Raw genomic sequence first — 49,037 nt, forward strand, 5'->3', positions numbered from 1 at the left:
GCCCGCAGGGTGGGGAAATCGGGGGCGGGCAGCAGGGAATCCATGATCATCCTCTCTCTCAGCCGCCTGCTTCTGACATGAAAGCGCCGCGCCATCAATCGCCGGCACTGAGAGGCGCGTAAAACGGGGCGCCTGTTTACCGAATCTTGAGACCCGGTGCGCTAGTCATGAACCAAAGCAGATGCTGCGGGGATGCATGGCCGGACAGTTGTTGATACCCTTGGCGACCGCGCTGGCGGGGCTGACCTTGCTTGCCGCGCTGACCTTGCAGCCGCAACCGGGGGCGGGCTATGGCCTGCTGTTTCCGCCCTGGGTCTCCCGCGCTGAGGCGTTCAGCCGCGCGGCAGCACTTGAGATGCCCATCACCGATATCCGGCTGGGCGGGCGCCTTATCGTTCTGGCGCCGGGGCCCGGCGTTGAGCGCGCGGGCAGCCGCCCGCCCGGTGCGCTGGTCATTCACCCCTATGTGGCGGTGCTGTGCGCCGCGCGCCTTCCGCCAGAGGAACCCCTGCCATGAACACAAGCCCAGCCCACCGCCTCAGCCTTGGCGATATCACCAGCCGGGCGCAGCGTTTCATGCTTGTCTTCCTCTGGGCCCATGCCCCGCTTGCCGCGCTGATCGCGCTTCTGGGCGGACAGGGCGGGGCGATTGTGCCGCTTGCGGTCCTTGTGCTGGCGGCGATCGCCACTGGCGATCAGTGGCGCAATCCCTCCGGGCAGAGCGTTGCGCTGACAATCGACATCGGCCTCGCCCTGAGCGTCGCGCTACTGGTCTACCAGCTTGGCGGGCATGCCTGGCAGATTGACGCGCACATGTATTTCTTCGCAGTCTTCGCCACCATCGGGGTGTTCTGCAACTGGCGTCCGCTGGTGGCGTTTGCCGGTGTGGTGGCGGTGCATCATCTGCTGCTCAACATCGTACTTCCCGCTGCCGTTTTCCCGGGTGAGGGCGATCTGGGGCGGGTGATGCTGCATGCCTCGGTGCTGATCGTGGAGGCCGTTGCGCTGATCTGGCTGACCAGCCGGCTGGCGCTGGGCTTCGCCGCCGCCGACCGCGCGGTAAGTGACGCGCAGGCTGCCCAGGCAGAGGCTGAGCGCCTGGCAGCTGAGCAGCGCGCGGCCGATGAGCGGCTCACGGCCCGCCACAAAAGCGATGTGGCCCAGCAGGCACGGATGGCGCGTGACATTACCGCGGGGCTGGAGCGCCTTGCGTCAGGCGACCTCTCGCATCCCATTGACAGCCCGGCGGACAACCCCTTCCCCGAGGATTATGAAGGCCTGCGCGCCAGTTACAACAGCGTCGTTGAACAGCTCAATGGCGTGATCGGCCGGATCGGAACGGTGGCCGAGGGTGTGCGCACGGGCTCGGATGAGATTGATCAGGCGTCACAGGATCTCTCCAGCCGCGCCGAAAGGCAGGCCGCCACGCTGGAGCAATCGGCGGCCGCGTTGCAGCAACTGACCGAAAGCGTGCGCTCCGCCGCCGCCCGCGCCAGCGAGGCCGAGGCTGAAGGACGTGAGAACCGCACGCGGGCAGAGGACGGGGCGCGCGTGGTGAAGGAGGCGATCGAGGCGATGAATGCCATTGAGCGCAGTTCGGAGCAGATCAACCGCATCATCGACGTGATCGACACCATCGCCTTCCAGACCAATCTTCTCGCTCTCAACGCCGGGGTCGAGGCGGCGCGCGCGGGCGAAGCCGGGCGGGGCTTCGCCGTCGTTGCCTCGGAGGTGCGCGGGCTGGCGCAGCGGGCGTCAGATTCCGCGCGTGAGATCCGGGTGCTGATCGCCGAAAGCAGCGAACATGTTGCAACCGGCTCCACGCTGGTGACCCGCAGCGGCAACAGCCTGGACGAAATTCTGGGGTCGGCGCGGCGGATGCAGGAACTTGTCGACAAGATTTCAACAGCGGCACGTGAACAGGCGGCGGGGCTTGCCGACATCAACACCGGCGTCTCCCAGCTTGATCAGGTCACCCAGCACAACGCCGCTGTGGCCGAGGAAACCACCGCGGCGGCGGCGGCGCTCAAGCAACGGGCGGGCGCATTGGTGGCCGAACTGCAGCAATTCACAACGGGGCGTCAGACGTCCCGGCGCTGGGCGGCCGAATGAGTGCTGCCATCTGCATGCCCCGAGACCGGCGTGAACCTGCAATGCCGGTACGGCCTTCCGGTTCTGTCCATCCTTCCGCGCGACCCTGCAGAATCTGGCGCGTCGGCGTTCGGTCCTCTCCCGGTCGGCCTCCTGCATTCGGCTTTCCGGCTCTGCGGCCGCCGGCTCTTTCCCGCGCAGCCCTCAAGCGTTCGCGGCCACGGCTTTCTGCCCTTCACGATCCGCTGCGTCCGGTTGCTTCCTCCCCGGCGTTTCGCTTCCCCACCCTGCCCGCTTGCCCCTTCCCGGCCTTGTCGACGAGGCTGCCGGGCCCGGCCGGGGAAAATCACCGGCCACGCTGGCACAGCGCCACTCGACAAAGGAAACCTCGCACAGGCATGCCGCACCGCCCGTCAGGGTTTCGCGCTCCCGCGCGAAGGGCTCTTGCTGCGGCCGCCCTTTCACACACCCCTCCCTCTCAATTGCAATCGTGCATGCGCCATGCTGTTCTCACCGCGCACCCCTCCTGTGCAATCGGGCCATCATACTCCGCCGTCGCACCCCTCCCGCGCAATCGCGCCATCAAACTCACGCTGTCGCTCCTTTCCCGGCAATCGCGCTGTCGTACTCCCGCCGTCGCACCCCTCCGTTGCACGTCTGCCGTCACCCGCCTTTACTCGCACCGGCCCGCCCGGCCCGGATGCCCCAGATACACGCGCCTCCTACAGAACCGGCCAGCGTGCGACCACCGCGCCCCCGGCGATGACGACCAGATCCCCGAACTGCTGCAGGACCGCCTCACTCTGGGTTGGCCGGAAGAACACCATATCATCGGGCCGCAGCATGCTTTGCGCTGGCAGGGCCATCAACTGCTGATTGGACGACAGCCCCCAAAGCCCGTTTTCCCGCATCGCCGCCGGGTGCACCGGGTGTGCCATCCACTTGCCCCCGTACAGAAAACATCCCTGCCGCGGGAAGAGGCCCAGGAACTGCAGCAGCCGGGTCACGGGCAGCGGCCCCGGCAAACGCGTTTCCAGCACTTTCAGAACCGGGGTCGCGATGAAGGCGGCAGGTTGCAGGGCGGCCAGCGCAGGCACATCAAAATCCAGCGGCTTGACGAAGGCCGAACCCAGCGCAACCTCGCTCGCCACCCCCGGATCGCGGTAGCCCAGCGCCGTCTTGCTGCCGCCGGTATTGATGATCCGCCGCGCGCGTGCGGGCAAGACCGCGGCGAAGGCCTGCATCCGCGCCCTGACCTTCGCCGCCTCCGCCGTGCTGCCCCCGAAAAGCGCGGGCATCGCGGGGATATGCGCCTCATAGCCCATGATCCCCTCGACTTCGAGGCAGGGATGCTCCATCGCCCGCTGACACGCGCTGTCCAGGGCAGGCGGCGTCGGAAAGCCCCCCCGGTGCATGCCGATATCCACCTCGAACGCAACGCGCAGCACAACCCCCTGCTGGCGCGCGAAACGCGCGTATTGCTCAAGCCGCAGCTCTGTATCGATCAGGAAGACGCAGCGCCGCACCAGCCGGAGGCCTTCGACCCGCCGCCCCTGACGCCAGAGGTCTGCCAGCGCGGCAACCGGCAAAGGCTTGCCGTAGAGGATGTCAGCCTCCGGGAAGGCGCGGAGCACGGCCAGCGTGACCGGCAGATGAAAACTCATGATCCGGCTTGTGCCGAGCTTTTCCATGAGATGGGCCAGCAACGAGATGGAGGGCAAGGATTTGTCCACCAGCCGCAGCGGCAGGTCCGGGCCCAGCGCCGCCCGCACCGCCGCGATATTGCCATCCAGCCGGTCACGGTCGATCACCAGCGACGGCGTGGCAACACCCGCGGTGGCAAGCGCGGCGGCGAGTTGGTCGAAATAGGCTGCTTCCTGCATCATCAGAGCCCGAAAAGCCCGGCCATATAGCGTGAGACGAAACGGTTGTCCGGGTCCAGCGCCCGTCGAACCTCCATCGCGTCGCCAAAGCGCGGATAAAGCGCGCAAAGCTCCTGTGCGCGTAGGCTGTGCGCCTTGCCCCAGTGCGGCCGCCCGCCGAAGCGTTTGAAAACGGCCTCGGCCGCGCCAAAAAAGGCGGACGGGTCTTCACTGGCATCGTGATGCACGGCAACAGAGCAGGTCTGGCGCCGATAGAAGGGGCTCAGCCAGAAGTCATCGGCCTGAACGGTTCTGATCTCCATGGGGAAATAAACCTCCGGGAAGTGTTTTTCAGTCAGATCAATGATCTGCCGGATTGCCTTTGGCCCCTCCTCCAACGGCAGGTGGTATTCCATTTCGTTGAAGCGTGTCTGCCGGTCAGAGGCATAGACATCCCGCCACGCGCCGGCAATCTCTTCGTCGGCGACCCGGGCCATGGCGCTGCCGATCAGCGCGCGCCGGGCGCGGGGAAACCATTTCAGCCATGTCCTGAGCGCCTTCAGCGTGGTCAGCGCGTCTTCGTCCTTTTCGGTGGCGCGAGGGATCGATGGTGCATCGGTGATATCCAGCGTCTGAAGAAGGGCATGGCTGGCGAAAGGCACGATGAACAACTCAGCCGAGCGGTGCGCCGAGAGGGCGCTTTCAAAATCCGCCAGTATATCGCCAAGCGGCACGGCGATGCGGCGGCGGCGCAGGGAATAGGCGGGGATGTTCTGAAGGGTGATCGCCGTCAGCGCGCCGAACGCGCCCAGCGTGACGCCGGTGGCATGGATCATCTCCTGATCGGTGTCAGCGTGGTATTCTTGCAGGCCGCCGCGCCCGTCCACCAGCCGCATCGCGGTCAGCTGGGTATGATACGCGCCCAGTTGCATGCCCGAGCCATGGGTCGCCGTGCCCAGCGCGCCCGCCATGGTCTGCCTGTCGATATCGCCCATATTGGGCAGCGCCTGTCCGATTCCGCTGAGAAGGCGGGTCAGACTGCTAAGTGGTGTGGCGGCGCCGAAGGTCGCCTGCATCTGCGTGGCATCCTGCGCACGCAGGCCCGAAAAGGCGGCAAGGTCAAGGATTGTGCCCTGGCTGGCGACGAGCGGCGTGAAGGAATGGCCCGCGCCCATGATCCGCAGCGGCGCGGGCGCGTCGCGGATCGCCGCGCTCAGTTCCTCCTCATTTTTCGGGGCAAGCATGGCGCGGGGGCTGGCCGTCACGCTGCCGGACCAGTTCCGCCACGCCGCTTGCGCCCGGACGGGCGCCTCCGTTCCGTCGGCCATACAACCCCCTGTTGCGGTTCATCTGTTTGCAGTGATTGTGCTCACCATCGTTGTTGCGGTGCCGTTACCCGCAGCGGCCGCTGCACCAGTGTCACCCGGGACGGGCGCGCTGGCAAGGCTTTCACCAAGGGGTGTATGGCAGACGGGACAAGGCGTAGAGTGACGCGGTACAGGACCCCGTGAAACCGGGTGCCCGCCCCCGCCCAACCCCTTGGAGAGAACAGTGACAGAGATGCATCCGGATCAGACAGACGCCCTGTTCGCGCGTCATCGCGCGGCGTTCGAGGCAGAGCGCTTTGCCACGGCAGAGGTCAGGCGCGCACGGCTGGCCAGGATCGAGGCGCTGCTCAGGGCCAATCAGGCGGCCTTCTGCGAGGCGATCAGCGCCGATTTCGGCAACCGCCCGCATCAGGAAACCGAATTGCTGGAAATCGCGCCCCTGCTCGACGCGCTGCGCCACACCCGCGCCCGGCTTGCCCGCTGGATGAAGCCCGAGCGCCGCTCAAGCGCGCTGGAGTTTCTGCAGATCAGGAACCGTGTTGAGTATCAGCCCCTTGGCGTGGTGGGGATCATGGCGCCCTGGAACTACCCGCTTTACCTGTGTTTCGCCCCGTTGATTGACGTGCTGGCGGCGGGCAACCGGGCGATGCTCAAACCCTCGGAACAGACGCCACGCACCTCGGCACTGATTGCGCGCACGGTGGGGGAATTCTTTGCGGAAGATGAGGTCAGCGTGGTCAATGGTGGCCCCGACGTGGCCGCGCATTTCGCGCAACTGCCTTTTGACCATCTGGTTTTCACCGGCTCCACCGGGGTGGCCCGCAAGGTGATGGCGGCGGCGGCAGCGAACCTGACGCCGCTGACGCTGGAGCTTGGCGGAAAGTCTCCGGCGATCATCGCGCCCGGCTACCCCATCGACAAGGCCGCGCAGGCCATCGCCTTTGGCAAGCTGATGAACGCCGGGCAGACCTGTATCGCGCCGGATTACGTGCTGGCCCCGCGCGCGCAGATGCGGCAGGTGGCTGAGGCCATTCTGGCCCGGGCACAGGCGTTTTACCCCGCACCGCAGGATGCCGGGGCGTTCACGAGCGTCCTTGGCGCGCAGGCCCATGCGCGGCTGGTCGGGGCGCTGGAGGAATGCCGCCAGCGTGGCGCCGAAATCCTGACCCATGATGCCGTTCTGCCCGGCGCTGGCATGCGGATGGCCCCCAGCATCGTGCTGGACCCGCCGCCGGATTGCCTGCTGATGCGGGAAGAGATTTTTGGCCCCGTGCTGCCGGTTGTCCCCTATGACCGGCTGGGCGATGCGCTGGCGCTTGTGAATGCAGGTCCCCGGCCACTTGCGCTTTACGCCTTCAGCAATGAGCGGGCGGTGATCAATGAGATTCTGGCGCAGACGCATTCGGGCAATGTGACGGTGAACGGCACGCTGCTGCATGTCGCGCAGCATGATCTGCCGTTCGGCGGTGTCGGCCCCAGCGGGATGGGGGCCTATCACGGGCGTGACGGGTTCCGGCGCTTTTCGCATGCGCGCGGCGTTGCGCAGGTGCGGCTTTTTGATCCGTCGCGCCTTATCGCGCCGCCCTATGGCAGGCTGAGCGGTTGGCTGAAGCGCGTGATGATGCGTTAAGCGCGCAGAGGGCCGTGGCGGTATCCGGCCCGGCCCGCGACCGCGCCCCAAAAGTCGCCTTGTCATCGCCCGGGCGGCTGAATATGCAGCATGCGTACCCGGTTAGACAAACCCGCCTGCCCCAGACCCAAGAGCCGTTCCATGCCTGACACCCTGCACCTGCGCCCCTATACCCCCGACGATCTGGCGGCCTGCCTGCAGATATGGCGCGACGCATCGGAAGCCGGGCATCCGTTTCTGAGCGCCGCTGACCTTGACGCCGATGCGGCCATGGTGCGCGATATCTATATCCCCGCGGCCGAGATGACGTTGGCCTGCGACGGGGCGCGCGTGGTGGGGTTCGTGGCACTGCTGGGCCAGTTCATCGGCGGCCTGTTCGTGGATCCCGTTCACCACAGGCGCGGCATCGGGCGGCGGCTTTTGCAGGCGGCGGCTGAACGCCACGGCCCGTTGACGGTTGAGGTTTATGCGGCAAACACCCGCGCCATGGCGTTCTATGAAAACCTCGGTTTCCATGAGACATCGCGGCGCGCGACCGATGATCAGAGCCGCCCGCTGCCGGTGATCTGGATGGAACAGCCCGGCGCAACACCGCAAAGCGCCTGAACGGCCAGCGCTGCCCCGCCTCTGCCCCCTCTGGCACAGCCCGGATTGATCGAGATCAGTGAGTCGCGCGGCGCGGCGCCTATACTCCGTCCATCTTGTCCGCCCGGAGTATGACCCATGCCAACCCGCCGCACCGTTCTGCTGACCGGAGGCGCCACCCTGCTTGCCGCCGGAGGAGGGTATATGCTGACCCGAGGCCCTGATCATGACGCCGCCACCGCCGCCCTTCGCACCCCCCGCGACCCGGCCCATTTCATCGGGCTGGTGCATTACGCCACGCTGGCCGAAAACAGCCACAACGCGCAGGCCTGGCGCTTTCGTGAAACCGACGGGGGCGTGGCGATCCTGCCGGATCTGAGCCGCGCCCTGCCCGCCGCCGACGGTGACCACCATCACCTCTATGCCTCGCTCGGCTGCGCGGCGGAAAACCTGATGCTGGCGGCAGGTTCCTCCGGGCGTGCTGCGGCGTTTGACTTTGTGGCAGAAGGCGACGGGCAGGTGGCGATCGCCCTTGCAGCCGGGGGCAGGCCTGACCCCTTGTTCGACGCGGTTCCGGCGCGGCAATGCAGCCGCTCAGATTATGACGGGCGCGCGGTGCCTGCCGCGGATCTGGCCGCGCTGGAGGCCGCCGCCCGGGTCGAAGGGGCCGAGGTGATGCTGATCACCGACCCTGCGATGATCGCGCAGGTTCTGGACCTGATCCTCACCGCCAATACCGCGCAGGTCTCGGACCCGGCCTTTACCGCCGAGCTGAAATCATGGCTGCGCTTCAACGCCCGCGCGGCCATCGCGACGGGCGACGGGCTTTATTCGGCCGCCAGCGGCAGCCCCGCCCTGCCTGACGCGCTGGGGCGGTTCATGTTTGACCGTTTCTTTACCGTTTCAGCCGAGAATGCCCGCTATGCCCGGCAGGTGCGGTCGTCGGCGGGGCTGGCCGTCATCCATTCCGACCATGACACCCCCGCGCATTGGGTGCAGGCCGGGCGGGCCTGCCAACGGTTTGCCCTTCAGGCGACAGCGCTGGGTATAAGGCATGCGCATCTGAACCAGCCGGTTGAGCGAACGGAGACACGCCCGCAACTGCAAACGCTTCTGGGGCTGGGTCACCGGCGGCCTGATCTGGTGCTGCGCTTCGGCTACGGGCCCGGGATGCCACGCTCGCTGCGCAGGCCGGTCGCCGCCGTGATCGACGCGCGGGTGTAGCGCCATGCGCCGCGCGGGCATCATGGTGCTGGTGCTGGCGCTTCTTTCCGCGCTGGCGCTCTGGCTTTGGTATCAGCGCGACATGCGGGCGGTAAATGCCCGGCTGATGACCGCCGCCAGCGTGGTTGAGACCGCGCAGGGGCCGCTTGCCTATGCCATGGGCGGAGAGGGTGCGCCGGTTCTGGCGATCCATGGCGCGGGCGGCGGGTATGATCAGGGCCGCCTGCTGGCCGAGGCCTTTCTTCCCGCAAGCTACCGCTGGATCGCGCCGTCGCGCTTTGGCTATCGGGGTTCACCCCTGCCCTCTGACGCCTCGACCGCCGCGCAGGCCGATGCTTTCGCCGGTCTGCTGGATGCACTGGGGATTGAGCGCATCACGCTTCTGGCGATGTCCGGCGGGGTGCCCCCGGCGCTGCAATTTGCCACCCGCCACCCGGAGCGCGCGCAGGCGCTGATCCTGTTGTCGATGGCCCCCTATGCGCCGCTGACGGCTGAGGAACAGGCGCTTCCCGTGCCGCTCTGGCTGTATGATGCGCTCTTTGCCACGGATTTCCCGCTTTGGGCGCTGCTGCGCCTTTCGCCGCGCAGCCTTGCCCCGCTTTTCGATGCGCGCCGCGCGCTTCAGGCGCAGATGACCGGGGCTGAGGCCGCCTTTCTGGATGCGATGATCGCGGCCTTTCTGCCGGTGACGCAGCGCCGTGACGGGTTGAACAACGAGGGGGCTGCCATTGCCCCCGACGGTATTGTCGCACCCGAAGAGATCAGGGTTCCGGTGCTGATCATCCATGCCGAGGATGACCTTATTGCGCCGTTCTCCACCGCCCGTTTCACCGCCGGGCAGATCAGCACGGCGGAGGTGCTGACCTTCACGACCGGCGGGCATCTGTTGCTGGGCCATCATGATACGGTGCGCAGCCGGATCGCGGCGTTTCTGGGAACGGCAGTGCCCCCGCTGGCGGAGTGAGCTGCCGTTCCCGCGCCCTGCCCCGCCTCAGCGCATCCCGGCCTTGACGAAGCTGTCGATCACCTGCCGCTGAAGCGCGATATAGATCGCCAGCACCGGCAGACAGGCCAGCGACGAGATCGCCATCAGTGGCCCCCACTGGTTGCCCTCTTCGGTCAGGAACATCTGGATGCCGATCTGAATGACGGTGGACTTCTCGGACCGGGTCAGCAGGAGGGGCCAGAAATAGTCATTCCATGTCGAGATGAAGAGCAGGATCGACAGTGCCGCCAGCGGCGCGCGCAGATTGGGCACCACCACCCGCCACAGGACGCGCCAGTGGCTGGCCCCGTCCATCTCGGCGGCCTCGATCACCTCGGTCGGAAATGACCGCATGGATTGCACCAGCAGCAGGATCGCAAAGGCCGAAACCACATTGGGCAGCAGGAGCGCCAGAATGTTATCGACCAGCCCCATGCGCGACACGAGGATATAGTTGGGGATCATCACCACCTGAAACGGCACCAGCCATGTCAGCGCGATCAGCGCAAGGATCAGCTTATCCAGCGGGAAGCGCCAGCGCACAAAGGCCCATGCAGCCAGAATAGCGGTCAGCATCTGCGCCAGCGTGGTGACCGTGGCATAGATGGCGGTGTTGCGCAGCATCGGCCAGACGGCGATGGCGTTCATCGCATAGGTGTAGTTGTCAAGCGTGGGTGAGCCGGGCCACGGCAGGCTGCTGTAGATGTCATTCTCTGGCCTGAGTGAAGTTACAAACATCCACCAGACCGGAAAGATCGAGATGATGGCAAGCGGGATCATCACCGCATGGGGCACCCAGGGGCGCGGGCCGCTTTGAAGCGAGATATCAGTTGTCATGGAAGGTCACCCGGTTCATGAGCCACAGAAGGCTGACGGCGACAGCGCCAAAGCCCGCAAACAAGAGTATCCCCGCCGCCGAAGCCCAGCCTGCGGCAAGGCTGCCAAAGCCGAACTGCCAGAGCAGGTAATAAATGTTGTTGGAACTGCCCAGCGGCCCGCCCTGCGTGAGGACGTGGATGTAGGTAAAGCTCCATTGCGCGCCCAGCAGCATGGTGAGCAGCACCAACAGAAAGATCACCGGCGACAGCAGCGGCAGGCGGATGCGCCGTGTGACCTGCCACTCGGTCGCGCCGTCCATGCGCGCGGCCTCGATCAGGGCGGGGTTGATATTGGCAAGGCTGGCCGAGACGATCAGCGTGGAAAAGCCGATCAGCTTCCAGCCGGTGATCCAGATGATCGTCCAGATCGCCAGATCAGGGCTTTGCAAAAAGCGCACCGGCGCAAAGCCAAGCCCCTGAATGGCCATGTTGATCAGCCCGAAACCCGGGTCCAGCAGCCAGCGCCAGACGGCGGCTGCGGCGACAGGCGCGATGATCAGCGGCACAAAGATCAGCCCGCGATAGAGGTTGCGCCAGCGCGGTGCCAGATCCTGCGTCAGGATCGCGGCGGCCACCGGCAGCGCCACGGTCAGCGGCAACAGCCCCACCAGATACAGAGCCGTGTTGCGCAAAGCCTGGCTCATTTCCGGCAGCTCGATCAGGCGCTCATAGTTCAGCGTGCCCACATTGCGGATCGGCGCGAAGGGCAGCATGTTCCATTCATGGAAGCTGAGCCAGAGCGCGTAGCCCAGCGGCGCATAGATCCACACAAAGAGGGCCACCAGCGCGGGCGCAAGGTAAAGCCATGGCGCGAGCGGCTGGCGCAGGAGCGTGGTCACAAACCCGTCTCTTCGTGGTGTCGACACTGTCATGTCGGACATCTGCTTCCCCTTGGTCTTGTGTATCGGTTGTGCGGGCGGGCCGGCGATGCTGCTGGCCCGCCCGTATCGCTCAGGCAGGCATCAGGGCCTGAGCGCGGCGCTGTGCGTCGCCCATGATCCCGGCGATATCGTCCGAGGGGCCAAAGACCGCGCGTTCGGCTGCGTTCATCATGGTCTGCACGATCTGGCTGTAGTTCGGCCCGGCATGTGGCATTGCGGGTTCCAGCCGCTCAAGCTGGGCGAGGTTCGGCAGAATCAGCGGGTTCTCGCGGATCCATGGGGCCAGAAATTCCTCGCTGCTGATCGCATTGGGGCGCAGCGGCAGATAGCCGATTTCCGAGGTGATGACGGTATAGGCCCAGTCCGAGGTCAGGAAGCGCATCAGATCCCATGCGGCGCGCTGGCGCTCTGGGTCCCGCGTCATCAGAACCAGCGCCGAGCCCGAGTTGGTGGGCCGCACCGGGCGGTCGCCGAAGGACGGCATGGTTGTGGCGCGCAGTTCCCAGTTGTCGGTTGCGCCGCGCAGCAGAGTGTTCTGAACCGCGCTGGTCTGCAGATACATTCCGCCATTGCCCGCTGCCATCGCCTCGATCGCGGCGAAATCAAAGGCCGCTTCAAAGGCGCCCGTTTGCGCGATGGCACGCAGGGTTTCCAGTGCCTCAAGGGCTTCGGGTTCGGCGAACATCAGGGTGCGCCGGTCCTCGGACAGAACGCGCCCGCCAGCGGAGCGGATCACGCCCTGAAACAGCCAGTCACCTGCCGTATTGCCAAAGATGCCGGTCAGAAGGCCCGGCTTGCCGGTCGCCTGATGGATGGCAATGGCGGCCGCGTGCACCTCTTCCCAGTTGGTGGGCGGGCTGTCAGGGTCAAGGCCTGCGGCGCGGAACAGATCGGCGTTGTAGAACAGCACCGGCGTGGAAAAGACATAGGCGAGGCCATAGGTCTTGCCGTCAAGCTGGCCCAGACGCACGCCATTGGCCACCATGCCGGACAGATGCGCATCCAGCTCTTCCTGCGGCACCGCGTCTTCCAGCGCAACCGCGCCCAGATAGTCGCGCGCATAGGCCAGCCCGGAAAAGGCAAACTGCGCCACATCGGGGCCGATGCCCGCCACCATGTCGGCCTGAATGCGCCCCATCAGCTCAGACACCGCAACTGGCACCCCCTCGACGGTGGTTTCCGGATGGGCCTCGGCGAAGGCATCCAGCATCTTGCGGGTGGCATCGGCGCCGATCCCTGCGGATGCCAGATTGTAGTTATAGAAGCGCAGCGGATCCTGACCGTTCGTCTGGGCAAAAAGCGTACTGGTCAGTGCGGTGGAGGCGAGGGCGCTCACAAGGAAGGTGCGACGATCGAGCATGGAGAGGTCTCCGGATGAAAGGCTGGAAAAGCCGGTAAGGGCGAAAAAGCGGCAGGCACCGTTGCGGGTGCCTGCGCTGGTTGTCAGACCGGCGCCGTCAGTTCGGCACCAGCGCTTGCGCGCGGCGTTGGGCATCGGCGAGGATCGGCGCGATGTTGTCGTCGGTGCCGAAAACAGCCTGCTCGGAGGCATTCATCATCACCGTCAGGATCTGGCGGTAGCTGGGGCCGGGCAGCGGTACCCAGGGCACCAGCGTTTCAAGCTGGTCGATGTTCGGCTGCACCACCGGATTGGCCCGCAGGAACGGCGCAAGATATTCTTCGCTTTCCACCGCGTTCTGGCGCAGCGGCACATAGCCGATCCGCGAGGTGATGACGGTATAGCCATAGTCCGAGGTCAGGTGCTGCATCAGTTCCCACGCGGCACGCTGGCGCACCGGATCATCGGTCATGATGACCAGCGCTGAGCCCGAATTGGTGGGCGTCGCGGGTTTATCGCCGAAGGTCGGCATGGGGGCCGCGCGCAGGTCGAAATTGCCCTCGGCACCGCGCAGAAGCGCGCCCTGAACCGCACTGGTGATCAAAAACATCCCGGCATTGCCGCTCGACATGGCCTCGATCGCGCCGCTGGACGGCAGGTTCGGCATGGCGCCCGCCTGAGCAATATTGCGCAAGGTGGCCAATGCCTCAACCGCCTCGGGCTCGCCGAACATCATGGTGCTGCGGTCTTCGGACATCGCGCGCCCGCCGTTTGAGCGCAGGAAACCCTGATAGAGCCAGTCATAGGCCGACGCGCCGAAGATGCCGGTCAGCAGTCCCGCATTGCCGGTTTGCGCATGGATCGTCAGCGCGGCATGCGTCACTTCCTCCCAGGTGCGCGGCGGCTGGTCAGGGTCAAGACCGGCCTCGGCAAAGAGATCAGCATTGTAGAACAGCACCGGCGTGGAAAACACATAGGCAAGCCCGTAGAGGCTGCCATCAAGGCGCGCCAGTTCAATACCGCGCGGGAACATGCCTTCAAGATGCGCTTCCAGCTCCGCCGCCGGGGTGATGTCGTCCAGCGCGGGGACGCCAAAGTTTTCCACCAGATAGCCAAGGTCGGCAAAGATAATTTGGGCGATATCAGGCCCTTGCCCGGCGATAACATCGGCCTGCACCCGGCTCATCACTTCGGCAGCCGGAACCGGCACGCCTTCGACGGTGATCAGCGGGTTGGCCCCGGCGAAGGTTTCCAGCATCTCCAGCGTACCTTCGCGGCCCAGACCGGCGGAGGCCAGGTTGTAGTTGTAGAAACGGATGGTGACCGGCTCTTCAATGGCGGGGGCCATCTCGGCCAAAGCGGCAAAGGGCAGCGTGGCGGCGAGCGCGCCAAGCAGCAAGTGGCGGACGGGTTTCATGTGATCTCTCCGATACGGGGTTCAGGCTGCAAACTCGGCCGCACGCGCGGCCTCATAGGCTTGCAGCTGCGGGATGGTGGCGATGCCCAGTTCGCGGCGGTCGCTGGGCAGAGGCGCGCAGGTCACCGTCAGCCCGCTGTCGCGCAGCGTGCACAGCGAGAAGGATGTGCCCTGAACCGAGCGGATGCTGTCCGTCGCGGGATGGAGCGGATCAAGCGCCGCATGCAGGCCCATGCCGACGATCAGCGGGATGCCGTGCCAGTGGCTGAAACGGTCCTGATGGATATGGCCCGAGAAGATCCCTGCGATGTCGCGGCCCTTCAGGGTCGCGGCAAGGCGTTCGGTCGCGGTGAAGGACAGGCCTTCCCATTCCCAGTCAGGGTCAATATCAAGGGCGGGCGCGTGGTGCAGCACGATGATCTTGGGCAGACCGGCATGGCGGTCAAGCGCGGCTTCGAGGAAGGCAAACTGCGCCCCGGCCAGATCGCCGCCGATCCGCACGGGGCTTGAGGTGTCGAGCGTGATCACATGGATGCCGTCAAGCACCTGATCATGGTCATAGGTCTTGTCGGCACCATCGGCCGAGCCCAGCAGCCCGGCATAAAAGCCCGCGCGGGTATCGTGGTTGCCAAGCGCCCAGACCACGGGAAGGTCGAGCCCTTCCATCATCCCGGCCAGCGTGCGGAACGAGGCTTCGTCGCCGTGGTTCGTCAGATCACCGCTGGCGATGACGAACGAGGGGCGCGGTTCGATCCCGCGGATCATCTCCAGCACTGTGGTGAGCGTGGCGGTGGTGTCGCTGCGCAGCTTCTCGTCCTGAAGTTCCGGTGCGCTGATGTGCAGGTCGGTGATATGGACGAAGGTTTTGTTGTTGGTCATCTTCTCTCTCCTTGATTGTCGTATTGTTCAGGTCAGGCTCTGATCCACCCAGGCGCGGAACGCCTGCTCGCCGCCCATCGCCCGGCTGGCAAAAGTGGCGGCGCTGCCTTGTGTGCGCGCCAGCTCATCCAGCGCGGCCTCCAGATAGGCGGCCTCGATGCCGAAGATCGCGGCGCGCGCAGGTTCAGGGACGCGCGATTGCAGGCCCTCGTCAGGGCGCCAGAGGTCAGCCGAGGCCAGAAAATCGGCCATGACCTGCTCACGCGGGACACCCAGCGCCAGCAGGATCAGCGCGGCGGCAAAGCCCGTGCGGTCCTTGCCTGCGGTGCAGTGGAAGAACACGCTGCGCCCGGAGGCGCGGGCAACATGGGCCAGAAAATCGGCGTAATGCTTCAGATGAAGGCCGGCGAAATCGGTATAGGCGGCGCGCATGGCCAGCGCGGCACGCTCATGGCTGACACTCGCCGCCCTGAGTTCCGCCGCCAGCCGGGCGCTTGCGCCGCTGTCGATCGGGAGGGCCACGGCATGCTGGCGCAGATCCTCAGGCAGCCGGTTGGGGCGTTCGAGCACCTCATCGGCGCGGCGGAAATCGACGATCAGCGCCAGATCCCGCTCGGCGTGAAGGGCGCGCCACTGCGCCTCGGTCAGGTCATGCAGCGCCGGTCCGCGCAGGAAGGCACCCCGGCGCAGGCGGCGCCCACCAGCGGTGGTGCCGCCCATCATTCTGAAATTGGGGTGATGGCCGTCGAAAATGGCCTGCCACCGCTCTGCCCCATCGGTCGGGCATATGTTCTGCATTGTTTGCTCCGGTCCTGAATTCTGACCAAAGGCCTAGCCCGGCGGGGGAATCGGTTGGGTGACAGTCCCGCCACGCTTTCTTGAAACCCGCCGAACAGTGTTCGGCAGATGTCATGCGAACAACGCGTCCCTGACATGCAACCGATTCGCCCTGCGCGTAAAAAGGGTGGAAACCACAGAAGGTGATCGCCCATGGCCAGGCTCGTATTCGAAGATGTGACCAAGCGTTTTGACGACGTTGTCGCCGTTGACCGCTTCAATCTGACAATCAACGAGGGGGAATTCGTGGCGCTTGTCGGCCCGTCGGGCTGCGGCAAGACGACCTCGCTGCGCATGCTGGCCGGGCTTGAGCCGATCAGCGACGGGGCGGTGCATGTCGGCGCGACCAATGTCACCCGGCTTGCCGCGCGCGACCGCAATCTGGCGATGGTGTTCCAGTCCTACGCGCTTTACCCGCATCTGACCGCCGCCGAAAACATCGGCTTTGCCCTGACGCTGAAGAAGATGTCGAAATCCGAGATCAGCGCGCGGGTGCAGCAGGCGGCAGAGCGGATGGGCATTGCGCATCTTCTGCACCGTCGCCCGAAAGAGCTGTCGGGCGGGCAGCGCCAGCGGGTCGCCGTGGCGCGCTGTATCGTGCGTGAACCGGCGGCATTTCTGTTCGACGAGCCGCTGTCAAACCTTGATGCCAAGCTGCGCGGCACGGCACGGATTGAGATTACGCGGTTGCAGAAAGCGCTGGGGATCACCACGCTGTATGTGACGCATGATCAGGTCGAGGCGATGACCATGGCCGACCGCATTGTCATCATGGAGGGCGGGCGCATCCGGCAGATCGGTGCGCCGATGGAGCTCTACAACAACCCTTGTGACCTTTTCGTCGCCACCTTCCTGGGTTCACCGGCCATGAACGTGCTGTCCGGCGCGCTGGTGCGCGGGGCGACGGGCGCGTTCTTCAGCGCCGGTCCGGTCAGTGTGGCGCTTCCTGACAGTGTGGAATGCGCGGCGGGCCCGGCAACGCTGGGCCTGCGCCCTGAGCAGATCCGCGCCCGGCAGGCCGATGCGGCGGGCGATCTGAACCTGCCCGCGCTTGTCGTACATGTGGAGAAGCTGGGCGCTGAAACGCTGGTGCAGTTGGAGGTTGAGGGTTTGCCGGGGTTGGAGCTGACCGCGCGCCTTGCCGGAACGCCCGCGCTGGCCCGCGGTGACCACTGCAGCTTTTCGGTTCCGGGCTCCGCGCTGTATCTGTTCGACAGCGCGGGCCGCACAATCCCCATCCGGCGCGCCGCCCCTGCCGCCAGCGCCCTTCCCGCGCTGAGCGCTGTCAGCTGACGCAGGCGCGCGCGGGCAAGGGCCCCCTTGTCAGAAGCATTTCAGAAGCGATGCAGGGGGCCGTTATCCGGGGCCGGGTTGGCGAACATGGAAACCGCAAGATCTAGAATGGCGCCGATGACAACCTCAGGGTCGTTCAGGTCCAGCCGGTTGTCGCTGAGCGCGCGCATCCGCGACGAGCGGCCCAGCACATGCGAGCGGATTCCGAGGGTGGCATGCACCCGCCAGCCCACCTCGGCCCGGCTGAGCCATGGCGCGTGCTGGTGCAGGCTGTCCACGATGATCTGGTGCGGGCGCATTTCGCTGTCGAGCGCCATAAGGCCCGGCGTCTGCTTCGCACGCGACAGAAGCGAGCCGATCTGCAGCAGAAACCGGATATTCACATCCTGTCCCGGCGGGCTGCCGACGGTGGGGCGCACCAACGCATCCAGAAGAACGCGCAGCGGCGGCGGATCAGGGTGCCAGTGCTCCACCGCGTGCTGGTAAAGCTGCATCCGCTCAAGGTTGATGCGCGCATAGGCCCGCCTTGCAACAACGGCGATCAGCTCATCGAGCGAGCCGAAATGATAGGACACCGCCGAAACGCTGACACCGGCGCGCTGCGCGATCGACCGCACCGTGATGTCATGAAGGGGTGTGCCATTCGCCACAAGCTCAAGGTAGGCCCCGATCAGGGCCTCCGACGCGCCGCTGCTGGAGATGGGGTTGCTGATCAAGGTACTGACCGCTCATGTTCACCGCCCCCCTTGCCACAGAATTGTTGCGGTTTGATGACGCTCAGGGCGTAGCGCCGGGACCAGTGCCTGCTTCGCGCGGATGCGGCCTGTCGCGCCTTTTGACAAAGTCGCGCAGCAGGCTGACACGGCGGGGGCGAAAACTTTCGCTGCCCCTGCTCAGCGCGGTGATGCGCGAGATATGGAAGACACGGGTGTCATTGCGCAACCGGCAGAACGCCAGAAGCATCAGCGATTCCGGGCTGTAGGAAAGGCCAAGGGGCCAGATTTCACGCTCGGTCATATGGTCGTGCAGATCACGGTAGCCGATCTTCACGCTGAACTCTTCCCAACAGGCGGCGCGCAGCAGCGCCATGTCGATGTCGGGGGGCTGGCGGGGTGTGACCGGGCGCCAGCTTCGCATGACCGTGTGCATGGCGTGCCGGGCCTGCGCGTCCGGCAGGGTGGCGATGATCCGCGCCATGGCGTTGCGGCCCGCCTGGGTCAGGGTTTCGTCGCCGATCTCCTCCAGCCCGCCCAGTGCCAGCATCAGCGCCTCGATCTCAAGCCTTGAGAAGCTTTGCGGCGGCAGCGCCGGGTCTTCGGTCAGGGTGTAGCCGACACCCGCCGCACCGTCGATCAGCGCCCCGCCCGCGCGCAGGGTTGCGATATCGCGGTAAAGCTGGCGGGGCGACACGCCGGTTTCCTGTGCAAGCCGCGTTGCGGTTACGGGCGGCACAAGGCGCCGGAGCGCATCCATCAGCCGCATCAGTCTGTCGGTTCTTGCCATCGTTTTTTGCCGTTTTCTTCTGCTGCCGCGAACTGTCAGCAGCCCCAGTTTATGAAGTGTCCACCATCACGAAAAGGAACATCTGATGCCCACGCTCTACCATTCCCCGCTCTCCCGTTCATCGACGATTGTCACGCTGATTGACGAACTCGGTGCAGATGTCGAAATCCGCGAGGTGACGATACCGCGTCAGGATGGCTCAGGCGGCCCTGATCCGGTGAACCCGCACCCGGAAAAGAAGGTGCCCTTTCTTGTGGACGGCGATGAAATCCTGCGCGAACGCGGCGCGATCATCGTTTACCTGACCGACAAATACCCGGAGGCGGGCCTTGGCCCGGTTGCCGGGGCGCCGGGGCGCGGTGCCTATCTGTCGTGGCTGTTCTACTATCAGGGCGTAATGGAGCCGGTGATCATTCTGCATTGGGCGCAGATATCGCACCCCGCGTTCGATGCCAGCCTGCGCGACTTCGACACGATGGTCGAACGGCTTGCCGAAACGCTTGAGCATCAGCCCTATCTGCTGGGGGAGCACTATTCCGCCGCTGATCTGCTGTGCTGCAGCCCCTTCCTGTGGTTCACTGACCTGATACCGGAGAATCCGGCCATCCGCGACTGGGTGAAGCGCTGCACCGGGCGCCCCGCCATTGCCCGCACGGCGAAGCGCGACGGGGCGCCCGGCTGAAACGGCGTCTGCCCTGCGGCGCTGGACCCGGCAGGGGCAGCGCCGCACTTCATTGCGCCAGCCAGTCGCTGATCGTGGCCTCAACGCCGTGGGTATGGAGGGCGGGCAACCAGCGCTCAAACGCTTCGGCAAAGCGGGGTGCCCCGGCCAGATCGCCGTAATACTGGCGCTGCTCAATCCACAGGCGCGGCGTGTCGCGCGCGGCCTGCGCCACGGCCTGAAGCGCGGGCCAGTGCGGGTCATTCGGCGCGATCGTGCTGCCATCCTCACGCAGGCCAAGGCAGTAGCGCGCCCAAAGCGCCGAAACCAGCGCCAGCCCCTCCACCGGCGCGCCGCTGCGCAGCCCCTCGCGGATGGACGGAACGATGAAACCCGGGTGGCGGCTGGTGCCGTCAAAGGCGACACGGCGGGTGGTGTCGGCGATTTCAGGGTTGGAAAAGCGCTGGTCGATCAGGTCAAGATACTGCGCGGGCGTGGTGCCCGGCACAGCATCGACATGCGGCGCGATTTCCTGCGTCACCACCCGGCGCAGCAGCGCGCGGATCAGCGGATGCGCCATGGTCTGCGCGATGGTGCCCAGCCCCAGCAGCTCGCCCGCGCCGCAGATCACCTGATGCCCGCCGTTGAGAATGCGGATTTTCATCCGCTCGAACGCATGCACATCGGCCGAGAAGGTGGCGCCCGCCAGATCCCAGTCAGGGCGGCCCGCGCAGAAGTCATCCTCGATCACCCATTGGCGGAAATTCTCATGGGTGACGGGGGCAGCATCCTGAATGCCGAAGCCCTGCGCCAGCGCGATCTCGCGCGCGCCGGTGGCGGGAACGATGCAATCAACCATGGCATTGGGAAAGCGGCATTCGGCCTCGATCCAGTCGGCAAGCGCCGGATCGGACAGGCGCGCGAGTGACACCAGCGTCTGCCGCAACACCGCCCCGTTGCCCTGAAGATTGTCGCAGCACAGCCCGGTGAAGGGCCCCTGCCGCCGGTCGCGGCGCAGGCGGAGGGCAGCGATCATGGCGCCGAAGGCGGTGCGGGGCTGCTCCGGGTTGGCCGCGTCATGCACGATGTCAGGGTGTGCGGCATCAAAGCCGCCGCTGGCCGGGTCAATGAAATAGCCGCCTTCGGTCACGGTCAGGGCGACGACGCGGATGGCGGGGTCAGCCATTTGCGCGATCAGCGCGGCATTTCCGGCCTGCACGGGCAGAAACCCGGTCATCGCGCCGGTGACCTCCGCCGATCTGCCCGCCGGGTCCAGCGCGACCAGGGTGGTGAGGCAATCCTGCGCCAGAAGCCTGTCGCGCATCGCCGCATCGCCCGCCCGCACCCCCGCGCCGATGATCGCCCAGTCATGGTTGCGCCCCATGTCGAACAGCCGGTGCAGATACCATGCCTGATGCGCGCGGTGAAAATTGCCCAGCCCGATATGCACAATACCGGGGCTGAGCGCCTTGCGGTCATAGCGCGGCACACGCACATCCCGCGCCAGTTGCCCCAGTGTGGCCAGCGAGAGCGGGGTCAGCTCATCCATTGGCCGCCATCCACGTTATAGGTCTGGGCGACGATGTAATCGGCCTCGGACGAGGCAAGGAAAACGGCCATGCCGGTCAGATCCTCGGCGCGGCCCATGCGGCCAAAGGGCACGCTGGCGCCGACCTCCCGCTTCTTCTGGCCCGGTGCCTTGTTCTCATACTTTGCGAAAAAGGCATCGACACCATCCCAATGCTCGCCATCCACCACGCCGGGCGCGATGGCGTTGACGTTGATGCCATGCGCAATCAGGTTCAGCCCGGCAGACTGGGTCAGGCTGATGACGGCGGCCTTGGTCGCGCAATAGACCCCCACCAGCGCCTCACCCCGCCGCCCGGCCTGCGAGGCCATGTTGATAATCTTGCCGCCCTGCCCGCGCGCAATCATGTGCCGCGCGACAGCTTGCAGGGTGAAAAGGGTGCCCGCCACATTGATGTCAAAGCAGCGCGCGTAATCGCTGCGCGTGATCTCGGCGATGGGGGCGGCGGTGAAGATGGCGGCGTTGTTGACCAGAATGTCGATCTGGCCGAAACCGGCAATCGCCTGCGCCACGGCGGCGTCGATGCTGGCCTGCTGCGTCACATCCATTTCCACGGCCAGCGCAGCATCGCCCAGCGACGCTGCCGCCGCACGGGCGCGGGCAATGTCGATATCGGCTATCACGACGCGCGCGCCCTCAGCAATATAGGCCTGCGCAAAGGCCAGCCCGATGCCGCGCGCTGCCCCCGTGATCAGCGCGCATTTGCCCTCCAGTCTTTTCATGCGATTCTCAGTCCCTGTTCGTCAAAGCGGTGAATGGCATCGGTGCGGGGGGTCAGGTGGATGCGGTCGCCATGTTTGAAGCCGACCTCGCCATCGGTGCGCACGGTGATCATCTCGGCCAGTCCGGTGCCGTGGACATGAAAGAACGTGTCCGAGCCCAGATGCTCGGACACGCCGACGGTGCCCGACCATTCCCCCTCGGTGGCGGAAACGGTGATATGCTCAGGCCGGATGCCGATGGTGGGGGCGCCGTGGCGCAGGGCCTCGGGGCCGGTGATCAGATTCATCCGGGGTGAGCCGATGAAACCCGCGACGAACAGGTTGCGGGGCGCGCGATACAACTCAAGCGGGCTGCCGACCTGCTCGATATGCCCCGCGCGCAGCACCACGATCTTGTCGGCCATGGTCATCGCTTCGACCTGATCGTGAGTCACATAGATCATGGTGGTCTTGAGCCGGTTGTGCAGCTCGCTGATTTCCAGCCGCATGCCCACACGCAGCGCTGCGTCAAGGTTCGAGAGGGGCTCATCAAACAGAAACGCCGCCGGTTCGCGCACGATGGCGCGGCCGATGGCCACGCGCTGGCGTTGACCGCCTGAAAGCTGGCCCGGGCGGCGGTCCAGAAAATCTGTCAGGTTCAGCACCGTCGCCGCCTGCTCTACCCGCCGGTTCTGCTCGGCCTTATCAAGCCCGGCCATGCGCAGCGGAAAGGCGATGTTCTTGCGCACCGTCATATGCGGGTAAAGCGCGTAGGATTGAAAGACCATCGCCAGCCCGCGTCTGGCAGGGGGGATGCCGGTGGCATCCTGCCCGTCGATGCGGATCACGCCCGATGTCACATCCTCCAGCCCCGCGATCAGCCGCAGGAGCGTGGATTTCCCGCAGCCGGAGGGGCCGACGAACACGGCAAACTCGCCATCCTCGATGGTCAGATCCAGCGGCGGAATGACCGCCACATTGCCGAAGCTTTTGGTCACGCTCTCCAGAACGATACGTCCCATGTCAGTCGTCCTTATTTCACGGCGCCAAAGGTCAGGCCGCGCACCAGTTGTTTCTGGCTGAACCAGCCCAGGATCAGGATCGGCGCGATGGCCATGGTCGAGGCGGCAGAGAGCTTGGCATAGAACAGGCCCTCGGGGCTGGAATAGCTGGCAATGAAGGCGGTGAGCGGTGCGGCCCGCGCGGCTGACAGGTTCAGGGTCCAGAAGGCCTCGTTCCACGCGAGGATCACGTTCAGCAGCACAGTAGATGCGATGCCGGGAATGGCCATCGGCGTCAGCACATAGAGGATTTCCGCGCGCAGGCCCGCACCGTCCATCCGCGCGGCCTCAAGGATCTCGGCGGGGATTTCCTTGAAATAGGTGTAAAGCATCCAGACCATGATCGGCAGGTTGATGAACATCAGAACGATCGTCAGACCGAGGCGGGTATCCAGCAGGCCAAGCTGGATGAAGATCAGATAGACCGGATAGAGCACACCCACGGCGGGCAGCATCTTGGTGGAGAGCATCCAGAGCAGGATGTCCTTGGTGCGCAGCGACGGTACAAAGGCCATCGACCATGCCGCCGGTATGGCGATGATCAGCCCCAGAAAGGTGGAGCCGCCCGCGATGATCACCGAGTTCCACAGGAATCGGCCATAATCTGATCGCTCCTGCACCACGCGGTAATTGTCCAGCGTCCAGTCAAAGAAGAACCAGACCGGCGGGTCGGCAATGGCCGTGGCCTCGGTCTTGAAGCTGGTGAGGATGGTCCAGAGGATGGGAAAGAAGATCAGCAGGCCGATCACCCATGCGAGGGCGGTGTTGATTGCCTTGCGTTTTGTCGTGACGGCGCGGGCCATGATGCTTACCTCACCTGTCCAGGTTCTTGCCGACGATGCGCATCAGGAAGAGCGCAAGGATATTGGCAAGAATGATTGCATAGACCCCACCGGCGGAACCCAGCCCCACATTCTGGCTTTCCAGAACGCGCTGGTAGATCAGGTAGGTCAGCGTCCTTGTGCCAAAGGCGCCCTGCGTGGTGACAAAGATTTCGGCAAAGATCGCCAGCAGAAAGATGGTCTGGATCAGGATGACAATGGTGATGGCCCGGGCCAGATGCGGCAGGATGAGAAACCAGAAGCGCGCCATCACCGACGCGCCATCCATCTCGGCCGCTTCAAGCTGTTCACTGTCGAGCGACTGAATGGCGGTCAGCAGGATCAGCGTGGCAAAGGGCAGCCACTGCCAGGACGCGATCAGGATGATCGACGACATCGAGGCCTCGGACAGCCATGAAACCGGCTGCGCCCCGAAAAAACGCCACAGATGCGCCAGAAGCCCGTTGACCGGGTCCATGAACATGTTCTTCCAGACCAGTGCTGAAACGGTCGGCATCACAAAGAACGGCGCGATGACCAGAATGCGGACAATGCCCTGCCCCCACATCGGCTGGTCCAGCAGGATCGCCAGCAACACGCCCAGCACCAGCGTGATGACAAGCACCCCGCCGACAATGATCAGCGTCGCCTGAACCGAGGGCCAGAAGGCGCTGGAGGTGACAAAACGCACATAATTGTCAAACCCCGCCCAGCCCTGAAAACCGCCGCGCATCGGCAGGTAGCGCTGAAACGAGAAGATCACCGTCATGACCAGCGGCACCAGCATCCAGCCCAGCAGCAGAATGACTGCGGGGGCCAGCATCAGGCGTGCGGCTGATCTGGAAGCCTTGGTTGCCATGATCACACTTCCGCTTTGGGCGGCAGGACTGCCACGAAGACAGACATATCGGGGATACAAAACACCAGAGGGCAGCAAGCGCGCCGCCCTCTGGCGGGGGAGGAAGGGGTCAGTAACCTGCGGCTTCCATCGCGTCGGTGGTCAGCGCCTGCGCATTGGCCAGCGCCTGCTCAACCGATTGCTGACCGGCCAGCGCATTGGCGAATTCCTGGCCGACTTCGGTGGCAAAGCCCGCGAATTCAGGGATCGCCACGAACTGCACGCCGGTATAGGGCACCGGATCGACAGCCGGGTTGGTCGGATCGGCGGAGTTGATCGAGCGCAGGGTCATTTCGGCAAAACTGGCCGCTTCAAGGTATTCCGGATTCTCGTAAAGCGAGGTCCGTGTGCCCGGCGGAACATTGGCCCAACCCTCGTTTTCAGCGACGAGTGCGGTATATTCGCGGCTGGTGGCCCAGGTGATGAAAGCCTTGGCGGCGTCGGTTGCCTGCGATCCGGCGGGAATAGCCAGCGACCATGCCCAGAGCCAGTTGCCCCGGCGGCCCAGCCCGTTATCGGGTGCAAGGGCAAAGCCAACATGCTCGGCCACGGTTGAATCGCTGGGGTTGGTGACGAAGCTTGCGGCCACGGTGGCGTCGATCCACATGCCGCAGCGGCCCTGCTGGAACAGCGTCAGGTTCTCATTGAACCCGTTGTTCGCGGCGCCCGGAGGGCCGTAATTCGTCATCAGGTCCATGTAGAAATCGAGCGTTTGCGCCCATTCGGCGCTGTCGAACTGGGCCTGCCAGTCTTCGTCGAACCAGCGCGCGCCAAAGCTGTTGGCCATTGCGGTGAGGAAGGCCATGTTCTCACCCCAGCCTGCCTTGCCGCGCAGGCAGATGCCATAGGTGTTGCCCCCGGTCATGGCAGCGGCGGCTTCGCGGATGAATTCCCATGTCGGCGCTTCTGGCATCTCAAGGCCCGCTTCCTCCATCAGGTCGGTGCGATACATCACCATCGAGCTTTCGCCATAGAAGGGCGCGGCATAAAGCTCACCATCCACGGTCAGCCCGTCACGGATGGCGGGCAGCAGGTCTTCCGCGTCCCACTCAGCGGGCAGATCGTTGAGCGAGACCAGCCAGCCGTTGCGGCCCCAGATCGGCACTTCGTAGGTGCCGATGGTCATCACGTCGAACTGCCCGCCCCGCGCGGCGATGTCTTGTGTCACGCGCTGACGCAGCACGTTTTCCTCAAGGGTGACCCATTCAAGGGTGATGTCGGGATAGGCCTCGTTGAAGGCAGAGGTCAGCCCCTGCATGCGGATCATGTCGCCATTGTTCACGGTGGCGATGGTCACGGTGCCGCTGAGCGTGTCTGCATGGCCTGCTGTCGCCGCAGCAATGGCCAGCGCACTCGCAAGACCGAGTGACGTTCTGATAGACATCCGTTCTCCTCCCTTGGTTTATTGGATGGCGTAGCGCAGGCTAAGACAAAGTCTGTCGCGGCGTCAATATAAAATTGACGCGCGCAAATTATGCCGAAGCGCGCATCACCAGCTTTCCCTCGAACAGCGTCTCAATCCGTTCGGTCCGGTCGGGCGCACCGCCCTCGATCATCCGGAAAAGCGTTTCGGTGGCGCGGTTTGAGACAGAGTCATAATCCTGCGCGACGGTGGTGAGCGGCGGGCAGGTGAAGCGGGAAAACGGGTGATCGTCGATCCCGGCCACGCGCAGCGCGCAGCCCTCAGAAAAGCCCACCCGCAGGCCACGCTCATAACAGGCCGCCAGAAAGCCGATCGCCAGACGGTCATTGCTGCACAGAACGGTGTTCGTGGTCAGTTGATTCGCGCTGAGCACGCGCAGCGCGCCCTCATAGCTGATCTTCTCAAAATCCCAGCCCGCCCCCTCCACCCGGATCACATTGGGCGCATGCCCCAGCTTCTGCATGATCTGCAGATAGGCATTGCGGCGTTTGTTGGCGTTGGGGTTGACCGGCGGCATCTCGAAAAAGCAGGGCGGCTCGCCGGTGCGGCACAGATATTCCACCATCTGCTCAACAAACTGCGTGTTATCCGAGCCGATAAACGTGCTGCCGACCCCTTCGATATTGCTGTCAAACAACACGGTCGGCACGTTCCGGCAAAAGGATTCAATCGCGCTGCGGTCAGAATTCCGGCCCAGCGGCGCCAGCAGTGCCCCCGCGGGCTTGAGCGAGCGAAGGCTGCCCAGAATGTCATTTTCAAGCTGCTGGTCGCCATGCGCACTGAACAGGATCGGCCAGAACCCCGCGTCAATGCAGCGCCGTTCAATGCGGCGGGCGATCTCGGCAAAGAAGGGGTCGGCCAGATAGGGCACGACGATACCGATGTTCTTGGTCAGCTTGCGGTTCTGGTTCACCGCAAAGATATTGGGCCGGTAATCATACTGCGCCAGCGCCTTTTCGATCCGCTTGCGGGTTGTGGCGCGCACACTGTCAGGATCGTTGAAGTATTTTGAGACGGTCGGGCGCGAGATGCCGGAAAGCCGCGCAAACTCTTCCATATTCCTGATCTTGCTCATGCCCGCACCCGCCTTTTCCTGCTGCCCGCCTGCCACAAATTTTACCCGCGCAAAGCCAGAACTTTACGTTATCCAGTTGTGTCAGGCCGGGTCAAGCAGGTGCGCGCGCCGCCGGACAGGGCGGCGCGCTGCACGGGTGGGCGCGAGGTGCCGGCGCAGGTCAGGCAGGCGGGTGCTGGCGATGGTCTTTCAGCGCGTCGGCCAGCGCATCGAAAAGACCCTCAATCGCATCGGGCCGGGTAACAATACCGGGCGAAAGCCGCAGCAGCGGGCCGCGGAAATCGACCGCATACCCTTCAAGCCCCAGCGCGGCCACCATCGCCGCCGCCTCCGCAGGATCGGCCAGACGCAGGATCACCGTGCCCCCCCGCGCCGCCGGATCGCGCGGCGAATGCAGGGGCAGACCCACGGCATCGGCACGGGTGATGATGCGCGCCACCATCTGGCGATTGCGCTCCAGCATCTGTTCCCGGTCCTGCGCGGCATGCCATTTCAGCGCGGGCACCGAGGCCACGGCCGCCAGTGCCGAGGGCGTGCCGCCGTCAAAGCGGCGGATATCGGGGGCATAATCAAAGGCGTCAAGATCCCATGAAAAGGGATTGCCCTGCGAAAACCAGCCGCGCCCTTCGGGCATCAGCGTGGGGATCAGCGGCGCGTCAACATAGAGCACCCCGGCGCCGGAGGTGCCGCACATCCATTTCAGGCTGGTGGACAGCATGAAATCCACCTTCGGTTCCTGCACATCGAACGGGATCAGCCCGGCGGCCTGCGTGATATCCACACCGATCAGGCTGCCCATATCGCGGCCATGCGCGACCAGCGGCGCCAGATCCACCCGCGCCGAGGCGGTGGAGGTCACCAGCGTGATCAGCGCCAGCGCCACATCGCGGCCCCAATGGGCGATGAAATCCTCTGCCTCCACCCAGGCCTTTCCCGCGCTCAGCGGAACGGTGTGCAGGGTGAAGCCCATCCTGGGCGCCAGCCCCGCCAGCAGGAAATGCAGCGAGGGAAAGCAATCGGCGGCAACCAGCACCCGCTTGCCGCGCAGCAAGCCCTCGGGCAGTGCGCGGATCAGCCGGTGCAGCCCGTCGGTGACGCTTTCGCAGGTTGTCACCGTGCCCTCGGGCGCGTTGATCACCTGCCGCCAGAGGTCAATAAACTCCTGCCGGCGGCCCAGAACATAGCCCCATTGCCCGTCATCGGGCGCCGACCATGCGGCGGCGTATTCCGCCATGGCGCTTGCCAGCCCCTGTTCCTTGCCGGGATACATCCCGATGGAATGATAGAGGAAATAGCCGCCGTGGTTCGTATTGCTCAGCATTCGTTATCCTTGTCTCAGAAACCCAGAACGCCCGGCAGCCACAGGCTGAAGCCCGGAACCGCCGCGATCAGGAACAGTCCCGCCAGATTGACCAGCAGGAAGGGAAGGGTCGCGCGGATCAGCGGCACCAGTCCGCAACCGGCAATCCGCTCGGCGGCGAACAGGCACACACCCAGCGGCGGTGTCAGCAGGCCGATGTTCAGGTTGAGGATGGCGATCACCCCGAAATGCAGCGGGTCGATCCCCGCGAGCGTCGCCGCCGCCGACAGAAGCGGGCCGAAAAGGATGATCACGGTGGTGGGGTCAATGAACATGCCCAGCACCAGAAGCACCGCATTGAATACCAGAAGCGTGCCCAGATAGCCCAACTCCCATCCGCCGACCTGGGCTGCAACCATGCGCGGCACGTTTTCCATGCCCATGACCCAGGAAAAGGCCGCGCCGCAGCCGACGATGATGAGAAGCTGGCCCGAAAACAGCGCCGAACGCTGGAACACTCCACCCAGATCGCGCCAGCCCATCGAGCGGTAAAGCACCACCGATACGATCAGCGCATAGGCTGCGGCCACGCCCCCGGCCTCGGTCGGGGTCATCAGCCCGCCCAGCAGGCCCGCCAGAATGATCACCGGGATCATCAGCGGCACCAGCGCGGCACCCGTCGCCTTTGCCACCACCGGCATCGAGCGGTCCATTTCCACGCGCGGATAATTGTGAACCCGCGCCTGCACGGCCACCAGCCCCATCTGCACCAGCCCGATCACCAGCCCCGGTATCAGTGTGGCCGCCATCAGCGCGCCGATGGAAAGCCCGGTCATCGAACCGTAGATCACCGCCACCAGCGAGGGCGGCACCATCGGCCCGATGATGGATGATGAGGCCGTGACCGCCGCCGCATAGGCCGAGGTATAGCCCTGCTTCACCATCGCCGGAATGAACACCCGGCCCAGCGCGGCAATGTCACCCAAAGCCACGCCGGTGATGCCCGAAAACAGGATCGAGGCACCGATGTTGACCTGCGCCAGCCCGCCGCGCATCCAGCCGAACAGGACATTGGCGAAATGGATCAGCCGGTCGGTGATGCGGCCCGCATTGATCATCTCACCGGCCAGAATGAACAGCGGAATGGCCATCAGCACGAAGGAATCCATGCCCTGATACACCCGCTCGGCGGCGATGGGCAGGAAGCGCCATTTGTCGTCATACACCACCCAGACCAGCATCGCGGCCATCATCGACCAGGCAATGGGCAGGCCGATCAGCATCAGCCCCAGAAAGCTGGCGAGCAGCACCAGAAGCGTATCGGTCATGTCAGACGGTCCCGCAAAAAAAGACGTCCCAGCGCGAAAAGGCTGGCGAAGGCGAAGGCGATGGGCACGGCGGCATAGGGCCATGCCAGCGAAATCTGAAGCCCTTCGCTGCGTTGCGCGGCGGCGAACTGGACCATGTCAAGGCCCTGCCAGAACAGCACCAGAAAGACCCCCAGCGCGATGGTATCCAGCACGAATTCCAGCGCCCGGCCCAGCCATGGCACCAGCGCCTGCAACACGGCCGGCACCAGATCGATGCGGATATGGCTGCCCTCGCGCACAGCCACAGCCGAGGCCAGCAGCGCCATCCAGATCATCGCGTAGCGCGCCACCTCTTCGGTGAAGACCGGCACGGCACCGGGCGTATAGCGCAGCACCACCTGCACCACGACCAGCGCAAACATGCCCATCAGGCACAGGGCTGCGGCGATGCGCAGCCCTGCCTCGATGGTGCGGATCAGGCCGACCAGTGCCCGCATGTCAGCGTGCGGCCTCGACCGCAGCGATGGCTTCCTCGATCAGCGCGGGCGTGTCGATGCTGGTGCGCAGCCAGTCGATGGCCACGGGCTGCATCACATCGCGGAAGGCATTGCGCTGCTCTTGCGTCAGTTCAACCACGGTGACACCCGCTTCACGGGCAAAGTCGATGGCCGAAGCCTCGACCGCACGCGAGGTTTCGCGGTTGAAGGCGATCGCAGCGTCAGCGGCATCAAGGATCACCTGCTGGTTCTCTTCGCTCAGGCCGTCAAAGAAGATGTCGGAGATCCCCAGCGGGCCGAAGGCATAGGTATGGCCTGACAGGATCAGATGGCTCTGCACCTCATAAAGGTTGATCAGGTTGAAGACCGAGACCGAGTTGTCCTGCCCGTCAACCACGCCGGTGCGCAGCGCGGTGTAAAGCTCACCAAAGGCAACCGGGCTGGCAGATGCGCCCAGCGCCTCCACCGGGATGGTGGCAAGGGGGCCCAGAACGCGCAGCTTCAGCCCCGCCATATCCTCCGGCACTTCAATGGCGCGGTTGGCGCTGAAATGCTTGAACCCGCCCGATTCCCACCAGCCCAGCACCCGGATGCCGGTGTTTTCGCGGATTTCCTCGGCCATCGCCTGACCGAACGGGCCGTCCAGCACCGCCCAGGCGGTGGCCTCATCCGGGAACAGGTAGGGCATGTTCAGCACCTGGATGTCGGAATGGATGGAGGAATAGTTGCCATCCGCCGCATCGGTCATCTCCAGAATGCCGCGCCGCATCTGACCCAGTCGGTCATTCGGATTGCCCAGCGCGCCGCCATAGACAAGGTTCACCGTCATGTCCGAATTGGCCTCAACCTGCTCGGCAAAGGTGCGGTACATGCCGTTGACGAAATCGAAGCCCTCGATGGTTTCGGGCAGCGACAGGCCGATGGTGATTTCCTGCGCCTGCGCCGCGACAGGCATTGCCAGCGCGGCGGCAAGCGCCATGGCGGGAAGGGTTTTATTCAGATGTTTCATGATAGCCTCGTTGGTTGGGGGTCAGCGGGTATAGGCGCGCTGGCTGCGCACCTCGAGCCAGTTGGTCAGCCGCACGAGCGGCCAGAGAACGGCGATATACATCAGCGCCGCGCCGATCAGCGGCGTGGGGTTGGCGAACAGCGCCTGCGCGTCGGTCGCCTGTTTCAGCAGGTCGGATGACGCCACCACCGAGGCCAGCGCCGTGTCCTTCATCACCGACACGCAGTTGGAAGCATGCGGCGGAATGACGATGCGGAAGGCCTGCGGCAGGATCACCTTGCGCATGGTCAGCCAGAAGCCCAGCCCCAGCGCATCGGCGGCCTCGAACTGGCCCTTGGGAATGGCCTGAATACCGGCGCGCACCACCTCGGCAGTAAAGGCCGCCAGCACCATCACCAGCGCCGTTGCGGCGGCGGTGAAGGATGTCAGCGTGATTCCGGCAAAGGGCAGCGCGTAGTAGATCAGGATCAGCAACACCAGCACCGGGATGGCGCGCACCAGATCAATATAGAGCACGGCCAGCAGCCGCAGGGGTTTGGGCGCATAAAGCCGGATGATGCAGATCAGCACCCCCAGCAACGAGCCCAGAATGATCGCCGTGGCCCCCAGCGCCAGCGTGTACCAAAGCCCGCGCAGCAGCATGGGAAAGGCCCGCGCCAGTACGCTGGTATTGAAGAAGATGTCGATCGCGTTCATCGGCGCACTACCCTCTCGCGGCCCTTTGGCGGCAGGAAGCGGGGGCGCGGGGGCGCCCCCGTCAGATCAGTTGTCGCCCGGCGTGGGGATCGGCAGCGGCGTGACAGTCAGCCCGTCTGCGGGCGGGGGCGAACCCAGCCAGCGCTCATAGAGTTCGGCCATGGTGCCGTCCGTCTTCATCTCGCTGATGATGTCGTTGACCTGCTCCAGCAGCGGCGAGTCCTTGGCCATCATCATCGCAAAACGCTCACCCGTGACAATCTCGTGGCTGACCTCCAGCCCCTGCATCTGGGTGAAGGCATAGCGCAGGCCCACCACGTCATTCACCACGGCCTCAACCCGCCCGGTCATCAGGTCGGTGATCATGTTCGCGGTGTTGTCATAGGTGTTGTTCGAGGCAAAGCCGATCTCCTCGGCGCGCTCGTTCAGCCAGCGCTCGGGGAATGAGGTTGCGATGGTGCCAACCCGCCGCCCGCGCAGGTCCTCAAGGCTGCGGATATCGCTGCCTTCGCGCACGCCGATCCCCATGGCCCCTTCGACATAAGGCTGGGTGAAGCTTTGCGATTCAAGGCGCTCGTCAGTGATGGTCAGCGACGAGATCACCATATCCACCCGGCCCGAGGCTGTGGCGACGAAGAGCGCGCGGAAATCATAGCCCTCGATGTCGGCAGTGGTGCCCATACGGGCGGCAATCTCGTTGACGATATCCACCTCGAACCCCTCGAACGTGCCCGTCTCGGTGCGGTTCTGCCAGGGCGGGTTGGCGGGATAGGCACCGACGCGCAACACATCCTGCGCCAGCGACGGAAGGGCCGTCAGGCCCAGTGCAAGGCCGGTGACGGCCCCGATGATGGAACGGCGGTTCAGTTTCATGATTGTCGTCTCCCTGTTTTTATTAGGCATTCTGCAGCGTGCTGGCGGCAAAATCGGTGATGAGCATGTGCCCCGGCGCATGGGTGATCGCCAGATCAGGCGCGGCATGGGCAATGGCGCGCTCCAGCGACACGCCGCAGGCCCAGAACACCGGCACCTCGCCGGGCTGGATATCGCTCAGCCCGATGCCGTCGATCGGGCGCTGCAGGTCCACGCCGATCGCCTGCGGGTCACCGGCATGAACCGGCGCGCCATGTGCCATGGGGTGGGCGCGGGTGATGGCAGTGGCCAGCGACACCTGTTCGCTGCGGACAGCGCGCATTGACACGACCAGAGTGCCGCCGAACGGCCCCACCGCCTGCATCGGCAGGCTGGTATCAAAGGCTGAGCAGGTCTTGCCCGGCGCATGGCAGCGCAGCGCCACACCGCCCGCCACCAGCGCCGCCTCGAATGTCAGCGAGCAGCCGATGGCAAAGGCCACCAGATCATCGCGCCAGAGGTCGGTGATATCCACCGGGTCAGCCACCACCTCGCCATGGCGGAACACCCGGTAGCGCGGCAGATCGCTGCGCAGGTCAATGTCCGCGCCCAGTTCCGGCAAGGACGGATCACCGGGACGGCCCCGCGCGAGCAGCGGAAAGGCGGCGGGATTGGCCTTCAGGAATGCCTCAAAAGAATCCGCCAGCGCAGCGGGGATCAGCGCCAGATTGGCCTGAACCAGCCCCGGCGCCATCGAGCCGGTGGGGCCCGCCAGCCGCCCTTCGCGTGCGGCCAGCCGCAGGGAAAGGCCCGCGCTCATGCGCCCGCTCCCGCAAAGGCGGTTTCAAGCTGGGCCTTGATCAGCAGGATCTCGGCCTCATGGGTCAGGCAGGTGCGCGCCCAGCGATCATCGGGTGCATCGGCGGCGCGCAGGGCGTGCAGCGTGACCAGACACGCATCCTCATCCAGCCCCAGCACAGCGCCAGGCGTCACGCGGATGAAAATACGGGGGCGGCGCACCTGCTCGGTGCCGACGTGAAAATCAATCAGCCCCAGCGCGCGGTCTGCCCGCACCTCGACAAAGGCCGCGCTGCCGTCAAAGAGCGAGCACCCGCGAAACACCCCGTCGCCGACAGGCTCCAGCCCCATCGAGCCCAGCGCCCACTGCCCGACAAAACCGGCATCAGACAGTCGGTCAAAGGCAAAACCGGCAGGAACCGCCACGCGGGAGGCGGCCTGATGGGCGACAGAGGGAAGCAAGCTTTGGGTCATCATGCACCGAATCGGATATTTCACCTCTAAAGGGTGCCAATTCGTATACTTTAATCAAGAGATATTTTTTAGACTTAAAGCAATTATTAGGCTTTACCGGCAAAAACCTGCGTTCATGCATTTTTCTTGATCAAAAACTGTATACTGTTATCCTGTCTCTCAACCGTATCAGGAGCTTCCTGTCCGTGGCCCGACAGAACCACCGCACCCGTATCTATCAGAGCTTTCGCACCCGCATTCAGCATGGCGAAATCGGTCCGGATGACCGGCTGGTGGACACCGTCATCGCCACTGAGCTGGGAGTTTCGCGCATGCCGGTGCGCGAGGCGTTGATGCAACTGGCCAGCGAGGGCTATCTGGAAGGCACCAGCCGTGGCTTCACCCTGCCCAGCCTTGGCCATGCCCGGATCATGGAGATTTTCGTGCTGCGCCGCCTGCTGGAACCGCATGCCGCCGCACTCGCCGCCCAGTCCCATACCGGCGCCCAGCTGGAGGCGATGACCGAGGCGGTGGCAGATGCCGTCCAGACGCTGGAAACCGGGGATGTCACCCTGTTCTACCGCGCCTCCGAGATTTTCAGGAACACCTGGCTTGCCTCGCTGCCCAACGGCGAGTTGCGCCAGACGATCATGCGGTATCTTGCGCAGGTGCAGTCGGTGCGCCTTGCCACGATGACCGATTCACAGGCGCACCGGGTGATCGTTGCCGGGCAGCAAGACCTGCTCGACACCTTCACGCGCCGCGACGCTGTGGGCGCGGGGGAGCGGATGCTCAGATTCGTGCTGGAGGCTGAACAAAGCTATCTGCGCCTGCGGCAGGCCCGGGGCAGCGCGACGGGCTGAACCGGGCGGCCCCGCACCGCCGGAGCGGCGCGGGACGTTGATCAGACGCGCTCCAGCGCGATGGCGATGCCCTGACCGACGCCGATACACATGGTCGACAGCGACCGCCGCCCGCCCTTGTGCACCAGTTCCAGCGCAGCGGTGCCGGTGATGCGCGCGCCGGACATGCCCAGCGGGTGCCCCAGCGCGATGGCGCCGCCATTGGGGTTCACGCGAGGGTCATCATCCTGAATGCCCAGTTCGCGCAGCGTGGCCAGCCCTTGCGCGGCAAAGGCCTCGTTCAGCTCGATCACATCGAAATCGGCCTGCGTCAGGCCAAGGCGGGCCATCAGCTTCTGGCTGGCGGGCGCCGGGCCGATGCCCATGATGCGCGGCGGCACACCGGCCGTCGCGCCGCCAAGAACGCGGGCGATGGGGGTCAGACCGTGGGCCTTGGCGGCGGCCTCAGACGCCAGGATCAGCGCCGCCGCACCATCGTTCACGCCCGAGGCATTGCCCGCCGTGACCGAGCCATTGGGGAACAGCGGGCGCAGTTTTGCCAGCGCCTCGATGGTCACGGCACGAGGGTGTTCGTCGCGCTCCACCACGACCGGATCGCCCTTGCGCTGCGGGATCGACACAGGCGCGATCTCCTGCGCCAGCCGCCCATTGGCCTGCGCCGCTGCGGCCTTGGCCTGCGAGGCCATCGCCATGGCATCCTGCGCGTCGCGCGAGATGCCGTAATCATCGGCCACATTCTGCCCGGTCTGCGGCATGGAATCGGTGCCATAGGCCTTTTCCATCGCCGGGTTCACGAAACGCCAGCCGATGGTGGTATCGAACACCTCGGCCTTGCGGCTGAATGCGCTGTCGGCCTTGCCCATGACAAACGGCGCGCGCGACATGCTTTCCACCCCGCCCGCGATCATCAGATCGGCCTGACCGGCGGCAATCTGGCGCGCGGCGGTCAGAACGGCATCCATGCCCGACCCACAGAGCCGGTTGATGGTGCTGCCGGGAATGGCAAGCGGCAGACCGGCCAGCAGCACCGCCATGCGCGCCACATTGCGGTTATCCTCACCGGCCTGATTGGCGCAGCCATAGATGGCGTCATCGACGGCTTCCCAATCAATGCCCGGGTTGCGCGCCATCAGCGCGCGCAGGGGTTCAGCCGCCAGATCGTCGGTGCGCACCATGGACAGGCTTCCGCCGTAGCGGCCGATGGGGGTGCGGATGTAGTCGCAGATGAAAACGTCGTTCATGTCATACCTCAGGCGCATTGATATCGGCCACCGCACCGTCGGTGTGCAGTCTGGCCCCGGTCAGCGATTGCAGTTCATCGAGCGAGAGCGCGGCCAGTTTCTCGCGCAGGATGAAGCGCCCGCCCTCGATATCAATGACCGCAAGATTGGTATAGACCCGCGTGACACAGCCAACGCCGGTCAGCGGCAGGGTGCAGGCCTCCAGCAGCTTTGGCTTGCCGTCCTTGGTGGTGTGTTCGGTGATCACCGCCACCTGTTTCGCGCCATGGACCAGATCCATCGCGCCGCCCACGGCAGGCACGCCCTTGGGTCCGGTGGACCAGTTCGCTAGGTCGCCCTTTTCCGCCACCTGATAGGCGCCCAGAATCGCCACATCCAGATGACCGCCGCGCACCATGGCAAAGCTGTCGGCATGGTGGAAAAAGGCGGTGCCGGGCTTGATGGTGACGGCCTTCTTGCCTGCGTTGATCAGATCCCAGTCTTCCTGCCCCGGCTCCGGCGCCTTGCCGAAGCCAAGGATGCCGTTTTCGGTGTGAAAGATCGCCTCGCGCCCGGGTGGCTGAAACTTTGCCACCATTTCGGGCAGGCCGATGCCGAGGTTGACATAGGCGCCATCCGCGATGTCCTGCGCCGCGCGCCAGGCCATCTGCGTGGGGGTCAGTCGGGCATTCATTGCGCCACCTCCGGGTAAACCGCCTTGGCGCGGTTGAGGGCTTCTTCCTGCGCGGGGTCGGTCACTTCGACAACGCCCTGCACGAAAATGCCGGGCGTGACCACGGCTTCCGGATCAAGCGCGCCGGGCTCCAGCAGTTGCGAGACCTGCACGATGGTGGTGGTAGCAGCGGTGCACATCAGCGGGCCGAAATTGCGCCCGGCCATGCGATAGGTCAGGTTGCCCAGCCGGTCACCCTTGTGGGCCTTGACCAGCGCATAGTCGGCCTTCAGCCAGCGTTCCTGCACATAGGAGCGACCGTCAAATTCGGCCACCGGCTTGCCCTTGGCCAGATCGGTGCCGTAGCTGGTGGGCGTGTAAAAGGCGGGAATGCCCGCACCCCCGGCCCGGATACGTTCGGCCAGCGTGCCTTGCGGCACCAGCTCCAGTTCGATCTTTCCGGCGAGATATGCCTCGGTGAATACCACCGGGTCCGCCGAGCGCGGGAAGGAACAGATCAGCTTCGCCACCATCCCCTGCTCGATCAGCGCTGCAAGGCCGACATGGCCGTTACCGGCGTTGTTGTTCACCACCGTCAGCCCCTTGGGATGGCCGGTGGCAAGGTAGCGCGCGATCAGCGCGTGGATCAGTTCGATCGGTGCGCCTGAGCCACCGAAGCCGCCGATCATGACGGTCATGCCGTCTTCGATCCCGGCGACGGCGCTGGCCAGATCGGGCAAAGTCTTGTCCATAGCATTCCTCCTGTCGGCGGGCCGCGCCGCCTTCGGGGCAGGGATAGAAGCCTCCGCCGGTTGCGTCCAGCGGAGTTGTGCGATATGCGTAATTTGTTGACATATCGCACAAACGGAAACAGCATGATCAGCGAGCGCGATCTCATGGGCGGGCTGGCAAAGGGGCTGGCGGCGATTGAAACCTTCAGCGCCGAGCGCCCGCGCCAGTCCATCACCGAGGTGGCGGTGCGTTCGGGGCTGGACCGGGCGACGGCGCGGCGCTGCCTGCTGACCCTCGCGCATCATGGCTATGCCGATTATGACGGCAAGTTCTTCACCCTGACCCCGCGCGTGCTGCGGCTTGGCACCGCCTGTCTGGCCACCATGCCGCTGCCGCAGATCGTGCAGCCGCTGCTGGATGATCTGTCCGAGCGGATCGGCCAAAGCTCTTCGGTGTCGATCCTTGACGGGGATGAGATTGTCTATGTGGCGCGGGCCGCGCAGCGCAAGGTGATCTCGATCGCGCTGATGCCCGGATCGCGGCTGCCCGCCTATTGCACGTCGATGGGCCGGGTGCTGCTGGCTGCCCTTCCGGAAGACGAGGCACGCGCCATCCTTGGCCCTGCCCTCCTGCCCGCGCGCACCGCGCATACCGTTACCGCCCCGCAGGACATCCTGCTTCAGCTTGCGCAGGTGCGCGATCAGGGTTTTGCGATCATTGATCAGGAAGTGGAGAGCGGCCTGTGTTCGATTGCCCTTCCGCTGCTGAACACGCGCGGGCAGACGGTGGCGGCGATCAATATCGGTGTCTCAGCCTTTGATATGCCGGCTGCGGGGCTGGCCCGCGCCTTTCTGCCCGCGCTGCAGGGGTTGCAGGCGCGCCTTGCGGGGATGCTGCGCTGAAGCCCGGAACGCCGCTGCGCGAGAGATTTCGCGCATAGGTTGAAGGCGGAATGCCCCGGGGCAGATCTGCGCGACGCAGGACACTTTTCTGTGCGAGAGCAGGGAAAACGGCGGCGACTCTGCTGTTGACTGAACGGTCGGTCTGGGCCACTGTGCCCGGAAATCCGCGCCCCCTTTCTTGCCGCGCGCGGTGCCACGCGACCCGGGAGGAGCCGTTGTTTCGCTACTGTCAAACCCGTTGGCCCGACATTGTCGCGGGCCTCTCCGTCGCGCTTGTCGGGGTTTTCATCCTGATTGAAAGCGCTGGTTATTCGCTGGGCAGCCTGCGCCAGATGGGCCCGGGTTTCTTTCCACGCGCCCTTGGTATCGGACTGGTGCTTCTGGGGCTGGCCATCGCCTCACCGCTGGCCGCGCCGGTGGGTCTGACCGGGAACGAAGCCGACAAGGTGCAGCCCGTCGCCTTCATTCTGCTCATCGCCGCCTTTTCTGCCTTTGCCCTGCTGATTGAATCGCGCGGGCTGATCCCGGCGATTGCCGTCACCGTGGTTCTGGCCGCGCTGGCTGATCCCGGCATGCGGCGACGGCCGCTGGCGGTGCTGGTGCTGGCCGCGGCAACCGCAATCGCCTGCTACCTGATCTTCCGGCTGGGGCTGGGCCTGCAGATGGTGCCGTTCAAATGAACATTTTCTTCGACAACATCCTTCTGGGCCTGAGCGTGGCCACCTCGCCCGAGGGGCTGATGTATTGCCTGCTGGGCGTGACGCTGGGCATGGTGGTGGGCGTTCTGCCCGGTCTGGGCACCATGGCGACGCTGGCCATGCTGATGCCGCTGACCTACCACATCGCGCCCAGCTTTGCGGTGATCATGCTGGCAGGCATCTATTATGGCGCGGCATTCGGGGGCTCCACCGCCTCTATCCTGCTGAACCTGCCGGGCACGGCCACCAGCGCGGTGACCGCCATCGACGGCTACCCGATGGCGCGCAAGGGGCAGGCCGGGGTGGCGCTGTTCATCACCGCCATTGCCTCGTTCGTGGGCAGTTTCGTGGGGGTGATCATGCTGGCGGCCTTTTCGGTGCCGCTGGCGGGCATGGCCATGCGTTTCGGCCCGCAGGAGTATTTCTCACTCATGCTGTTCGGACTTGTCGCGGCCTCGATGCTGACCAACGGCAGCCCGTTGCGGGCCCTGGCCATGGTCTGCCTTGGCGTGGCGCTGGGGCTGGTGGGGATTGATCTGAACAGCGGCAATGCGCGCTTCACCTTCGGCGAGCCACGTCTTTATGACGGGCTGTCGCTGGTGGCCATCGCTATCGGCCTGTTCGGACTGCCCGAGATTCTGTCGAATGCGGGCAAGAAGCAGGACACCAGCATTTCAAGCCAGAAGATCAGCCTGCGCTCGATGCTGCCCACGCGCGAACAATGGCGCCGCTCGGCCATGCCGATGCTGCGCGGCACCGGCATCGGCTCGTTCTTCGGGGCGCTGCCGGGCACCGGCGGGCTGGTGGCGACCTTCATGTCCTACGCGCTGGAGAAGCGGATCAGCAAACACCCTGAGGAATTCGGCGAAGGCGCGATCGAGGGCGTAGCCGCCCCCGAGGCCGCCAACAACGCCGCTGTGCAGACCGCGTTCATTCCCACGCTGAGCTTGGGGATTCCGGGCGATGCGGTGATGGCGATGATTCTGGGTGTCATCATGGTGCATGGCATCCTGCCCGGGCCGAATCTGATCGCCGGATCACCCGATCTGTTCTGGGGGCTGGTCGTCAGCTTTCTGATCGGCAGCATCTTTCTGGTGCTGCTGAACATCCCGCTGGTGGGGGTCTGGCTGAAGCTGCTGGCGGTGCCGTATCATCTGCTGTTCCCGGTGATCGTGGCCTTTATCTGTGTCGGCATCTACAGCGTCAGCTTTCAGGTCTTTGATATCTTCGTGCTGCTGGCCTTTGGCGTACTGGGCTACGGGATGAAGCGGTTCTGGTTCGATGCCGCCCCGCTGCTGCTGGGCTTTGTGCTGGGCCCGCTGCTGGAAGAGCATTTCCGCCGCGCGATGGTCGTCACCGGCGGCTCGTTCGCCAGCTTCATCGAACGCCCGATCAGTGCCACCTTCGTCACCTGTTCGGCTGCGCTGGTGCTTTGGGCGGGATGGTCGGCACTGCGGCTACGGCTGCGGCGCTGGTTCCAGAAACCGGCATGAAAAAAGGGGCAGGCGCCAGTGCCTGCCCCCTTCCCTGACCGGGTAGCTTTCAGCTTGCGGCAAGCGCCTGCATGCGGCCCCGGAAATTGACCAGCGGCAGGGCTTCGCGCGCCTCGCAATGGACAATCTGACCGATCAGCAGCGAATGCGTGCCCACCGCCTGCTGTGACACCAACTGGCAATCGAACGAGGCAATCGCGCTCGCCAGCACCGGCGCGCCGGTGCGGCCCGTCTGCCAGTCCGGATCGGTGAAGCGGGCAGCGCCCGCGTTTGCGTCCATCCCGGCAAAGCGGCGGGCGATGGCGTCCTGCCCGTCAGCGAGAATGCTCAGGCTGAAGCTGCGGTTTTCCAGAAGCGGGTCATGCGCGCGGGCATTGCGGTTGACGCAGACCAGCAGGCAGGGCGGCTCGGCACAAAGCGCGGTGAGCGACGACACGGTCATGCCAAAGCGCTGTGCGCCCTGCCCCGTTGCCAGAACTGAGACGGCCCCGGCCAGATTGCGCATGGCGGCTTTGAAGGCCTCGATGCTGGCGGTCTGCGCCGGTTCCGGGCGCTCGATATGCACCCGCAGCGCGCCCTCGGCATTTGTCCAGCCGCGCGAGCGGGCGAAATCGGCCATCGCCTGAAGGCCGTCCAGCCATGGCGCATCGCAGCGCCCGGCAAGGGCGCGCAGAACCTCAGGATGCAGCCATGCATGATCCTCGCCCTCAGGCCGGGCGATGGTGGACAGAAGCCGCCTTGCGGCGGCTTCTGGTTGCGGTTCGATCACGAGGGAGAGGCGCTTGAAATCCGCCACCTCTTCCAGACGGACGACCCCTGCTGCGCTGAGAACCACGCGCATCGGATCAGGCCGCCGCCTTGAGGCCCAGCTCCTTGCGGATCGCCGGGATGATGCGGTCGCCCCAGACTTCGATCTGCTTGAGCATGGTCTTCTGGTCGAAATCGCCCAACTGGGTCTGCAGCGCGATATGCTGCGGCTTGAGGATCTCGATCTCTTCCAGCAGCTGGTCGATCACCTGATTGACGCTGCCCACCGGCACATTGGCGCGCATCTCATCCAGCGACATTTCCTCCGCCAGCGGCACCTCCCGCATCAGATAGCCGTCATCGGTTTGCTGGCGACGGTCGCGCAGGCTTTCTGACAGGCGGCGGGCGAAGCGGGCGCTGTCCAGATAGGAGTCGATCTCGGCCTTGTTGTCGCTGGCATAGCCGATGCGCAGAAAGCCGACCTTGGTCTGATCCAGCGGCTTGCCGACATTCGCGGCCGATTCATCAAGCTTGGCGCGCAGCCCGTGCAGCGCATCCTTACCGCCCAGAAGCGCGGTGACAAACAGGTTATGCCCCTCACGCATGGCGCGTTCGCGCACCTTCGGGTTGCCGGTGGTTACCCAGATCGGCGGCATCGGGCTTTGCACGCAGCGCACCGCGATCGAGGAGGGCGGAATTTTCAGATACTGACCGTCATAAGAAAAGGTTTTCTGGGTCAGCGCTTGCGGGATGATGTCCATATACTCGGCAAAGATCTTGCCTGCATCGGCCAGACTGGTGCCAAAGCGCTCGAACTCAAACTCCTGATAGCCTGAGCCGATGCCCAGATTCAGCCGCCCGTTCGACAGCGTATCCACCAGCCCCACCTCAGCCAGGAAGCGCGCGGGGTGATAGAGCGGCAGGATGCAGACGGCCGAACCCAGCCGGATACGGCTGGTTTTCGCCGCGCAATGCGCCACCATCATCAGCGGCGAAGGCGAAAGGCTGTAGTTGTTGAAATGGTGCTCGGCATACCATGCGGCATTGAAACCCGCCTGTTCCGCCATGACCGTCTGTTCAACCGAGTTGGCGATCACATCGCCCGAATCCTGATGGTAGCCACGCTGCTGCGCCAGAATAAAGACACCGAATTCCATGTTTTTCCTCCGTTTTCCGTTTCAGGCGCGGCCTTGCGGCACCTGCTCCTGTGAATCAGGGTAGATTGTTGCGCCAGTGTTTGGAATAATGCTATTATGTCGCTCAGCTTTTCATATTCCGGGTAAGTGACATGGACAGACTGCGCGCGATGGACCTGTTGGTGAGCGCTGTCGATGAGGGGAGTTTCTCGGCGGCGGGGCGCAAGGCGGGGCTGTCGCCCACCTCGGTCTCCCGCCATATCACCGAGCTGGAGGAGGATCTGGGCGTTGCCCTGATCCATCGCAGCACCCGCCATCTGAACCTGACCGAGGCGGGCGAGGAATATCTGCGCAGCGCCCGCACCATCCTTTCCAGCATCACCGAGGCGCAGGCACGGGTGCGGGCGATGCAGACCCAGCCTTCAGGCACACTCAGGGTCAATTCGCGGCATATGTTTGGGCTGGGTGTGGTGGCCCCTGCCCTGCCGGAATTCCGCGCGCTGTATCCTGACCTGAAGGTGGAGCTGCACCTGTCCGAGCGGGCGGTGAGCCTGCGCGAATCCGGCATCGACATTGATTTCCGCATCGCCCCCCCGCAGGAGGCCGGGCTGATCCGCCGCAAGCTTTTCAGCAGCGAGCGCTATATGGTCGCGGCGCCCGCCTATGTCGCCGACATGCCCGCGCTGGAAACCCCGCAAGACCTGCCGCACCACCGTTGCCTGACCTATTGGCTGGGCACCGACGAGGTGTATTGGCGTTTCCTGCATGAGGGAGAGATCGGCGAGGTGCTGGTGCCCGCGGTGCTGACATCGAACAACGGGCAGGTCTTGCTGGAGCTTGCGCAAAAGGGTCACGGCATCGCGCTGCTGGACGATTACACCGTGGCGCAGGATCTGAAATCGGGGCGGCTGGTGCGGTTGCTGCCGCAATACCGGATCACCAACACCACCTATGAAGAGGGGATTTTCGCCACCTATCTGGAAACCGCGCATGTGCCGGTCAAGATCAGGCTGTTTCTGGATTTCATCGCTGACCGCGCGCCGGTCCGCGCGGCGCGGCGCCGGGCAACCGGCTGAGTTCAGCCAAAAGCGGCGGTGAACACCGGCGCGCCCTGAACCCCCAGCCCGCGAAGCCTGAGCACCCCGCCCGACAGCGGCGCATCGCTGCTGATGCGCCCGCTGTCGCGGATGCTGGTGACGAAGAGATCGCGCAGGTCAGGGCCGCCAAAGGCAAGGCTGGTCGGGTGCGGCAAGGGCAGGTCAATCCGGCGGTCCACCCGGCCCTGCGGATCAAAGCGCAGCACGGCGCCGATATGCACCATCGCCACCCACAGCCCGCCGCCGGTATCAAGCGCCGCGCCATCCGGGGCCGAGCCCAGCGCCTGCGTATCGGCGAACAGGGTTTTGCCCTGCAGGCTGCCGTCGCGCGCCCGGCGGTAGTGCCAGATCCTGCGCGCGGCGCTGTCGGCCAGATAGAAGCCCCGGCCATCCGGGGTGAAGGCCGGCCCGTTGCTGACGCCGATCCCGGTGTCCAGCACGCTCAGCACGCCCGTCGGCGACAGGCGGTAAAGCCCGCCCAGCGGCGCCTGCCCTGCCGCGCGGTTGATATGCATCGTGCCGGTGACAAAGGCGCCGTCCGGATCGGCCTTGCCGTCATTGAGCCGCACATCCGGATGGTTCACGCCGGTTTGCGCCAGTTCGCGCAACTGCCCCGTGGCGCGGTCCACCAGTACCACAGCCCCGCGCAATGCCGCGACCAGCATGTTACCCCGCGCCAGCGCGACCGAACCTACGGGCGCGGGAAGGGGGTGGCTGCGCGTCTGTCCGGTGGCCGCGTCAGTTTCGAACAGCGTGCCGGTGCGGCTGTCGATCCAGATCAGCACACCCGCCGCCGCATCCCAGACAGGGGATTCCCCCAGTTGGGCGCGATCGGTGCTGAGTGGCGTGATTTCAGGCGATTGCATGCGGGCCTCCGAAATGACGTTGAGATGCGGCCTTGGCGCTTGACCTACCGTTCGGTCAGCCCCTACACAAGTGCAGGATTGAGCATGGAAGGCAGGGCAATGAGCGCACAGAAAGAAGAGAAACCGGTTCAGACCGAGAAGTTTCAGCGCATTGTCGCCGTTGCCTCTGAGTTGTTCGCGACACGCGGTTTCGACGGAACCTCGATGCGCGATGTGGCCGAGGCCTGCGAGATTTCCAAATCGCTGCTCTATCACCACTTCGCCAACAAGGAAGATCTCTACCGCCACATCGCATTTAACGCGACCGTGTCGCTTTATGATCATGTCGAAGAGCGCATCCCGGCTGACGGCCCTGCCAGCGAAAAGGTGCGGGCCTTCATGATCGCCACCGCCGAATTCTTCGACAAGCACCGCTGGGCGTGGATCGCGGCCACCACCGCCTTCTGGGCGGGCAATGACATCGTGCACCGCAACTCACGGATGGAACGGCGCGACAGCTTCGAGCGGCGCCTGCGGGCCCTGCTGCAGGAGGGGATCGATAACGGCGAATTCGATGCGATGGATGTTCCGATGACCGGCCGGCTGATCCTGTCGTCGCTGAACTGGATGTACAAATGGTACAATCCCGAAAAACCCAAGACCCCGCAGGAGATTGCCTCGATCTACTTTGACACGATCCTGCGCGGGCTGGCCAAACGCTGATGTGAACCTGTTGATGCAGGCGGGTGTCGGCCACGGCCCCTGAAAGGACCGTGGCGCAGTGGCGGTCAGTCGGTCAGAACGATGCCATGCTCGCGCACAACCGCGCCCCAGGATTCCTGATCGCGCTGAAGCTGGGCGTCCAGCACGTCAGGCCCGCCTGCGCGGTCGATCATGCCGCTGTTGCCGAGGATCTCCAGCAGCGCCGGGTTCTCCATCGCCTTGATCGCAGCCGCCGAAAGGCGCTCGATTGCCTCGGGCGGGGTGCCTGCGGGCGCGTGCAGCGCCGTCCAGAACGAGGCGACCAGTTCCGGGTGGCCCAGTTCGACGATCGAGGGGATATCGGGGAAGTTCGGATCCCGCTCTTCGGTAGTCAGCGCCAGAATGCGCACATCACCGGCGCGCTGATGCTCGACCAGCGCAAGGGGGGTGGCGTTGCTGATCTCGGCCTGACCGGCGATCAGGTCCACCAGCGACGAGGGGTTGTTGCGATAGGCGACATCAACCACGTCAAAGCCAAACGCCCCCGACATCATCAGCCCGTAAAGATGCGTCACGCTGCCCGGCCCCAATGTGCCGTAGCGCATCGGCCGCCCGGCGTTGCGGGCGAATTCGACGAATTCCTCCAGCGTTTCAACCTCAAGCACGCTGGGCACGGTGATCGACAGCGAACCCTCGAACAGCATGGCGACCGAATCGAAGCTGTCGAGCGTATAGGGCAGGTCCGGGCGCAGAAGCGTGTTCAGCGACACCGGACCCGTCCCGCCGGACAGAAGGGTCAGGCCATCAGGCGCCGAACGGGCCACGTATTGCGCGCCGACGATGCCGTTAGCGCCGGGGCGGTTCTCGACGATCACGGGCTGGCCCAGTTCGGTGGACATGCCATCGGCCAGCATCCGCACAAGGGCATCGATAGTGCCGCCGCCCGCATAGGGCACAACAATGGTGATCGGCTCGCTTGATTGCGCAAGGCTGGCAACCGGCGCGCTCAGCACCACCGAAGCCGCGACACATCCGGCAAGGGCCGCACGTCTGGTAAATTTCATCATGGTCTCTCCTCCTCCTCCACTTCGGGGGGCCGCTGGTTTCCCGGCCTCCGGCTCTTCGCTGATCCGGTCTGGCCGGTCCCGCTGACCTCAGCGGTGACCGACCATTCGGTCAGCAACAGATGCTAGTGGAGGCAACAAGCCTGCGTCAATCACTGCATTGGCGTTGGTCTTTTCTTTATCTGCAACTCACCTTCCCGTTTTCTGTCGGCAATCCCCGGGCGCCCTGACGCAGGAAAGGTCAGCCCGTTTCGCCCTCGCCGATCCGGTAGACCGGATCATCGGGAAACACCCCGCCGATGGGCTGGCGAAGGCCGAAGCGCCCGGCCTCATCGCCCGCGAAGGGCTGCTGGTGATCAACCCAGTCATAGACCACTACCCGCTTTGCCACCCGCCATTCCCCCGCGCGGCGGTCGAACAGGTCGCAATAGCGCCCCGCCAGATGAACCTGCCGGTCCACCCCATCCGGCCCCGGGCCGCGCTGCAGGGCGTTGAAGTAACTTTCAACAGCCGCCCGGTCGGCGCCCTGAAACGCGATCAGCACATTGGACACCTGATGCACATTGCGCGCCCCGCGCGCCCATGCACCGCGCACCCGCTCGAAAAACCCCTCGACGGGGCCGGAGGTTGCGCCGTGCTGGTCCGTGGCATCAGGCCAGTAGCCGGAACGCAGCGCGGCTTCGTCGGCGCGGTCTATTCCCCGGCAATAGCGGTAAAGGCAATCGCGGATCGCCTCGCGGTCTTCAAGGCGCATGGTGTCGGTCATGGGCTCCCTTTCGGATGGCGGGCCGTGCGGTGAGACCGCTGCGGTCAGGGCACCAAGCGCCCCGCAGGAATGGCATGGGTTGCGCATACCAGATCGGCGCAGGCCTGCAAGCAACGGCAAGGGCAGCGGCAAGGCAAAAGGGCGCTGGCGCGAAGGTTCAACGTGGACATTGTGCGCCCCTGCGGTTTGCCGTAGCGTCGCGCCGAAATGACGAAAGGGAGAGGCTTCATGACCCGCAGCTATGGTTTCGACACCCTGCAAATTCACGCCGGCGCCCGGCCAGATCCGGCCACCGGCGCGCGGCAGGTGCCCATTTACCAGACCACCGCCTATGTGTTCCGCGATGCCGATCATGCGGCCGCCTTGTTCAATCTTCAGGAGGTTGGCTATATCTATTCGCGCCTGACCAACCCCACCGTCGCCGCGCTGCAGGAGCGTGTAGCAACGCTGGAGGGCGGCGCGGGGGCTGTCTGTTGCTCCTCCGGGCATGGCGCGCAGATCATGGCGCTGTTCCCGCTGATGGGTCCGGGGCGCAATGTGGTTGCGTCAACCCGGCTTTATGGCGGCACGATCACGCAGTTCAGCCAGACGATCCGGCGTTTCGGCTGGTCGGCAAAATTTGCGGATACCGACGATCTGGCAGCGGTCGAAGCCGCCATCGACGATGACACCCGCGCCATCTTCTGCGAATCGATTGCCAATCCGGGCGGCTATGTCACCGACATTCCGGCGCTCGCAAAGATTGCCGACAAACACGGCATTCCGCTGATTGTCGATAACACCACGGCCACCCCCTATCTGTGCCGCCCGATCGAGCAGGGCGCGACGCTGGTTGTGCATTCTATGACCAAATACCTGACCGGCAACGGCACCGTCACCGGCGGCGTGGTGGTTGATTCGGGCACGTTCGACTGGTCGGCGAATGACAAGTTCCCCTCGCTGTCGGCGCCTGAGCCCGCCTATCACGGGCTGAAGTTCCATGAGACCTTTGGCGCGCTGGCCTTCACCTTCCACGGCATCGCCATCGGCCTGCGCGATCTGGGGATGACGCTGAACCCGCAGGCGGCGCACTACACGCTGATGGGCATCGAAACCCTCAGCCTGCGGATGCAGCGCCATGTGGAGAACGCCCAAAAGATCGCTGCCTGGCTTGAAGCCGATCCGCGCATCGAAGCGGTGACCTATGCGGGCCTGCCCTCGTCGCCCTGGCATGACCGGGCAAAGGCGCTGTATCCCAAGGGCGCGGGCGCGCTGTTCACGGTGGCGCTGAAGGGCGGGTATGAGGCCTGCATCAAGCTGGTCGATTCGCTTGAACTGTTCAGCCATGTCGCCAATCTGGGCGATACCCGCTCGCTGATCATCCATTCGGCCAGCACCACGCACCGCCAGCTCACGGCCGAGCAGCAGACAGCCGCCGGGGCTGCGCCGAATGTGGTGCGCCTGTCCATTGGCATCGAGGATGCCGACGATCTGATCGCCGATCTGGATCAGGCGCTGGCAAAGGCCGGTTCGTGAACACGCGCTCATCAACAAACCGTGGCCCGGCAGCATCACTGCCGGGCTTTTTCTTTGCATCGGCGGATTCATGCTATAGGGATGGCTCCACCCGAGTCTCGGACTCGTTGTTGATCAGTGGCTTGTGGTAAACGCGCCGTATGAAACCGAATTTTGCCCTTAAGCTGTCGCATGACGGCCTGGAGATCCTGCAACGCGCGGCCTCGGGCTGGGTTCTGACAGGTTCGATCCGTTTTGACTCCGCCGATCTGGACGGCGCGCTGAGGCAGTTGCGCCTGCAGGCCGAGGGGCTGGCACCCGACGGTGTGCGCAGCAAGCTCATCATGCCTGCAGGCGAAGTGCGCTATGCCACGGTCATGGCCCCCGGCCCCACCGATGAGGCCCGGCGGCTGCAGATCGAGGCCGAGATCGAGGGGTTGACGCCCTATGCGCTGCATGAGCTGGCCTATGATTACGGGGTCGAAGGCGATCATGCGCTGGTGGCGATCTGTGCGCGCGATATCCTTGCCGAAGCCGAGGAATTTGCGCAGACGCACGGGTTCAACCCGGTTTCCCTTGTTGCCATCCCGCCCTCCGGTGCCTTTATCGGCGAGCCGTTCTTTGGCGAGACAAGCTGCGCGCGCGCATTCCTTGCCCCGACCGATCTGGTGAAGCGCGACAGCGAGCCGGTGCGGCTGGCGAGTACCCCGAAACCAGCAGCTGCCCCGCC

General features: G+C 64.9%; 48 protein-coding genes and 1 pseudogene. 16 read left to right on the forward strand and 33 right to left on the reverse strand.

The window, feature by feature from the left end; genetic code table 11:
* Positions 1-196 precede the first annotated feature (196 nt).
* Both V7Q53_RS11685 and V7Q53_RS11690 read left to right on the forward strand, forming a co-directional pair.
* Positions 197-517 (forward strand): hypothetical protein, encoded by a 321-nt coding sequence (locus tag V7Q53_RS11685; protein ID WP_333828730.1) that lies wholly within the window; start codon positions 197-199, stop codon positions 515-517.
* Positions 514-2,112, forward strand: a complete 1,599-nt coding sequence (locus V7Q53_RS11690; protein ID WP_333828731.1) for a methyl-accepting chemotaxis protein — start codon at positions 514-516, stop codon at positions 2,110-2,112. The genes V7Q53_RS11685 and V7Q53_RS11690 overlap by 4 nt, the downstream gene beginning before the upstream one ends.
* A gap of 701 nt (positions 2,113-2,813) precedes the next feature.
* Here the strand turns inward: V7Q53_RS11690 and V7Q53_RS11695 are convergent.
* Both V7Q53_RS11695 and V7Q53_RS11700 read right to left on the reverse strand, forming a co-directional pair.
* A complete protein-coding gene (locus tag V7Q53_RS11695) occupies positions 2,814-3,974 on the reverse strand; it encodes an alanine racemase (protein WP_333828732.1) in 1,161 nt (386 codons plus the stop codon).
* A gap of 2 nt (positions 3,975-3,976) precedes the next feature.
* Positions 3,977-5,281, reverse strand: a complete 1,305-nt coding sequence (locus V7Q53_RS11700; RefSeq protein WP_333828733.1) for a D-arabinono-1,4-lactone oxidase — start codon at positions 5,279-5,281, stop codon at positions 3,977-3,979.
* 232 nt (positions 5,282-5,513) lie between these two features.
* On the opposite strand from V7Q53_RS11700, the gene V7Q53_RS11705 reads away from it, so the two are divergent.
* From V7Q53_RS11705 to V7Q53_RS11720, 4 genes are all read left to right on the forward strand, one after another.
* Positions 5,514-6,911, forward strand: coding sequence for a coniferyl aldehyde dehydrogenase (locus V7Q53_RS11705; RefSeq protein WP_333828777.1), 1,398 nt, complete (start codon positions 5,514-5,516; stop codon positions 6,909-6,911).
* Positions 6,912-7,052: 141 nt separating this feature from the next.
* Positions 7,053-7,517: a GNAT family N-acetyltransferase gene (locus tag V7Q53_RS11710; RefSeq protein WP_333828734.1), complete on the forward strand. Its 465-nt coding sequence runs from the start codon at positions 7,053-7,055 to the stop codon at positions 7,515-7,517.
* 117 nt (positions 7,518-7,634) lie between these two features.
* Positions 7,635-8,720 carry an Acg family FMN-binding oxidoreductase gene (locus V7Q53_RS11715; protein ID WP_333828735.1) on the forward strand — a complete coding sequence of 362 codons (1,086 nt, stop codon included), beginning with the start codon at positions 7,635-7,637 and terminating at the stop codon, positions 8,718-8,720.
* Between the two features lie 4 nt (positions 8,721-8,724).
* Positions 8,725-9,684 (forward strand): alpha/beta fold hydrolase, encoded by a 960-nt coding sequence (locus tag V7Q53_RS11720; protein WP_333828736.1) that lies wholly within the window; start codon positions 8,725-8,727, stop codon positions 9,682-9,684.
* Between the two features lie 27 nt (positions 9,685-9,711).
* Here the strand turns inward: V7Q53_RS11720 and V7Q53_RS11725 are convergent, their stop codons facing one another.
* The 6 genes from V7Q53_RS11725 to V7Q53_RS11750 form a co-directional block, all read right to left on the reverse strand.
* Positions 9,712-10,542 (reverse strand): carbohydrate ABC transporter permease, encoded by an 831-nt coding sequence (locus V7Q53_RS11725; RefSeq protein ID WP_333828737.1) that lies wholly within the window; start codon positions 10,540-10,542, stop codon positions 9,712-9,714.
* The gene (locus V7Q53_RS11730; protein WP_333828738.1) at positions 10,532-11,464 is read right to left on the reverse strand and encodes a carbohydrate ABC transporter permease; all 933 of its coding nucleotides are present in this window, start codon (positions 11,462-11,464) and stop codon (positions 10,532-10,534) included. Before V7Q53_RS11730 ends, V7Q53_RS11725 begins: the two co-directional genes overlap by 11 nt.
* A 70-nt stretch (positions 11,465-11,534) precedes the next feature.
* Complete coding sequence (locus tag V7Q53_RS11735; RefSeq protein WP_333828739.1) at positions 11,535-12,824, reverse strand: ABC transporter substrate-binding protein; 1,290 nt, start codon at positions 12,822-12,824, stop codon at positions 11,535-11,537.
* 97 nt (positions 12,825-12,921) lie between these two features.
* Complete coding sequence (locus V7Q53_RS11740) at positions 12,922-14,220, reverse strand: ABC transporter substrate-binding protein (RefSeq protein ID WP_333828740.1); 1,299 nt, start codon at positions 14,218-14,220, stop codon at positions 12,922-12,924.
* Positions 14,221-14,241: 21 nt separating this feature from the next.
* Positions 14,242-15,099, reverse strand: coding sequence for a metallophosphoesterase (locus V7Q53_RS11745; RefSeq protein ID WP_333828741.1), 858 nt, complete (start codon positions 15,097-15,099; stop codon positions 14,242-14,244).
* A 27-nt stretch (positions 15,100-15,126) separates the two neighbouring features.
* Positions 15,127-15,897, reverse strand: coding sequence for a tyrosine-protein phosphatase (locus V7Q53_RS11750; RefSeq protein ID WP_333828742.1), 771 nt, complete (start codon positions 15,895-15,897; stop codon positions 15,127-15,129).
* Positions 15,898-16,089: 192 nt separating this feature from the next.
* Here V7Q53_RS11750 and V7Q53_RS11755 point away from each other — a divergent pair, with 192 nt between their 5' ends.
* The gene (locus V7Q53_RS11755; RefSeq protein ID WP_333828743.1) at positions 16,090-17,229 is read left to right on the forward strand and encodes an ABC transporter ATP-binding protein; all 1,140 of its coding nucleotides are present in this window, start codon (positions 16,090-16,092) and stop codon (positions 17,227-17,229) included.
* Between the two features lie 41 nt (positions 17,230-17,270).
* Here V7Q53_RS11755 and V7Q53_RS11760 read toward each other — a convergent pair whose 3' ends face one another.
* Together V7Q53_RS11760 and V7Q53_RS11765 are read right to left on the reverse strand one after the other, a co-directional pair.
* Entirely contained in the window at positions 17,271-17,945 is a 675-nt protein-coding gene (locus tag V7Q53_RS11760) for a TetR family transcriptional regulator (RefSeq protein WP_333828744.1), read from the reverse strand.
* Positions 17,946-18,006: 61 nt separating this feature from the next.
* Entirely contained in the window at positions 18,007-18,732 is a 726-nt protein-coding gene (locus tag V7Q53_RS11765; RefSeq protein WP_333828745.1) for a helix-turn-helix transcriptional regulator, read from the reverse strand.
* Between the two features lie 85 nt (positions 18,733-18,817).
* Here V7Q53_RS11765 and V7Q53_RS11770 point away from each other — a divergent pair, with 85 nt between their 5' ends.
* Positions 18,818-19,414: a glutathione S-transferase family protein gene (locus V7Q53_RS11770; protein ID WP_333828746.1), complete on the forward strand. Its 597-nt coding sequence runs from the start codon at positions 18,818-18,820 to the stop codon at positions 19,412-19,414.
* A gap of 49 nt (positions 19,415-19,463) precedes the next feature.
* Here V7Q53_RS11770 and V7Q53_RS11775 read toward each other — a convergent pair whose 3' ends face one another.
* The 15 genes from V7Q53_RS11775 to V7Q53_RS11845 form a co-directional block, all read right to left on the reverse strand.
* A complete protein-coding gene (locus V7Q53_RS11775) occupies positions 19,464-20,942 on the reverse strand; it encodes a mannitol dehydrogenase family protein (RefSeq protein ID WP_333828747.1) in 1,479 nt (492 codons plus the stop codon).
* Entirely contained in the window at positions 20,930-21,703 is a 774-nt protein-coding gene (locus tag V7Q53_RS11780) for an L-iditol 2-dehydrogenase (protein WP_333828748.1), read from the reverse strand. The genes V7Q53_RS11775 and V7Q53_RS11780 overlap by 13 nt, the downstream gene beginning before the upstream one ends.
* Entirely contained in the window at positions 21,700-22,704 is a 1,005-nt protein-coding gene (locus V7Q53_RS11785; RefSeq protein ID WP_333828749.1) for an ABC transporter ATP-binding protein, read from the reverse strand. Before V7Q53_RS11785 ends, V7Q53_RS11780 begins: the two co-directional genes overlap by 4 nt.
* Before the next feature lie 11 nt (positions 22,705-22,715).
* The gene (locus V7Q53_RS11790) at positions 22,716-23,546 is read right to left on the reverse strand and encodes a carbohydrate ABC transporter permease (RefSeq protein ID WP_333828750.1); all 831 of its coding nucleotides are present in this window, start codon (positions 23,544-23,546) and stop codon (positions 22,716-22,718) included.
* 10 nt (positions 23,547-23,556) lie between these two features.
* Positions 23,557-24,423, reverse strand: a complete 867-nt coding sequence (locus V7Q53_RS11795; RefSeq protein ID WP_333828751.1) for a carbohydrate ABC transporter permease — start codon at positions 24,421-24,423, stop codon at positions 23,557-23,559.
* 109 nt (positions 24,424-24,532) lie between these two features.
* Complete coding sequence (locus tag V7Q53_RS11800; protein ID WP_333828752.1) at positions 24,533-25,846, reverse strand: ABC transporter substrate-binding protein; 1,314 nt, start codon at positions 25,844-25,846, stop codon at positions 24,533-24,535.
* An 88-nt stretch (positions 25,847-25,934) separates the two neighbouring features.
* Positions 25,935-26,960, reverse strand: a complete 1,026-nt coding sequence (locus V7Q53_RS11805; RefSeq protein WP_333828753.1) for a LacI family DNA-binding transcriptional regulator — start codon at positions 26,958-26,960, stop codon at positions 25,935-25,937.
* Between the two features lie 160 nt (positions 26,961-27,120).
* Positions 27,121-28,281: an aminotransferase class V-fold PLP-dependent enzyme gene (locus tag V7Q53_RS11810; protein WP_333828754.1), complete on the reverse strand. Its 1,161-nt coding sequence runs from the start codon at positions 28,279-28,281 to the stop codon at positions 27,121-27,123.
* Positions 28,282-28,295: 14 nt separating this feature from the next.
* Positions 28,296-29,588 (reverse strand): TRAP transporter large permease, encoded by a 1,293-nt coding sequence (locus V7Q53_RS11815; RefSeq protein ID WP_333828755.1) that lies wholly within the window; start codon positions 29,586-29,588, stop codon positions 28,296-28,298.
* On the reverse strand, positions 29,585-30,067 hold the full coding sequence (locus tag V7Q53_RS11820; RefSeq protein ID WP_333828756.1) for a TRAP transporter small permease: 483 nt from the start codon (positions 30,065-30,067) through the stop codon (positions 29,585-29,587). The genes V7Q53_RS11815 and V7Q53_RS11820 overlap by 4 nt, the downstream gene beginning before the upstream one ends.
* A 1-nt stretch (position 30,068) precedes the next feature.
* The gene (locus V7Q53_RS11825; protein ID WP_333828757.1) at positions 30,069-31,076 is read right to left on the reverse strand and encodes a TRAP transporter substrate-binding protein; all 1,008 of its coding nucleotides are present in this window, start codon (positions 31,074-31,076) and stop codon (positions 30,069-30,071) included.
* A 21-nt stretch (positions 31,077-31,097) separates the two neighbouring features.
* A complete protein-coding gene (locus tag V7Q53_RS11830; RefSeq protein WP_333828758.1) occupies positions 31,098-31,772 on the reverse strand; it encodes an amino acid ABC transporter permease in 675 nt (224 codons plus the stop codon).
* Between the two features lie 66 nt (positions 31,773-31,838).
* Positions 31,839-32,645 (reverse strand): ABC transporter substrate-binding protein, encoded by an 807-nt coding sequence (locus V7Q53_RS11835; RefSeq protein ID WP_333828759.1) that lies wholly within the window; start codon positions 32,643-32,645, stop codon positions 31,839-31,841.
* A gap of 22 nt (positions 32,646-32,667) precedes the next feature.
* The gene (locus V7Q53_RS11840; protein ID WP_333828760.1) at positions 32,668-33,444 is read right to left on the reverse strand and encodes a D-glutamate cyclase family protein; all 777 of its coding nucleotides are present in this window, start codon (positions 33,442-33,444) and stop codon (positions 32,668-32,670) included.
* On the reverse strand, positions 33,441-33,899 hold the full coding sequence (locus V7Q53_RS11845; protein WP_333828761.1) for a hypothetical protein: 459 nt from the start codon (positions 33,897-33,899) through the stop codon (positions 33,441-33,443). The genes V7Q53_RS11840 and V7Q53_RS11845 overlap by 4 nt, the downstream gene beginning before the upstream one ends.
* 182 nt (positions 33,900-34,081) lie before the next feature.
* Here V7Q53_RS11845 and V7Q53_RS11850 point away from each other — a divergent pair, with 182 nt between their 5' ends.
* The gene (locus V7Q53_RS11850; protein ID WP_333828762.1) at positions 34,082-34,738 is read left to right on the forward strand and encodes a GntR family transcriptional regulator; all 657 of its coding nucleotides are present in this window, start codon (positions 34,082-34,084) and stop codon (positions 34,736-34,738) included.
* Between the two features lie 41 nt (positions 34,739-34,779).
* Here the strand turns inward: V7Q53_RS11850 and pcaF are convergent, their stop codons facing one another.
* Genes pcaF through V7Q53_RS11865 form a run of 3 tightly spaced genes read right to left on the reverse strand, consistent with a single transcriptional unit; the run spans position 34,780 to position 37,383 of the window.
* Positions 34,780-35,979 carry a 3-oxoadipyl-CoA thiolase gene (gene pcaF, locus V7Q53_RS11855; RefSeq protein WP_333828763.1) on the reverse strand — a complete coding sequence of 400 codons (1,200 nt, stop codon included), beginning with the start codon at positions 35,977-35,979 and terminating at the stop codon, positions 34,780-34,782.
* A 1-nt stretch (position 35,980) separates the two neighbouring features.
* Entirely contained in the window at positions 35,981-36,652 is a 672-nt protein-coding gene (locus tag V7Q53_RS11860; RefSeq protein WP_333828764.1) for a 3-oxoacid CoA-transferase subunit B, read from the reverse strand.
* Entirely contained in the window at positions 36,649-37,383 is a 735-nt protein-coding gene (locus V7Q53_RS11865) for a 3-oxoacid CoA-transferase subunit A (protein WP_333828765.1), read from the reverse strand. Before V7Q53_RS11865 ends, V7Q53_RS11860 begins: the two co-directional genes overlap by 4 nt.
* 123 nt (positions 37,384-37,506) lie before the next feature.
* Here V7Q53_RS11865 and V7Q53_RS11870 point away from each other — a divergent pair, with 123 nt between their 5' ends.
* The 3 genes from V7Q53_RS11870 to V7Q53_RS11880 all read left to right on the forward strand — a co-directional run bounded on the left by V7Q53_RS11870 (position 37,507) and on the right by V7Q53_RS11880 (position 40,456).
* Entirely contained in the window at positions 37,507-38,265 is a 759-nt protein-coding gene (locus V7Q53_RS11870) for an IclR family transcriptional regulator domain-containing protein (protein WP_333828766.1), read from the forward strand.
* A 215-nt stretch (positions 38,266-38,480) separates the two neighbouring features.
* Entirely contained in the window at positions 38,481-38,945 is a 465-nt protein-coding gene (locus tag V7Q53_RS11875; RefSeq protein ID WP_333828767.1) for a tripartite tricarboxylate transporter TctB family protein, read from the forward strand.
* On the forward strand, positions 38,942-40,456 hold the full coding sequence (locus tag V7Q53_RS11880) for a tripartite tricarboxylate transporter permease (RefSeq protein ID WP_333828768.1): 1,515 nt from the start codon (positions 38,942-38,944) through the stop codon (positions 40,454-40,456). Before V7Q53_RS11875 ends, V7Q53_RS11880 begins: the two co-directional genes overlap by 4 nt.
* 49 nt (positions 40,457-40,505) lie before the next feature.
* On the opposite strand, the gene V7Q53_RS11885 is transcribed toward V7Q53_RS11880, so the two are convergent.
* A complete protein-coding gene (locus V7Q53_RS11885) occupies positions 40,506-41,297 on the reverse strand; it encodes a flavin reductase family protein (protein WP_333828769.1) in 792 nt (263 codons plus the stop codon).
* 4 nt (positions 41,298-41,301) lie between these two features.
* Complete coding sequence (locus tag V7Q53_RS11890) at positions 41,302-42,360, reverse strand: LLM class flavin-dependent oxidoreductase (RefSeq protein ID WP_333828770.1); 1,059 nt, start codon at positions 42,358-42,360, stop codon at positions 41,302-41,304.
* A 131-nt stretch (positions 42,361-42,491) separates the two neighbouring features.
* Between V7Q53_RS11890 and V7Q53_RS11895 the strand changes: the two genes are divergently transcribed.
* On the forward strand, positions 42,492-43,415 hold the full coding sequence (locus V7Q53_RS11895) for a LysR family transcriptional regulator (RefSeq protein WP_333828771.1): 924 nt from the start codon (positions 42,492-42,494) through the stop codon (positions 43,413-43,415).
* A 2-nt stretch (positions 43,416-43,417) separates the two neighbouring features.
* Here V7Q53_RS11895 and V7Q53_RS11900 read toward each other — a convergent pair whose 3' ends face one another.
* A complete protein-coding gene (locus tag V7Q53_RS11900; protein WP_333828772.1) occupies positions 43,418-44,302 on the reverse strand; it encodes an SMP-30/gluconolactonase/LRE family protein in 885 nt (294 codons plus the stop codon).
* Positions 44,303-44,401: 99 nt separating this feature from the next.
* Between V7Q53_RS11900 and V7Q53_RS11905 the strand changes: the two genes are divergently transcribed.
* Positions 44,402-45,004, forward strand: coding sequence for a TetR/AcrR family transcriptional regulator (locus V7Q53_RS11905; protein WP_333828773.1), 603 nt, complete (start codon positions 44,402-44,404; stop codon positions 45,002-45,004).
* Between the two features lie 65 nt (positions 45,005-45,069).
* Here the strand turns inward: V7Q53_RS11905 and V7Q53_RS11910 are convergent, their stop codons facing one another.
* Both V7Q53_RS11910 and V7Q53_RS11915 read right to left on the reverse strand, forming a co-directional pair.
* Entirely contained in the window at positions 45,070-46,050 is a 981-nt protein-coding gene (locus V7Q53_RS11910) for a Bug family tripartite tricarboxylate transporter substrate binding protein (RefSeq protein WP_333828774.1), read from the reverse strand.
* A 238-nt stretch (positions 46,051-46,288) separates the two neighbouring features.
* Positions 46,289-46,813, reverse strand: a complete 525-nt coding sequence (locus V7Q53_RS11915; protein ID WP_333828775.1) for a nuclear transport factor 2 family protein — start codon at positions 46,811-46,813, stop codon at positions 46,289-46,291.
* 228 nt (positions 46,814-47,041) lie between these two features.
* Here V7Q53_RS11915 and V7Q53_RS11920 point away from each other — a divergent pair, with 228 nt between their 5' ends.
* Complete coding sequence (locus V7Q53_RS11920; protein ID WP_333828776.1) at positions 47,042-48,328, forward strand: O-acetylhomoserine aminocarboxypropyltransferase/cysteine synthase family protein; 1,287 nt, start codon at positions 47,042-47,044, stop codon at positions 48,326-48,328.
* A gap of 140 nt (positions 48,329-48,468) precedes the next feature.
* Positions 48,469-49,037, forward strand: a pseudogene (locus V7Q53_RS11925) (translation initiation factor 2); the annotation flags it as partial.

Origin of the sequence: Pararhodobacter sp. (assembly GCF_036802785.1) — a bacterium.
In the GTDB taxonomy this organism is placed as follows: domain Bacteria; phylum Pseudomonadota; class Alphaproteobacteria; order Rhodobacterales; family Rhodobacteraceae; genus Pararhodobacter.

Coding starts and splice junctions, on each gene's coding strand:
- V7Q53_RS11685 (WP_333828730.1), top strand. CDS start 197: ATGGCCGGACAGTTGTTGATACCCTTGGCGACCGCGCTGGCGGGGCTG.
- V7Q53_RS11690 (WP_333828731.1), top strand. CDS start 514: ATGAACACAAGCCCAGCCCACCGCCTCAGCCTTGGCGATATCACCAGC.
- V7Q53_RS11695 (WP_333828732.1), bottom strand. CDS start 3,974: ATGCAGGAAGCAGCCTATTTCGACCAACTCGCCGCCGCGCTTGCCACC.
- V7Q53_RS11700 (WP_333828733.1), bottom strand. CDS start 5,281: ATGGCCGACGGAACGGAGGCGCCCGTCCGGGCGCAAGCGGCGTGGCGG.
- V7Q53_RS11705 (WP_333828777.1), top strand. CDS start 5,514: ATGCATCCGGATCAGACAGACGCCCTGTTCGCGCGTCATCGCGCGGCG.
- V7Q53_RS11710 (WP_333828734.1), top strand. CDS start 7,053: ATGCCTGACACCCTGCACCTGCGCCCCTATACCCCCGACGATCTGGCG.
- V7Q53_RS11715 (WP_333828735.1), top strand. CDS start 7,635: ATGCCAACCCGCCGCACCGTTCTGCTGACCGGAGGCGCCACCCTGCTT.
- V7Q53_RS11720 (WP_333828736.1), top strand. CDS start 8,725: ATGCGCCGCGCGGGCATCATGGTGCTGGTGCTGGCGCTTCTTTCCGCG.
- V7Q53_RS11725 (WP_333828737.1), bottom strand. CDS start 10,542: ATGACAACTGATATCTCGCTTCAAAGCGGCCCGCGCCCCTGGGTGCCC.
- V7Q53_RS11730 (WP_333828738.1), bottom strand. CDS start 11,464: ATGTCCGACATGACAGTGTCGACACCACGAAGAGACGGGTTTGTGACC.
- V7Q53_RS11735 (WP_333828739.1), bottom strand. CDS start 12,824: ATGCTCGATCGTCGCACCTTCCTTGTGAGCGCCCTCGCCTCCACCGCA.
- V7Q53_RS11740 (WP_333828740.1), bottom strand. CDS start 14,220: ATGAAACCCGTCCGCCACTTGCTGCTTGGCGCGCTCGCCGCCACGCTG.
- V7Q53_RS11745 (WP_333828741.1), bottom strand. CDS start 15,099: ATGACCAACAACAAAACCTTCGTCCATATCACCGACCTGCACATCAGC.
- V7Q53_RS11750 (WP_333828742.1), bottom strand. CDS start 15,897: ATGCAGAACATATGCCCGACCGATGGGGCAGAGCGGTGGCAGGCCATT.
- V7Q53_RS11755 (WP_333828743.1), top strand. CDS start 16,090: ATGGCCAGGCTCGTATTCGAAGATGTGACCAAGCGTTTTGACGACGTT.
- V7Q53_RS11765 (WP_333828745.1), bottom strand. CDS start 18,732: ATGGCAAGAACCGACAGACTGATGCGGCTGATGGATGCGCTCCGGCGC.
- V7Q53_RS11770 (WP_333828746.1), top strand. CDS start 18,818: ATGCCCACGCTCTACCATTCCCCGCTCTCCCGTTCATCGACGATTGTC.
- V7Q53_RS11775 (WP_333828747.1), bottom strand. CDS start 20,942: ATGGATGAGCTGACCCCGCTCTCGCTGGCCACACTGGGGCAACTGGCG.
- V7Q53_RS11780 (WP_333828748.1), bottom strand. CDS start 21,703: ATGAAAAGACTGGAGGGCAAATGCGCGCTGATCACGGGGGCAGCGCGC.
- V7Q53_RS11785 (WP_333828749.1), bottom strand. CDS start 22,704: ATGGGACGTATCGTTCTGGAGAGCGTGACCAAAAGCTTCGGCAATGTG.
- V7Q53_RS11790 (WP_333828750.1), bottom strand. CDS start 23,546: ATGGCCCGCGCCGTCACGACAAAACGCAAGGCAATCAACACCGCCCTC.
- V7Q53_RS11795 (WP_333828751.1), bottom strand. CDS start 24,423: ATGGCAACCAAGGCTTCCAGATCAGCCGCACGCCTGATGCTGGCCCCC.
- V7Q53_RS11800 (WP_333828752.1), bottom strand. CDS start 25,846: ATGTCTATCAGAACGTCACTCGGTCTTGCGAGTGCGCTGGCCATTGCT.
- V7Q53_RS11805 (WP_333828753.1), bottom strand. CDS start 26,960: ATGAGCAAGATCAGGAATATGGAAGAGTTTGCGCGGCTTTCCGGCATC.
- V7Q53_RS11810 (WP_333828754.1), bottom strand. CDS start 28,281: ATGCTGAGCAATACGAACCACGGCGGCTATTTCCTCTATCATTCCATC.
- V7Q53_RS11815 (WP_333828755.1), bottom strand. CDS start 29,588: ATGACCGATACGCTTCTGGTGCTGCTCGCCAGCTTTCTGGGGCTGATG.
- V7Q53_RS11820 (WP_333828756.1), bottom strand. CDS start 30,067: ATGCGGGCACTGGTCGGCCTGATCCGCACCATCGAGGCAGGGCTGCGC.
- V7Q53_RS11825 (WP_333828757.1), bottom strand. CDS start 31,076: ATGAAACATCTGAATAAAACCCTTCCCGCCATGGCGCTTGCCGCCGCG.
- V7Q53_RS11830 (WP_333828758.1), bottom strand. CDS start 31,772: ATGAACGCGATCGACATCTTCTTCAATACCAGCGTACTGGCGCGGGCC.
- V7Q53_RS11835 (WP_333828759.1), bottom strand. CDS start 32,645: ATGAAACTGAACCGCCGTTCCATCATCGGGGCCGTCACCGGCCTTGCA.
- V7Q53_RS11840 (WP_333828760.1), bottom strand. CDS start 33,444: ATGAGCGCGGGCCTTTCCCTGCGGCTGGCCGCACGCGAAGGGCGGCTG.
- V7Q53_RS11845 (WP_333828761.1), bottom strand. CDS start 33,899: ATGATGACCCAAAGCTTGCTTCCCTCTGTCGCCCATCAGGCCGCCTCC.
- pcaF (WP_333828763.1), bottom strand. CDS start 35,979: ATGAACGACGTTTTCATCTGCGACTACATCCGCACCCCCATCGGCCGC.
- V7Q53_RS11860 (WP_333828764.1), bottom strand. CDS start 36,652: ATGAATGCCCGACTGACCCCCACGCAGATGGCCTGGCGCGCGGCGCAG.
- V7Q53_RS11865 (WP_333828765.1), bottom strand. CDS start 37,383: ATGGACAAGACTTTGCCCGATCTGGCCAGCGCCGTCGCCGGGATCGAA.
- V7Q53_RS11870 (WP_333828766.1), top strand. CDS start 37,507: ATGATCAGCGAGCGCGATCTCATGGGCGGGCTGGCAAAGGGGCTGGCG.
- V7Q53_RS11880 (WP_333828768.1), top strand. CDS start 38,942: ATGAACATTTTCTTCGACAACATCCTTCTGGGCCTGAGCGTGGCCACC.
- V7Q53_RS11885 (WP_333828769.1), bottom strand. CDS start 41,297: ATGCGCGTGGTTCTCAGCGCAGCAGGGGTCGTCCGTCTGGAAGAGGTG.
- V7Q53_RS11890 (WP_333828770.1), bottom strand. CDS start 42,360: ATGGAATTCGGTGTCTTTATTCTGGCGCAGCAGCGTGGCTACCATCAG.
- V7Q53_RS11895 (WP_333828771.1), top strand. CDS start 42,492: ATGGACAGACTGCGCGCGATGGACCTGTTGGTGAGCGCTGTCGATGAG.
- V7Q53_RS11900 (WP_333828772.1), bottom strand. CDS start 44,302: ATGCAATCGCCTGAAATCACGCCACTCAGCACCGATCGCGCCCAACTG.
- V7Q53_RS11905 (WP_333828773.1), top strand. CDS start 44,402: ATGAGCGCACAGAAAGAAGAGAAACCGGTTCAGACCGAGAAGTTTCAG.
- V7Q53_RS11910 (WP_333828774.1), bottom strand. CDS start 46,050: ATGATGAAATTTACCAGACGTGCGGCCCTTGCCGGATGTGTCGCGGCT.
- V7Q53_RS11915 (WP_333828775.1), bottom strand. CDS start 46,813: ATGACCGACACCATGCGCCTTGAAGACCGCGAGGCGATCCGCGATTGC.
- V7Q53_RS11920 (WP_333828776.1), top strand. CDS start 47,042: ATGACCCGCAGCTATGGTTTCGACACCCTGCAAATTCACGCCGGCGCC.